Genomic DNA, 57,426 nt, shown 5'->3' on the forward strand with positions numbered 1-57,426 from the left:
GGCTGTGCTGAATTAATCAAGTACGGCATGATTCTTGATGGCGATTTACTCGGTCAATTAATGGACCGCGAAAGTCCCTTAAACGCCTTGAGTGGCGACCTAGGTGCAATCGTGAAACGTTGTGTGGAAATCAAACGTGATGTTGTCCTAGAAGATGAACATGATCTTGGACTTCGTCAAATGCTGAATTTTGGTCATACCATTGGCCATGCCGTGGAACAAGCATCTCACTACAAAGTGTCTCACGGACGTGGTGTGGCAACCGGGATGATCCTAACACAAATTATGGCGGAAAAAGAAGGTTTGACCGAACTCTTCTTAACAGAACGGTTCAACAAATTATTGAACCAATATCATTTGTTGAACCAATTGAATTTGGTTAAAGACTATGATTTTGAGGACCTAACAGCAGCCATGACCAACGACAAAAAACGTCGTGGTGGCGAAATTACGGAAATATTCCCTGATTCATTTGGTAAATGCCGTTTGGAAACTATGCCTTTTGACCAATACGCTGGCTACTTAGCAGCAATCATTGCCGACCTAAAAGCGGACAAGTTACCGATTGTACTTGATGGGGACGAGGTGGCGTAAATGGACAGTATCACGGATATTAATGGTACAACCCAGTTCGCGGCCGTGATTGGGCAACCCTTAAGTCATTCCCTATCACCAATAATTTACAACACCGCCTTCAAAACCCAAGACGTCAACATGGTCTATCTTGCCTTTGAAACCAGTGAGGCTGAAACCATCGACCGTATTAACCATCTGAAAGCATTGGGCGTTCAAGGTATTAATGTGACCATGCCTGGGAAAATGGCAGCCATGGAAACAGTCGACAGCCTAGATAAGGCTGCAGCTTATGTCCAAGCTGTAAACATGATTACCACCAATGACGACGGCCAATGGATAGGCTACAACACTGATGGTGCTGGTTTGTGGCTGGCTGTTAAAAATAGAGGCGTGTCCCTTGCTGGCAAACGTCTAGTCATTTTTGGTTCGGGTGCAACATCGCGGATTATCTTGGCCCAAGCCGTATTAGAAGGTATGCTAGATATCACGGTAATTGCCCGCAAGATTCAAGAAAAAGACCATTTGCTAACTGTAGCCCATGCCTTGACCAGTGATTATCCTGAACTTGTGTTAAACCTTGTGGATTTGGCTGATGCGCCAGGAGTCGAAGAGGCTGTAAGCAAGGCGGAGATTGTCATCCAATCAACGAGCGTGGGGATGTCAGGTTCTAAAGACCAGTCCATTTTAGCCAATGCCGAATGGCTACAGGCGGACACGGTTGTGATGGATGTGATTTATGAACAGATGGAAACGACTTTTATGAAGCAGGCGAAAGCGCGTGGCTGCAAGGTGATAGGGGGACTTGATATGTTGGTCTTCCAGGCTAAATTAAACTATCAACTGTTTGCCCACCGTGAGCTACCTGTGGACGAGGTTTTTCGGACGATTGAAAGTCGAATTCACGGACATTAGGGGCTTGAAAAGGCTATGAAAACTGCTGATAATAGGTTTGCAATTGGCCTTATATAATGCTAGAATGATAACGATAATTGATCTTTTCAGAGGTAGTAACAAGCACTGTTCAATTTAGCGAGTATACGGTTGGTGGAAGTATATTTGAACGACTTGCGAATTAGGCTGAATCAAAGATGGTTGAGTATGCTTCGGCAGAAAACACCACGTCCCGCCAACGTTATCGGTATGAAGAGTACAAACATAGGTGGTACCACGAAAAGAAATTTCGTCCTATATGCGTTTTTTGACGTGTATAGGATTTTTTTATTGCAAAAGGAGAGAAAAAAATGGCTTTTAATCATAAAGTGATTGAGAAAAAATGGCAAAAATATTGGGATGAAAATAAAGAGTTTAAAACTTCTAATGATTTTTCAAAACCTAAATATTATGCAATGGATATGTTCCCTTACCCATCAGGTGCTGGTTTACACGTAGGTCACCCTGAAGGTTATACAGCGACTGATATTATGTCTCGTTATAAACGTGCACAAGGTTATAACGTGTTACATCCAATGGGTTGGGATGCTTTTGGTTTACCTGCAGAACAATATGCTTTGGATACAGGGAATGACCCTGCTGAATTTACAGCAAAAAACATTGCAACATTTAAACGTCAAATTAAATCATTAGGTTTCTCATATGATTGGGACCGTGAAATTAATACAACTGATCCTAAGTTCTACAAATGGACACAATGGATTTTCACCAAATTATATGAAAAAGGCTTAGCTTACGAAGATGAAATCTTAGTAAACTGGTCTGAAGATTTAGGTACTGTATTAGCCAACGAAGAAATCATCGATGGTAAAACAGAACGTGGTGGTTACCCAGTTGTCCGCAAACCAATGAAACAATGGGTATTGCGTATCACTGCTTACGCTGACCGTTTATTAGATGGTTTAGATAATGTTGACTGGCCAAACTCTGTTGTAGAAATGCAACGTAACTGGATTGGTCGTTCTCAAGGTGCTGAAATCACTTTTGACGTACAAGGTCATGATGATTTGTCATTTGCTGCCTTTACGACACGTCCTGACACAATCTATGGTTTAACTTTTGCTGTATTGGCGCCGGAACATGATTTAGTAAAACAAATCGTGACTGACGAACAACGTGCAGAAGTGGAAGCTTACATCGAAGCTGCTTCTCGTAAATCTGACTTAGACCGTACAGATTTAGCCAAAGAAAAAACAGGTGTCTTCACTGGTGCTTACGGTATCCACCCATTAACAGGGGAAGCTTTCCCAATTTGGGTTGCTGACTATGTTTTAGCATCATACGGTACAGGTGCTGTTATGGCCGTTCCTGCTCATGACACACGTGACTACGAATTCGCTCAACAATTTGGTTTAGACATTAAACCTGTTATTGAAGGTGGCGATGTGACGGTTGAAGCCTTTACTGGTGACGGTCCACACATCAACTCAGGCGAATTAGATGGCTTAGATAAAGAAACAGCTATCGAAAAAGCTATTGGCATTTTAGAAGAAACTGGTAAAGGTGAACGTACAACTTCTTACCGTTTACGTGATTGGGTATTCTCTCGTCAACGTTACTGGGGTGAACCAATTCCAATTATTCATTGGGAAGATGGTACAACTACTACAGTTCCTGAAGAAGAATTACCATTACGCTTGCCAAAATCAAACAACATTAAACCTTCAGGTACTGGTGAGTCTCCATTAGCCAACATTGAAGATTGGTTATACGTGACTGATCCTGAAACTGGTATGAAAGGTCGTCGTGAAACCAACACAATGCCACAATGGGCAGGTTCATCTTGGTACTTCTTACGTTATATCGATCCTAAGAACACCAAAGAAATCGCGTCTAAAGAATTAGTGGACTACTGGTACAACGTTGACTTATACATTGGTGGGGCAGAACATGCTGTACTTCACTTATTGTATGCACGTTTCTGGAACATGTTCCTATATGACTTAGGTATCGTACCAACTGAAGAACCATTCCAAAAATTATACAACCAAGGTATGATTTTAGGTGAAGGTAACGAAAAAATGTCTAAATCTAAAGGTAACGTTGTGAACCCGGATGACGTTGTGAACCAATATGGTGCGGATACTTTACGTCTATATGAAATGTTCATGGGTCCATTAGATGCATCTATCGCTTGGTCTGAAAATGGCCTTGAAGGTTCTCGTCGCTTCTTAGAACGTGTATGGCGTTTATTCGTAGACGAAAATGGTAAAATGCGTGACCGTGTAACAACAATGAACTCAGGTGAATTAGACAAGGTTTACCACCAAACAGTGAAAAAAGTTACCGAAGATTTCGATAACTTACACTTTAATACAGCAATCTCTCAAATGATGGTATTCGTTAACGAAGCTAACAAAGCAGACAGCTTATACTATGAATACGTGAAAGGTTTCATCCAATTACTAGCACCTATTGCGCCACATATCGCTGAAGAAATGTGGGTAATCGTTGGTAATGAACCAGGTATTTCTTACGTACCATGGCCAACATTTGATCCAGAAAAAACTGTAGATGACGAAATCGAAATCGTTATCCAAGTGAATGGTAAGATTAAAGCCAAAGCCAACATCGCACGCGGTGCTTCTAAAGAAGATTTAATCGCGCTTGCGCATGCAAATGAGAAAGTACAAGAAGCAATTGCCGGTAAAACCGTACGAAAAGAAATCGCAGTGCCAGATAAGTTAGTGAATATCGTCGCAAATTAGTAGACATAGTTTAATAATGTTTGTATAATGATTCTTAGAGTTTAATTAAGAGGAGATGGCAATAAATGAAAAATATTTTAATCATCCACGACGCTTCTGGTTTTGGGAAATGCTCAACAACTGTAGCATTACCAATTTTATCAGGTATGGCGCTTCAAGGAACAATCCTTCCAACAGCCTTATTATCAACACATACTGGCCCTGGTTTTGAAGGATTTACATTCTTAGACTTAACTGATGAAATGGAAAAAATTGTGGATCATTGGCATTCATTTGGCCTACAATTTGACGCGGCTTACGTAGGTTACCTTGGAAGCGTTCGTCAAATCAAATTCCTAGAACGTGAATTACCAAAATTATTAAAAGACGATGCAAAATTATACTTAGATCCAGTTATGGCTGATAACGGCGAATTCTACTACGGTTTCGATGAAGAGTACGCGAAAGAAATGTTAAACTTATGTGCAATTGCTGATGTGATTATGCCTAACCAAACTGAAGCGAGCTTCTTATACGGCGTTGAGTACACTGAAGGTGTATGGCCACAAGAAAAAATCGATGAGTTCTTACGCATTGTACGTCAACAAACAAATGCATCAGTTGTCTTAACAGGTGCTGGTTTTGATGGTCAAAGCCAAACAGGTGCTTACTACTTTGATGCTGAAAATGGCGACCAAGGTTTAGCTACTGCACCATTCATCGGTGGTAAATTCCACGGTACTGGTGATATCTTCGGATCAATCTTTGTTGGTGCGCAAGCCAATGGTGCTAGCGTACAAGAAGCAACACAATTGGCTGTAGATTACATCCCTCGTATCATCGAAAAATCATTAGATGATCCAAACGTAATGCACAACGGTTTACAATTTGAGCTATTCATTGGCGACCTTGCAAACTACGTACGTATGTTAAAACAAAACCAAAACTAATCAAGATTAGTAATATTCAAACGAGATATATGATAAATCCGCTTACCTTAACAGGTAGGCGGATTTTTTATTTGTATCGGATATGTTTATATATTTTAAGCCTTTGGCTTTGTATTGATGTGCTTTTGACAATGTTTTAGAGATGTGCTTTTCTGTTAGCCTTCGGCTTAATTTTGGTGTGTTTTTGACCATGTTTTAAAGATTTGCGATTTATGAGCCTTCGGCTTGTCGTGTATAGTCCTTTAAAAGCCGTGGGACCGCCGGGAGCCAAGGTCTCCCAGCTTGAAAGCGAGCCAAGGTCTCGCTTTCATCCTTTTTCACGGCTAAAGGACATACACTATCGCCTGCGGCTTGGATGGTGTTTCTAATATATTGTATTTTATAATTATTAATATATGATAAGATTACTTAAAGGTTTGATTGTGAATTTTTATATTGGATTATCAAGTTGTTTAGACCTTGATATTAAAGTAACTACACCAGAATGGAATATCGTTCGTTGGGATTGTTTATTGGAAAGGGGTATAAATATTGGAAGAATTCGTTAACAATAGTTTATCGGGAGAAAATTTAGTAAATCAACTAAGAAAAGTTATGACAAGTAAACAACTTAATTTTTTAATTGGATCAGGGGTATCATCTCAAGCAATAGCGCTAATGAAAGATTATGCTGGTGATATAGATTCTGTTAATACAAAATTATTAGAATCGGTTATATCCGTAAGTCAAAAGTTACTCTCCAAGGATCTAGAAGGAGAAAGTAACATAGAGAAAAACTATTTTGAATATATTTCATTTATACAATCATTAATTGATGTCCTTAATTTATCAAATTCTAGAATAATACCAAAATCTGTTAATTTATTTACTACTAATTATGATTTATTTATAGAATCAGCAATTGATACCTTAATTAAGAATAACCGATTTGTTTTTAATGATGGCGCAAAGGGATATTTTAATAGAATTTTAGATAGTTCAAATTATAACCAAATAGTGTCCTATAAAGGTTTGAACGATAATTATATAAGTGAGATTCCTTCAATTTCATTGTTTAAACCTCATGGGTCGGTAAATTGGGAGTTAATTGATGAAGAAATACTTATTAAAAATGAAATTTCTTCTAATCCAGTTGTTGTTAAACCAGATGGTAATGAGCCTAAAAATACATTTTTATCAAATCATTTTTACGAGATGTTAAGAATTTTCCAGTTAGAACTTGATAAACCACAATCCATATTAATTGTGATTGGTTTTTCATTTCATGATGAACACATTGCCAAAATGGTTAAGAGAGCCTTGAAAAATCCGGAATTAATAGTAGTCGTTTTTGGATATCAAGATAGGGAAAGAGTAAATATTTTAAGGAATTTGAATTATGAAGTTGCTCCTAATAATTTAAAAATAATTACACCTAAAAATTTAAACAAAGAATTTCAAACAAGTCATGAAGGAAAAGCAAGCACGTTTGAATTGCCAAATTTAACAAAAATTCTTTCTATAAATGAATTGGAGGGTACTGATTAATGAAAGATTTTGGAAAAAAATTAGGAGTAATCATAGGTGTAGATGGTGATATGTCGCAAGTGGGAATGTACTCGATGTCAAATGATTCCCAATTTTTATGGAAGGGTGAAATATTAAATGGCCCAAAAGTAGGCGCTTTTATGACTATACATCAAAATAGTATAAAAATTATTGCCACGGTAATTAGCGAAAAAATTATTGACCAACAAAATACTATAAAAAGTTCGGAGTTTGATAATAGATATAAAAAAAATTCAATTAATAGAGTTATATTTCTAAAAGCTAAAGGAGTCATTGAAGAAAATAAATTTAAAATAACAAGTCAACATGTTCCTATGATTGGAAATGAAATAACTTTAACAACAAAAGAAGAACTAAATTTAATTTTTGGTTTTGGATTTTTAGAAGACTCAATTTTGATAGGGAACTCTCTTTTAGAAAATAATGAAATTAATTTACCAATAAATAAATTTTTTGCTTCTCATATAGGAATATTTGGTAATACAGGGAGTGGAAAATCCAATACTTTACATAAATTGTATTTGGAATTATTCAACTCAAAACATCATACGAATATATTTGAGAAATCACAATTTTTCGTTATTGATTTCAATGGAGAATATGTTGGAAAAAATATTTTTGGGATAGATGATGCATATAAGCAAATTTATAACATTGATACTCGAAATTTCAATTATGGGGAAAAATTACCAATTGAAAAAAAATATTTGTTTAATCCAGATATTTTAGCAATACTATTTGATGCGAGGGCTGCGACACAAGTTCCCTTTTTAAGAAATGCATTAAGAGTATTTAATAACAAAATTTCAACTGCTGTAGATTTTGCTAAAATGGAAGTAGGGTTATTAAAAGCAATTCTCATAGGAGTAAAAAGCGTAAGTTCCGATGCTTTAAACAATTGGATTGTTGCTGCTCAAAATATGGGAATTAATGATGGATTATTATCAGGACTAACAGGTAATTTGCATCAATATAATTATGGAAGCTATATATCTAAAAATATTAATAATATAGAAATTATAAAGGATGGGCAAATAACCTCCGCCGGGGAAGCAATTCTTAAACTACAAAAATTAGAAAGTGAAATGAAAGAAAAATACGAAAAGTCCAACGAACTACAAAAACTATCATATTTTTTAGAATTTCAAAAAGTATACGTTTCAGCTTGGAAATCAACCAATATTGAATTTATTAATCCTCTGTTTCATAGAATAAAGTCAGCTTTTGAGAGTATGGACAAAGTTATTGAAATTAAAGAAAATGTTACAAATGAATTTAAATCATTAAACATTGTTTCATTGGTAAATGCTAATCCTGAAGTAACAAGATTATTGCCCATGCTTTTATCAAAAATGATATATGACAATCAGAAATCTGTAGTATCTAATATGAAAGTATTTCAGACAAAACATCTAATTATCGATGAAGCTCATAACATTCTAAATTCAGAATACCGCAATAATGGGGATGGATGGCAAGACTATAGGCTTTCGATTTTTGAAGAAATTATTAAAGAAGGTAGGAAATTTGGATTCTATTTAACATTGTCCAGCCAGAGACCTGCGGATATTTCTCCAACTATTATGTCACAACTCCATAATTATTTTATACATCGATTAGTAAATGAAAAAGATTTAAAAATGTTAGAAAACACTATGCCAACTCTGGATAAATATTCTTATCAGAATATCCCAAATCTAGGAAAGGGTGAGGCGATCATTACGGGGACTGCAATTAATGTACCTGTATTAGTGAAAATCAATAAGGAAGAAGTTATCCATCCTAATAGTGATGATATTAATTTGATAGAGTTATGGGAATCAAAAAAACAGTTGGATTTTTTTGATTTAATTTAGGTGTATAATTTTTTAACGACCAGATATTTTTCTGGTCGTTTTTGCTTTATAGGGGTATGCTTGTAGAGATGGAAATGTTAAGAATCATGATAATGAAATCTTTAAGTCTTTTTTAAATGTGATTCAATTGAAATGCTTGGTTTTATTGTTTAGAATGAAAGCTAAGTGTTTTTCGAAATGGAACAAATCAAAGAATTTATATAATGAGGAGTAATTCAGTATGGGTGTAGATGATCCGAACATGAGTCGGAACCATGAAATAGAAGATACTGTCGTTGTGGCGGCAGATGAAGTGCCTGCTGAACCGTTGCCTGAGAAGCAGTCGGCGTCAGCGCAGGAGAAAATGAATACGGGAGCTGCCTGGATGTCGGCGGCTTCGATGATTTCTCGTATTCTAGGGGTTTTATATGTCATCCCGTGGTATCGCTGGATGGGGGACCCACAAATTGCGAACGAGGCCAATTCATTGTTTAATATTGGCTATAACTACTATGCGATTTTCTTGTCGATTACCATCGCAGGGGTGCCAGATTCCATTGCAAAGCAAATGGCTTACTATAATGCCCGCGGTCAATATAAAACGGGTCGTCGTTTATTCCGTTCAGGGTTGATTTTAATGTCTATTACCGGGATTCTTGGTGGGGTCTTATTGTGGACCTTTGCACCACAATTAGCTCAATCGACGCCAGCTCGTAACTTTGAGTCAGTGGTATTGACCATTCGCTCACTTGTACCAGCGCTTGTCATTCTACCGACGATTTCGGTTATCCGTGGTTACTTCCAGGGGCACCAAGATATGAAACCGTCTGCCATGTCGCAAATTGCTGAGCAAATTTTGCGTGTGATTTACATGCTAGCAGCGGTATACATTATCCGTATTATTCGTGGCGGTGATATGGTCCTAGCCGTGACCCATTCGACTTTTGCAGCATTTATCGGTGCCTTGGCTGCCCTAGCAACCCTAGCGTATTTCTTTTTCAAATATAGAAAAGTGTACGCGAAGGAAGAGGCTTTGTATGCGGTTGAGGAAGAGTCGGATGTGTCGACGGTTCGTTTGTTGATCGAGATTGTTTCGATTGCAATTCCGTTTATCATTTCCGGTTCGGCAATTGAGTTGTCGCGCCTGATTGATTTAAATACCTACATGCCGATTATGGAGCGGGTTTCAGAATTGAGTCGTGATCAATTAATCAATGAATACGCGATTTTTGGGGCCAATGCCAACAAGTTGGTAACCGTAATTGTGTCACTTGCTGTGGCGATCGGTTCAACGTCAATTTCCGTTATTTCCGCAACTTTCTCTGAAGAGAAGCGTAAAATTGAGGAAAAAATTGCAGACAGACGCCATCCGCGACGGTCCGACCGCCGTGCCAACCACGACTTCCCTGATACCAAGGCGCTTGTCATGCATAACATGAAACTATTTACTTTGGTTATGTTGCCATCAGCCATCGGTATGGCCGTACTCGCTGAGCCTGTATATGCCTTTATCTATTCATACGATCCAATGGGGACATCATTATTACAGTTATCGTCATTCGTAGCGATTACCATGGGCTTGTTTGCGGTATTGGTTGCTATGATGCAATCGATGTCCTTCTTTAAGGAAGCTATCTTTGGGTTAGCCATTGGTATGGTGATCAAAATGCTATTACAATTACCGATGCTTGCTTTCTTTGGAACACCAGGTGCGCAAATTGCGACCGCGATTGCCTTTATCGCCATTGCGGCATATTATCTATGGCGCTTGCATGTCCGCATTAACTTCTCTATTGGAGAGTTGTTTGTCCAAATCCGTGGCATCGTTCTCTTAGCTGGTGCAATGGGGATTGCGACTTGGGTAGTGAACCAAATTTTACGTCGCTTTATCTTGTCGCCAGAACATTCACTTTTCCAACAAATCCTACAAATGGTCATTGTTGCAGCTGTGGGTGTCTTGGTTTACGGTGTCGGCGGCTTGCGTTTCAAAATATTAGATATTTTACTAGGCGACAAAGCCAAGCGCTTACGTGCCAAATTAGGAATGAGTAAATATGACAAATAAAAATATAAAAGCGAATCAAAGACTGGATCGTTTCGTCGCGAGTATGACACCATATTCGCGTACGGACGTGAAGAATTTGATTAAGCAATCAGTAGTATTTGTGAACGGTGCACCGGCGAAAAAAGCCAATCAAACCGTGAACGTGGAAAATGATGTTGTGGAAGTGGACGGGCAAGTGATTGCCTACGAACCATTTGTTTATATCATTCTACATAAACCAGATGGGGTTATTTCCGCAACTGAGGATAACCGCTGGGAAACGGTGATTGATTTATTAGATGAAGAAACGGTTTTAACCTATGAACCATTCCCTGTTGGTCGTTTGGATAAAGATACAACAGGACTCCTGTTGATTACCAATGATGGTCAGTTCAATCATGATTTGATGTCACCAAGAAAGCATGTAGATAAAGAGTATGCAGTCTTAGTTGACGGCGTCTTGAATGACAGCCATATTCAAAAATTCGCTAAAGGCTTGAATATCGGCCAAGGCGATATCACGAAACCAGCTGAATTATTTATCGATGAAGTGGATGCGGAAAAAGGTGAATCCTTTGCTCGTGTCGTGATCTCAGAAGGTAAATACCACCAAGTGAAGCGCATGTTTGAAGCCATTGACTGTGAAGTTTTACAACTTCATCGTCAACGAATTGGCCAACTCGTTTTACCAGAAGAACTAGAAGCAGGCGAATACGTCCAAGTAGACGGCGATGCCTTGCGCAAAGCCATCTTCGACGGTGAGCCACTAGAACTATTTGAATATTAAGTTAAAAAGAGTAGCGATTTAATGTCGCTACTCTTTTTTCATTCGATGTTTTTTTCGATAGGAAGGCTTGGTGGTGACACCAAGCTTTTTATTTATTTTTTACGAGAGAGTCATTTGTACAGAATGAAACTTCATTCTGTACGATTTTATAGATTAGTCCCGAATAGTCGCTGATTCTGTATTAGAGACATAGTGGTTTACAGAACAAGGCTCCCCATGTGTAGGATTGCTGATTTTTAGCCAGAATATTTGGTCATTCTGGAATCAACACAATATACCGTCCCGAATGACGTATCCATTCGGGACTAATTTCCATATTTTTACAGAATATGGCTTCGTTCTGGAATGTTCCAATAAAACTGGGTAACCAAAAACGCACTGGTGATATACACCAATGCGTTAAAAGGAGATGCGATATGATTAACCGTTGTTACGGCGATTTTCTAGGATTGCTGCATTTTCGTTTACCTTGTTTTTACCTAATGGGAAGATAAATACTAATGATAGGGCAGCTAATAGAAAGGCAATGGCAGGTATGATTGTACCAAGGTTAAAGATACCATTTAAAACTTCTTCAGATTGTGCAACGGCACCTGATTGGTAACCGACTGCTGAAAGGGCGATACCAGATACACCACCAGCAATGGCTTGACCCATTTTACGTGAGAATGAATATAGAGAGTAAACTTGGCCATCTTGACGGTGATGTGTTTCAATTTCGATATGATCAATAACATCAGTAATCATAGCCCAGATAACAACGTTAAAGCTGAAGAATCCAAACATACCAACGGCAGCAAATGCCATGTATACGATTACATTTTCAGGACGGATAAAGTATAGTGAACCGAATGCTAAGGCACTTAGACCTAATGCTAAGATACCAAATTCTTTCTTACCAATTCTGTTGGCGATAATCGGTGCGATTGGAGTAGCGATGACTAAGGCGATAATTGGGTTGATCATGTTAAATTGTGATAAGGCATCTGATGTATTGTAGACGTTAGGGAACAAGTAGTTGTTGATTGATGAGATCATCAATTGGGCTAGAATCATGAATAGAGCAGTGAAAATGATACCGATTAAAGCGCGGTTTTTCAAAGCCCCAAATGTGCCTTTGATGGTTGTCCATAATTCTTTGCCGAAAGCTTGTTTTTCAACAGTCACTGTTTCTTCAACAGACGCGGCATCAACATTCACGCGTTCAGTAGTTAGCTTGTAGCAGAAGAAGTAGAATAATACGGCTAGGATTGAGAAAACACCTGCAAGTATGGTAAAGGTGCTATCCGTTTTCACAACTTCTTGACCATTAATTGTTGAATAAATAATTAACGGGGTCACTGATCCGATAATCAATTGGGCTAATGTCGCACCCATTGAACGGAATTGAGATAGTTGCGTACGTTCAGTAGGGTTACTTGTAATGGCTGCTTGCATTGAGCCATACGGGATATTGATTGCTGTATAGAAAATTGATCCATATAGCAAGTAAGTGATGTACATATATACAATTTTAAAGCCCATACCCATGTCTTGAAGACCAGTTTGGTAGATAAGGAAACTTGAAATGGCAACAGGTCCAGCAATACGACGAATCCAAGGTCTAAACTTACCTTCGTTAGTTCGAGCGGACTTGTCCACGATAATCCCCATACCGACATCAGTGAAAGCATCCACAAAGCGGGCGATCATTAATAGCAAACCGACTTGTGCTGCAGACACACCCCAAACTTCTGTATAGAAGACCATCAAGAACATGGATTGAAGCATGAAGGTCATGTCATTACCCAAATCCCCGAACATATAACCAATTTTGTCACGCATGCCAAAAGGGCGAGCGTCATTTTCAGAATTGGTGATTACCTTTTTTGTTGTAGTACCTTGTGCCATAATTTCCTCCTTCTGGTCTATTCTTCGCAGACCATCTTGTAGTGGTAAAAAAACGCTTACAAATATTTGCAAAAATTAACTTGTGATATCGTTCACTAATACATCTGGGAATGATGCGTCGTTGTGAAAGCGTTTAACATAAAGAAATTATAGAACAAAAGTGTTAAAAGTGTAACCTTTTTATTGTAAAAATTGCTAAATGACCCAAATTTTACCCAAAAACCGTTTATAATCCGCCTAAATATGTGAAAAAAGTACAACGAATGTATTCGCTTACATATCTGCAAAGTTTTGTTGCATTTCGGTGAACATTGCAAATTTATCCTTTTCGTCTAACCTCTGCGGTTCTACTTACAATTTAATAGTCGAATCAAGTGAGTTTATCGCGAATCTGTGGTAAAATAGGTAACGTAGATAATTAACTAGGAGGATTCTTATGACAATTAATTGGCAAGAAGAAATCAACAATCGTAAAGATGACTTAATGAAAGACTTATTCACTTTATTAAGTGTAAATAGTGTCCGTGACGACAGTAAGGCAACTGCTGATGCGCCAGTGGGACCAGGTCCAAAAGAAGCATTAGAAGTATTCTTAAAAATTGCTGACCGTGATGGATTTACAACGAAAAATGTTGATAATCTTGCAGGTCATGCAGAATATGGTGAAGGTGACGAAACGCTAGGTGTGTTAGCACACGTAGACGTTGTACCTGTTGATGATAAATGGGACACTGATCCATTTAAACCTGAAGTACGCGATGAACGTATTTATGCGCGTGGTGCTTCTGATGACAAGGGTCCTTTAATGGCTGCTTACTACGGCTTGAAAGTAATTAAAGAATTAGGTTTACCAGTGGCGAAACGTGTTCGTTTTATCATTGGTACGGATGAAGAAAGTGAATGGAAGGGTGTTACACGCTACTTTGAAGTAGAAGACAAACCTGACTTCGGTTTCTCTCCGGATGCTGATTTCCCAATTATTAATGGTGAAAAAGGTATGTACTCTGCAAAATTAATTTTCGACAACCGTAGCGAAAAATTAGTTTCGTTTGAAGGTGGCCTTCGTGAAAACATGGTACCAGGTGAAGCACATGCAGTTGTAACTGGCATTAAAGCAGATGCTGATCAAATCATTGCAGATTTCCAAGCAGCAAATCCTGATATCACAATTATCACAAGCCAAGACAATGATGAATATACCATTACTGTTGAAGGGAAAGCTGTCCATGCAATGAACCCAAGTGTTGGTTTCAATGCTGCAACTTTCTTAGCTAAATTGTTATTACAATTAGATGATGACTTAGCGAAAGATGATATTTTACGATTCTTAGGTGAATTGGTACATGAAGACTTCTACGGTGAACGTTTAGGTATCGCACATGAAGATGAAATCATGGGTACAGTAACTGTTAACCCTGGTTTAGTTGGTGAAGAAGATGGCAAATTATACACTGTCTTAAATATCCGCGTACCTCGTGGTAAAGAATACAGTGAAATTGATGCGACATTCGCAGAACATGGTGAAACTTACCACTATACATTTGTAGATGGTACGAAAACAAACAAAAAACCTCACTATGTACCAGCGGATGATCCATTGGTGCAAACTTTATTAGCCGTTTACGAACGTCAAACTGGTGAAAAAGGTCATGAACGTTCAATCGGTGGTGGTACTTATGGTCGTCTATTAGAACGTGGGGTTGCCTATGGTGCATTATTCCCAGATTCAATCGACACGATGCACCAAGCAAATGAATTCTTAGCCGTACGTGATTTATTACGTTCAGCTGCAATTTATGCTGAAGCAATCTATGAATTGATTAAACCAGAAGAAGCAAAATAATCTTATGGTAGAAAAAATCATTACTTCGGTCCAAAATGCCCGAATCAAAGAGCTAAAAAAATTATTTACCCGCAAAGGACGTAAAAAAGCTGGTCAATATATTTTAGAAGGACCACACTTGGTTGATATGGCGATACAAGCCAAGGCAGATATCGATATGATCTACTATGTACCAGAAAGTAGTCATGCCCATATTGAAAAATTTAAAAGTATGGACGATAACCTACCTTTCACCCAAGTGACCCCTGAAGTGGCTAAAAGCCTTAGTCAAACGGAGCAACATCAAGATATTTTTGCGGTTGCAACCTTGCCTGAAGCCAAAACGATTGATTTCGACCACTTAAATGATGCCGTTTTGATTTTGGACCAAGTCCAAGATCCCGGTAACCTTGGGACAATCATCCGTACTGCGGATGCCTTTGGATACCGCGATGTCATCTTAGGTAAGGGAACGGTTGATTTGTTTAATGATAAAGTTTTACGGTCTATGCAAGGTTCACACTTTGCAGTCAATACCTATGAACTGGATTTAGACGAAGCCATACCAGCTTTAAAAGCACATGATTATTTTATTGCTACAACCGAACTAAATGACCAAGCACACGCATCCAATGCCTTTGACTTACAAAGCAAAGGTAAATGGGCGATTGTGTTAGGTAATGAAGGAAATGGCGTAAGCCAATTGGTCCAAGATATGACCGATGTATCTTTATATATTCCAATGGTCGGCTCTGCCGAATCATTAAATGTTGCCATTGCAGGCGCAATTGTCATGTATCAATTTCCACCCAAATCTTGATAAATTCTTATCGATATACTTCTAAATTTTGAAGCAATTCGTGATATGCTTAGCAATAACGAATCTCGAAAGGCTGTTAGTTGGAAAACGAGCTGAAAGTATGTATTTGTCGAAAAAAGGTGATTATGTGAACGAACAAGAAGAACATTATTTTTGGGAAGATGATAAGGAATATATGGCAATCATTGCGGATACCAAGGATCATCCCTTTGTGACGGACCTAGCGTATTATAAGCAACATGTGCATGGTAATCGCTTGACCCACTCCTACCTTGTGTCTTATATGTCTTACCGATTAGCTAAAAATCTACATTGGGACTATAAGGCTTGCGCAAGGGCAGGATTGTTACATGATTTATTCTATTATGTACCTGGTGAAGTGACTTTTTCCAAAGGGTCACATTTACGAAACCATCCCAAAATTGCATTGATTAATGCACGGATAGTAACGGATTTATCAGAGGTCGAAGAGGATATCATCTTGAAACATATGTGGCTAGCCACACCAGAATTCCCTAAATATAAAGAATCTTATTTACTAACCTTTGTGGACAAATATATTGCCACAGAAGACTTTGTCAAACCAAGTTTGGCTAATTTCTCTTTAAGCAAGCTGACCAAAGCATTCAAAACCTTTGTCGGCAAGCTTGTTATTCCAGCATTGAGCGGACGGAAACATAAAGAAGTCCCAGTAGAAGAAAAAATCGAATTAATAGAAACCCAAAAGGAGATAGATGAAAATGGAAATTACAATTAAACAAGAATCGCTGCCAGTAATGTGCGCGAAAATGGAACATGCATGTAAGGTAATTGGTAAAAAATGGAATAGCTTAATCATTGAAGTATTACTTGCTACACCTTTACGTTTTGGTCAATTACGCGACTCAATCAACGGTATTTCTGACCGTGTATTGATTGAACGTCTTCGTGAATTGAGCGAAGAAGGTATCGTATGCAAAGAGGAAACAGAAGTAAATGGCCACATGGTGACAATTTACAATTTGACTGAAAAAGGCCAAGATTTACAAAAAATCTTCAATAGCTTACACGTTTGGGCGGATGAATGGATGGAACCAGCCGAATAAGGTTGACAAAATACTAGAAACCGCTAAAATATAATAGAAATTACCTTAACAGAAGACAACAATTCAAAAATACTTATTGCCCAGAGAGTAAGTGCTTGCTGCAAAACTTACCAATAAGTTTGAATTGTTTTCACTTCTAGAGTAGGCATTCGGGAGAATAGCAATATTCAAAAGAGTGTCCGGTCGACCCGTTAAAACGATTAATGAGTGCTAGTGTAGGAAACTATACTGGAATCAGGGTGGTACCACGGTCTTTCGTCCCTAGTTTTAGGGATGGAAGGCTTTTTTTGTGCGTATAGGAGTGCTTATTTTTTGAAAAGGATAGGACTCAACAATACAAGATGACACAAAATTCACTAGCACCATCCATTTTAACCCGTCACTCACCACATACAACAATATGAAGGAGATGCAAAATGAGTATTGTAGAAGATTTACAAGCAATCGAAAACCAAATTGCACAAGAAATTGAAGCAACAGCAAACTTGGCAGATGTCAAAGCCGTTCGCGTGAAATATTTAGGGAAAAAAGGACCAATTACAGAAGCCTTACGTGGTATGCGTGATTTATCAGCTGAAGAACGTCCAAAAGTTGGTGCATACGCCAATGAATTAAAAAATAAAGCGGAAGCTAAACTACGAGAAAAAGAAATAGCTTTCCAAGCAGCAGCTTTAAATGAAAAATTACAAGCTGAAGCAATCGACGTGACTTTACCAGGTGAAAAACTGACTACAGGTACAAAACACGTCTTAACACAAGTAATGGAAGAAATCGAAGACTTATTCGTTTCAATGGGTTACGAAGTCGTAGAAGGGCCAGAAATTGAATCAGATTTCTACAACTTTGAACGTATGAACTTAGCCAAAGATCACCCAGCACGTGACATGCAAGATACTTTCTACATCAATGATGAAGTATTGCTACGTACGCATACATCACCAGTACAAGCTCGTGCAATGGATGCCCATGATTTCTCAGCAGGTCCATTAAAAATGATCTCACCAGGTAAAGTTTACCGTCGTGACGATGATGATGCGACCCACTCTCACCAATTCCATCAAATTGAAGGTTTAGTAGTAGATCATAATGTATCATTGGCTGACTTAAAAGGTACCTTAGAATTATTTGCCCGTCACATGTTTGGTGAAGATACTGAAGTACGTTTACGTCCAAGTTACTTCCCATTCACTGAACCATCTGTAGAAATCGATGTAACATGTTTCAAATGTGGTGGCGATGGCTGCAACATCTGTAAACAATCTGGTTGGATTGAAATCTTAGGTGGTGGTATGGTTCACCCGAACGTACTTGAAATGGCTGGTATCGATTCAAAAGAATACGCTGGTTTCGCCTTTGGTTTAGGACCAGACCGTGTTGCAATGTTGAAATATGGTATTGACGACATTCGTCATTTTTACCAAAATGATTTACGATTCTTAAAACAATTTACGGAAGAGGGGTAAGCAATCAATGAAAGTATCATATAAATGGTTGAATGAATTTATCGATCTTGCTGACTTGAATCCGCAAGATGTTGGGGAACGCATGTCGCGTACAGGGATCGAAGTTGACGGCGTTGAAGCATTAGGTGACGGTTTGAAGAAAATCGTTGTTGGTCACGTATTAACTTGTGAACCACATCCAGATTCAGACCACCTTTCAGTAACCACTGTAAATGTTGGCGAAGATGAACCATACCAAATCGTGTGTGGTGCACCAAACGTAGCTGCTGGTCAAAATGTTGTCGTTGCCTTACCTAACTCACGTATTGCTGGCAATGTAAAAATTAAGAAAAGTAAAATGCGCGGCGTTGTATCGCAAGGGATGATTTGTTCCTTAGAAGAAATCGGCTACGCTAACTCTGTAGTACCTAAAGAATATGCTGATGGCATCATGGTGTTACCTGAAGATGCAGTTCCAGGTACAGACATTGTAGAATACCTACAAATGGATGACCCAATCATTGAATTAGATATCACACCTAACCGTGCTGATGCCTTTTCAATGCGTGGTGTTGCTTGGGAATTAGCGGCTGTATACAACCGTCAAGCAAACATCGAAACAACTGACACAAGCAAATATGAAGGTAAAGATTTAGCAGACGCGCTTGAATTGAAAGTGGCTGATACTGAATTAGTGCCAGAATACAATGCTTACTTAGTGAAAAATGTAAAAGTAGGACCATCTCCACTTTGGTTACAATTACGTTTAATGGCATCTGGTATCCGTCCAATTAACAATGTTGTTGACGCAACGAATTATGTTTTAATGGCAAATGGTCAACCATTACATGCCTTTGACTATGATAAATTGGCGAATAAAGTGATTGAAACACGTTTAGCTAAAGAAGGCGAAACATTAGTCACTTTAGATGAAGTAGAACGTAAATTGTTAGATACAGATATCGTCATTACTGATGGTGAAAAACCAATCGCTTTAGCAGGTGTGATGGGTGGTTTAGATACTGAAATCGACGAAAATACAACAAACGTATTAATCGAAGCTGCAGTTTTCGAACCAATCCACATCCGTAAAACAGCACGTCGTAACGGTTTGCATTCAGAATCATCAATGCGTAACGAACGTGGTATCAACCATGCAACTGTTGCAGAATCAGGTGCTTATGCAGCTGAATTGATGCATGAATTAGCTGGCGGTGAAATCGTTGAAGGTCGCGAACGTGTATCTGTAATCGACTTAACACCAGTTCAAGTATCATCAACTTTAACTTACGTGAACAAACGTTTAGGTATGGACTTAAGCTATGCTGATATCGAACAAATCTTTGCACAATTACAATTCGACATCGAAGGTGACGGCGAAAACTTCACAGTCTTCGTACCATCTCGTCGTTGGGACATTACCATTGAAGCTGATTTAGTAGAAGAAATTGCGCGTATCTATGGCTACGACAAATTACCTTCTCGCTTACCTTCAGTAAATGCTGTAAACATGGGTTACACAGATTGGCAATTATTCAAACGTCGTACCAACGATCAAATGTTGGCAAATGGTTTCAACCAAGTAATTGGTTACTCATTAACAGGTGACAACCAAACTGTACTTGAAATGGAAAATGCTAAACCAGTAGCGTTAGACTTCCCAATGTCTGACGACCGCCGTGTGATGCGTACCAACTTATTGAGCACTTTATTAGAAATCGTTCAATACAATGTAGCGCGTAAAACAGCTGACGTAGCCATCTTCGAATCTGGCCGTGTCTTTAAATGGGCTGACGCAGCATTACCAGTTGATGAAACACATCTAGCTGCTGCTTGGACAGGTCATGCGGCAAGCAAAACTTGGAGTCATCCAGCAAAAGTTGTTGATTTCTACGACATGAAAGGTGCACTAGAAGCAGTCTTAGACAGCTTCAACCTAGACGTAGCTATCAGCTTTGAACCAGCTAGCGACTTACCAGACATGCACCCAGGCCGTACAGCCCTAGTTTACGCTGAAGCAAAAGGCCAAGAACCTGTACAATTAGGATTCATCGGACAATTACACCCATCAATTGCCGACAAATACGACCTAAAAGATACATTAGTATTCGAAATCTCATTAGAAAAAGTATATGCCTTACCTAAAGTTGATGTGAAACAATCACCAATCGCTAAATTCCCTGGATCAGAACGTGATATCGCCATCTTAGTTGCGGACACCGTAACAAATGCTGAAATCACAGCTGCCATCGAAAAAGCATCTAAAGGTGGTATCCTTGTTGCAACTGAAATCTTCGACGTTTACCAAGGTGAACATATCGAAGATGGTAAGAAATCAATGGCTTACACATTAAAATACTTAAACCCACAAGCAACATTAACTGATGAAGAAGTAACCGCTGATGTAGCACGAATTACAGAAGCGCTAATCAACGACTTCCAAGCTGAAATCCGTTAATAAACAGGTCGAATGACCATTTTAGAAGCAACAACTCATTGATATATCCAGTGATTTGTTGCTTCTTTTCTTTGATGAAATGTAAACGTTCCCACATGTAATTGGGAAATACTGAAAAAGAGAGGTTACTATGCAATATTACGTAGCAGATTTAGGGACCACCAATTTAAAATTAGCCGTTGTCCAAACACCTTATACCATTATCGAAACCATTGAAGCCCGTAACATTATCGACCAAGACGAAACAGGTAAGCATGAAAGCAATCCTGAACGTGTCGTCCAACAATTAAAAGACTTGTTAGGCCAAATGGCGGTCAAATACCCAGATATCGATCGTTTAATTTTTTCAACGCAAATGCACGCGCTCTTAGCCACGAATCCCGATGGTGAGGTATTGATGCAAACCATGACCTGGGCCGACTTACGCGCTAAGCAAGTCGCTAAGGCCATGCGTGAAAATGGACGTGGTGATAAATACTTCCAAATTTCAGGAACACCTATCCATTCCATGAATCCCTTTGTAAAATTGGCTTATTTAAACGATGCAAAACCAGCATTATTTGCCGATACAAAAGTACAATTTATGGACATAAAAGCCTATATAATTCGCAGCTTAACTGGTGAATTTATCATCGACTATCCAACAGCATCCTCCATGGGTCTTTTAGATATTGATGGGAAAAAATGGTCTCGCGACTTATTGGACTTAGTCAAATTAACCGAAAATCAATTGCCAAGTTTACAAGCACCGACAGCCAGCTATCCTGTAAAAGCTGATATTCTGGCCGAATTAGGCTTGCCAACATCATTCCAACTCCTACTAGGGTCAACGGATGGGGCACTTGCAAATCTAGCGAATCTGGCATACGCTGTTGAAAATCAAGCTAATGATCAATTGGTCAGTCCCTTTGTTTTTTCATTTGGGACTTCTGGGGCCATTCGTTATTTAACAGAAGATTTAGTGGTTAGCGAGCGTGGGGCTTTGTTTACTTATATGGTAGATGAAGGGCAATATTATATTGTGGGCGGTCCTTTGAACAATGCGGGTAATGTCCTAGATTGGTTGTATCAAAACTTTGCTTTCAACGAATTAGGTATGTCTTTTTCCCAAATGCTAGATGCACTGCACGGGGAAGCTGTAACAGACCATGGGCCATATTTCCTACCTTATTTGAATGGTGAACGTGCGCCTTATTGGAACGCGTTTCTACGTGCTGAATTCAAGGAAATTGCGGGCAATACTAGTCGCATGGCTATGGCAAAAGCGGTGTTTGAAGGGGTATTTCTGGAAGCACGACAAGTGATTGAATTGGTGCTCTCTACGACAGATGTTGCATTGCCATCTATTCAAGTGAATGGAAAAATCTTTACGGATTCGGCTATTTGCCAATGGATAGCCAATATTTTAGGGGTGCCATTGCAATATGTTTCTAGTGAAGATGCCAGTGTTGTTGGGGCAGGGATTATGATTGAAGGTCCAGGACTGAAGCCCTTGCCAGAGGTGAAAATTGTGATGCCTGAAACTGACCAAGCTGCTTTATATGATACAAAATTCCAGGCATTTAAAGCCTATGCAGATCAAGCAGATATACAATCATATGCAAAATTGTTTTTATAATCCAGAAAAATTGTTTTGAAATCAGTATAAGTAGACCTATAAGCAAAGATTATTATGTTTGCAATAATTGTTATAACAAAAGATTAGAGAACATGTTAAAATAAGGTATGTAAACGTTTTATAATTCTAGGAGGTTATTGTTAAATGGATATGTTTGATAGTTTAAAAGCAAAAATTAATGGTAAAAAAATTCGCGTCGTTTTCCCAGAAGGATACGATGAACGTATTTTGGGTGCTGTAGTACGTTTGAAAGCAGAAGGTTTAATGGAACCAGTTTTACTTGGTAACCCAGAAAACTTAAAAGAGATTGCACAAGAACGTGGCTTTAACATCAACAATATCGAAATTATTGATCCAAACAACTATGATGCATTCGATGAAATGGTTGCTGCTTTTGTGGAACGCCGTAAAGGGAAAGCAACTGAAGAACAAGCTCGTACAATTTTACGTGATGAAAACTACTTCGGTACAATGTTAGTATATCAAGATATTTGTGACGCTTTAGTATCAGGTGCACGCCACTCAACTGGTGACACTGTTCGTCCAGCATTACAAATCATCAAAACAAAACCAGGTGTGCGTTCAACATCAGGTGCCTTCATCATGTTACGTGGCCGTGACCAAGAAAAGTATGTCTTCGCTGACTGTGCTATCAACATCAACCCAGATGCAGAAGGTTTAGCTGAAATCGCTGTTGAATCAGCTAAAACAGCTGCTATGTTCGACATCGACCCTAAAGTTGCTTTATTAAGCTTCTCAACAAAAGGTTCAGCGAAATCACCTGAACAAGAAAAAGTAGCTGAAGCAACTCGCTTAGCACAAGAAAAAGCACCACAATTTGAAATCGATGGTGAAATGCAATTTGATACAGCATTCGTTGAAGCTGTTGCGAAACAAAAAGCACCAGATTCTAAAGTAGCTGGTAATGCAACTGTATTCGTCTTCCCTGAAATCCAATCAGGTAACATTGGTTACAAGATTGCACAACGTTTCGGTGGTTTCGAAGCAATTGGACCTATCTTACAAGGTATGGCGAAACCAATTTCTGACTTATCACGTGGTTGTGTTGAAGAAGATGTTTATAAATTAGCAATTATCACAGCTAATCAAACATTGATGGAAGACTAATCCTAGAATAGTAAAGCATATTTGTCTTAACATTTTCACAATTATACAACTAAAAGACTACACGAGTGAGTTTTCATTCTTGTAGTCTTTTTCTTTTTTTAGTAACATTAGCATAATGACAAGTTTGAGAAAGAGGTGTATGATGGCAATCACAATCAATTGGGCAAGTGAAGAAGATACGTCTAGATTTGCTACTGCGCTCGCTACAATGGTTTCTGCTGGAGATATTATCTGTCTTGAAGGCGATTTAGGTGCGGGGAAAACGACTTTTACCAAATATTTTGCAAAAGCCCTTGGCATCGAGCAAGCAATTAAAAGTCCAACTTATACCATTATTCGTGAGTATGAAGAAGGGCCAGTACCTTTATATCACATGGATGCCTACCGTTTAGAAGAAACGGGTGGGGAAAGTGTTGGTTTAGAGGACTATCTAAACGGAGATGGCATTACAATCATTGAGTGGCCACAATACGTGTTAGAAAATTTACCCGAGGATTACCTATGGATTAAAATCGAAAGTACAGGGTTAACAAGTCGTCAAGTGACCGTTACAGGTGAAGGCATCACAGGGCAAGATTTGTTGATGCAATTAAGCAAAGATTTTGCCTAGTCAAGGAATAGAAGGATTGAAATAATATGAAAAAAGAACAATTAGAAATTACCTTAGCAGATGCCTTACCGAAAGATGCTAAAGCCTTGCTCGATTTTTATAAAGAAGTTGGGGCTGAAACGGATTACTTATCTTTTGGTGCAGAAGGTCTAGGTATCAATCAAGAACAAGAAACGCGCTATATTAAATCGCTAGAAGATGCGCCAAACAACCGCTTACTAATTGCCCGTTTAGGCGATGATATTATTGGAGTCGCTAGTGTTGGTGCAGAACAACATGCAAAAATCGCCCACGTCGGGGAACTTGGCATTAGTATTTTACGTCGTTTCTGGGGTCTAGGTTTATCTAAAGTCATGATGGAAGATATGATTGATTGGGCCATTGAAAATGAAATTTTACGTTACTTGCGCTTAGAAGTAAGCAATGATAATATGCGTGCTATAACTTTATATGAAAAATATCGTTTTGAAAAAATCGGGAAAACACCTAATGGTATGTACCATGATGGTCAATTCCATGATTTAGTCTTAATGGGCTTAAATGTGGAGAATACTGATCAAGCTGAATAAAATGACATAAGAAATACCCTGTAAAAACAGCGAAATATCGTCGTTTTTACAGGGTATTTATCTTTTATAGTTAAGTAAAACCTTATTTTAAAATAGCCATGGCAATCATGACGATTAGTAAAATCACTTCAAGCGTGATGAATGTCCATCGCCAACGGTTGTCTTTTTCATTAAAGGCAAAAATAATCGCTACGATAGGAATTAAAATACTTAGGGTTACATTGGTCCAAGCAATTTCTGCAGCCGGACGACCAACTTGTAAACCAGCATAGATAAAAGTTAGGGCAAGCATCATTAAGGCATTACGTCGAATAGTGTTCATGAGAGATCCTTTCATACAATTTACATGTGTTTTAATCTTTCTTAAAAATTTATCATAACATGCATGACGATAATTATTCAAGCATGCAATATTGAACGTGATAGCAATGTAAATATACGGTAAAATGTGTTATTATTAATTAGATTATACTAGCACTTTATGAGAAGAAAGCAATAAGCGCTTATTCTCGATTCTATATGCTAAATATATTACCAGGAAGGGTAATTCAACATGTTTTTAAACGATTTGCGTAGAGCATTTCCTAATGCCAATATGAAATTTAATGAACCATTGAAACACTATACATATACGGAAACTGGTGGACCGGCAGATGTCCTCATTTTCCCAGAAACAGCAGAAGAAATTAAAGCACTTGTCCGTTTTGCCAATAAAGCACATGAGCCCGTACTTGTATTAGGTAATTCAAGTAACGTCATCATTTCAGATGAAGGTGTCTACGGCGTGGTCCTAATGCTTACTGAAATGGACTACATTTCTTTTGAAGGTGATGAAATTAAGGCTGGTGCCGGTAGTAAAATTATCGATGTCAGTCGCCAAGCAGGTGACAGAAGCTTAACAGGCTTAGAGTTTGCTTGTGGTATTCCAGGATCTACTGGTGGTGCCGTGTACATGAATGCCGGTGCTTATGGCGGCGAAATTTCGGAAGTACTGGTAGAAATTGATGTTGTATCTAAGGCTGGTCGTTTTTACACAATCAGTAACGAAGATTTGAAATTGGCATACCGTTATTCAGATTTACAAGAATCTGGTGATATCGTGGTTGAAGCACGTTTCAAATTACAAGCAGGCGATTACGACACAATTCAAGCGACAATGGCTGAGCTGACTGAAGCTCGTGAGTCAAAACAACCGCTTGAGTACCCATCATGTGGTTCAGTGTTCAAACGACCTGAAGGCCACTATACTGGTAAGCTGATCCAAGAAGCCGGCTTGCAAGGCTATACAATCGGTGGTGCTCAAATCTCTAAGAAACATGCCGGGTTTATTATCAACATCGGTGGTGCGAGTGCAACAGATTATATAAATATGATTCACTTTATTCAAGAAACGATTTATAAAAAAGACAATGTACTGCTAGAACCTGAAGTTAGGATTTTAGGAAAACGTACAAAATATGATGTCGTAGATGATGGTTTTGAACATCAATAAGGCCGCATATCAGGATATACAATTTTTTAGAAGATAAACAAATAAATTTAATTGAAAGGGGCATTCATTATATGTCCAATCCTTGGATGCAATTTAAAGGTGTATCGTTTACCTATGATGGTGCTGGTAGACGTGCCCTAAAAAATATTAATTTAACCTTTTATCGTGGGGAAAAAGTCCTGATTATCGGTGCCAATGCCTCAGGTAAATCCACTTTAGTGCGCGCACTACGTGGCAAACTTGGGACAGATGAATTCCCTGGTGAATATGAAGGCGAAATCGTTAAATTCGATTTAGATATGGAAACTATGGATGCCACCATCATGGCAGACGCGGTGGATCATCATCTAGAAGAAGCAACGACGATTACCAATGGTCGCAAACGTTCAAGTGACTATGTGCCTAATTTTTCAGAGGAATTAAAACGTCGTATTTTAGAGCATCCCTCAGACGCCAATTTAAAATTTGAAGATTTATCAGAAGGCCAACGCGACATTCAAAATTTTGTCAACAATGTCAACTATGACCAATCTGTCTTTATTTTTGATGAGCCCTTAGCCAATCTAGCGCCACGTGCCGGACAAGTCTTTATCGATTTGGTGGATGATATTCATCATAATACGGATGCCACAATTGTGATGGTAGAATACCGCATTGAAGAAGTCTTATCCCGTCCAGTTGATCGTGTCATTGTCTTATCAGAAGGCCGAGTTATTTTTGACGGCGATCCAGAGAAATTATTGAAACGTAATATCCTAAACTCGCTTGGCGTGGGTGAGCCATCTTATGTGTCTGCCATCCGTTATACCGGCTATCCATTAGAAAAGCTACGCAACATTTCAAACGTCAATTATGTACATGGTCCTGACCTAAAACGTACAGTTGAGTCATGGCTGCTGACGGTACCAAATTTTGTCCAACGTCGAAGTGACAAGGCTATTTTAACGCTTGAAAACGTATCGTATACCTATCCGGGCCGCGAACGTTCAACCCTGACCAATGTATCCACGGAAGTTTACGAAGGGGATATGATTTCTATTGTTGGGAAAAATGGTTCTGGCAAGTCAACCTTAGGGCAAATTATGGATGGTAACATTGTTCCGGATGAAGGCAAAGTATTCTGGCACGGCGAAGAAGTCACAACAGACAACTTGTGCCACATGAAAAATGAAACCGTCTATATCCAACAAAATATCGATCAAAGAATTATTGGTTTCACCGTCAACGAATATCTACGTGATATTGCGCAACGATGTAACTACAGTGAAGAAGAGGCTGCACAAGTGATTCGCGAATCCTTGAAGACAACAGGTCTCATGTACGCTGCGGAAATGCGTATTGGTCAATTGTCATTTGGCCAACAAAAACGTGTCATGTTATCTTCAGCCTTAGTGAATAAGCCATCATTACTAATTATTGATGAGCCATCTGAAGGCCAAGACTTCCATCATTACAATGAATTTATGCAATATTTATATCAAATTAATCAAGAACGTAAGATTGCGATTATTATCAATACCCATAATATGGACTTGATTTTGGAATTTACCCGTCAAACATGGGTATTGTCAGAAGGTGAATTAATTGCGGATACGAAACCAATTCGTGTCGCAACGGACCATCGTCTCATTCAAAAAGCCTTCCTAAGTGAATCGAATTTATATGTATTTGCACGTCAAATTGGTTTGATGGATCCTTATAATTTCATTCGCAAGTTTATGGATTATCATCGTGAAATTAATCGTTAGCTCGTAATTTTTTCAAAACATAGGGTGGAGGTAGAATGAATGCAAGATGTATCGGTCAGTCGGTGGAAATTCTCTATGCCGATTGTCATTGGTTATTTGCCGGTTGGACTAGCATGTGGCTTATTATTAAGTGATGTAGGATTAGCATGGTGGCAAGTTGTTTTAATGAGTACCCTAGTGTTTGGTGGTTCCTCGCAATTCCTTGCGGCGGCCTTACTCGCTCAAGATGCGAACTTATTTGAGGTATTTATTTCAGTCCTATTATTGAGTTCAAGACAAGGACTTTACAGTGTTTCCTTAGCACCTTATTTGAAAACAGTGCCACGTTTCAAAGCAGCATGGCTAAATTATATGACTGCAGATGAATCTTACGCTGTGAATATTGTGAATTTAAGAGATTCGGATGAAGCCCATCCGTGGATGATTAATGATGCCTTATTTGTTGCGACATCTACATGGTTGTCATGGGCTATTTTTACTGCAATGGGTGCATTATTTGGGACATTTATTGAAATACCTGGTGTAATTTCTAACTTTGTGATGGTCGCTATGTTCATTGGTATTTTGGTACCGAATATTGGCAACCGCATGATGTTGTCGTCCATGCTTGGTACAGGCTTGATATCAATTGTCTTGATGATGATTTTCCAATCATCATATGTCATTATCATGGTGACAGCAATTGCTTTAGCTATCGTATTTTATTTCTTAAAACGCCAAGAAAATCACCGTGTTGTATAGGAGGCCTAGTAGATGACATTATTTATTATTATATTAGGGTTGACCTGTACAGCTTTACGCGTGGTTCCAGGCTTGGTCATGCGTAATGCCAATATATCGCCAATTGTTTATAAAACCATGTCATTTCTGCCAGTGATCATCTTCACGGCAATGATTTGTACAGACGTATTCTTCTGGGATGGCCAATTCAACTTGAACGTTTTAGAGAATATCAAATTAATTCCAACAGTAATTTCTATTATTGTTGCCTATTATCTCAGAGACATCATCAAAACAATTGTTGCGGGTGTCGGCGCTATGGCTATTATGTACATGATTTTTATTTAATTTGAATTGTAAGCTGGTGCGATTGCATCAGCTTTTTTGTTTGGTTGAGATCGGTATTTTCTATTCAGAAACGTTAAATGATGTCATGAAGTTCCCACATAAATACAATAAGTACCGATTCTGTATTGAATTGGTACTTTTTTTGTAGCATAAGTGATATTTCACAAGTTATTTTATAAATTTCCAGTTATAATACAATTAGAGAAGTACACGATTCAAAGATACAATTGTATTACACGAAAGTAGAGGTGACGTATGGGCGAATTACAAGCTACCCCCATTATGTTGACAGTGAGTTCCTTGGTCTATCCCCTTAATAAATTTGGCCGCATGGGTCACATCCATAGTAAATTTGATGGTTCCTTCATCGTTCAGGTCAAGAACCAGCTCATGCACTTTGGCTGTTATCAACGTTACATCGCAGGGTTTGGCGCCTACATGTCTCCAGAAGACTTTGAAACCATCAGCCCCTGCATCGAAATAGGCAACCGTGTCCGTATCACAGATGCTGATATAACCTTTTATGGGAAAAAGAGCAGCCAAACCTTTGCTTACAAAGCCTCAAAAGTCGATCAACGACTACATGCTCTGCCATACTCACAACACCTCTTAAACAGCTTCATGAACGCTTACCAAGATGCCGCTGAGGGCATAAGCGTGGGCTTGAATACAGACGAAGCACAATTCCAAGCAATCCAACACATGCTAGAACAAGTAGATAACCAAGCCATTGATTGGGACAAAGTAATCCATTATCTTATCGGTCGTGGCCGTGGTTTAACGCCATCAGGTGACGACATGTTAGTCGGTTACCTAGCTATCATGAAATTGTTTGCCGTATTTCGCGCAGAAGACTTATCTGATCAATTACAAGAAAGTCCCTTATCAACAACCGATATTAGTCGCGCCTATCTCTTAACAGGTGCTGAGGACTATTTTTCAAATCCAATATGTCGCATCTATGCAATCTGCAAAGACGCCAATCAAATGACAGAGGACGACTTAACAGAAGCCTTGTCAAAAGGGATTAGTGACATCATGCAAGGATGGCACACTTCTGGCCAAGACATTACCTTTGGTTTGGGTATGGGCTTACGTTTTGTACAACACGCCCACGCAAAAGTATCTAAATAATAGTAATTCATACTGAAAGAACCTGAAAGCTTTGAGGCTTTCAGGTTCTTTTTATGATTTGGGAGGGGGCTTTGGCGCGCCAAAGCTTTCCATTCGATTACTTCAATTTAGGATATTCAAGAATGACATGGCCATTCTCGAAAATTTTGGGATTTTCTCAAGAATGGTATTTCATATTTGATAATTTGCTGTATTTTTTCAAATATGAAACTTCATATTTTAGAGCGATTTTACATGTATCAAATATGAAAATCCATATTAGAATTTTTCAGCGATTTTTATAGTATGGAAATCGATACTAGAATTTTCCGCCAATTTTTAGAGAATGAAATGCCATATTTGATTTTTATGCCAATTTTTTCAAATATGCGTTTCCATATTTGAATTTCCACAAAAAAGCAGCCCCATAGCATAGCTACCGAGCTGCCTTAGCGATTTTTGTCGCACTCTGTTAAAACCTGCTCCAAAAATCAGCTTTGACTGCGTTTCAGAAAAATCCGTAAATCCCAAAGTACGGGCTTTACGTTCATTTTCTTCCAACGGTTCAAAGCTTAGCGATTTTTGTCGCACTCTATTATTTATTTGCTTTGGCTACGTGATGCGAAGTATTCGATGTTGATACGGCGAAGACGTGACCATTCGGCTGGTTTGCCGGAAATAATGAGGTCTGTGTTCAAAAGGTCATCAATGTTTTGACAATCTAACACCATCATCAATAAACGTAATTGTTCATCGTATTCCTCAACCATTTTAATCGTTGCGGGCACGCCTTTAGTCAAGACACCATGCAAGAATTGCACGGACATACCGACTGCAGAAGCACCTAAGGCTAATGATTTTAGTATATGCATCGGATTTTTCACACCACCGGATGCTAGAATTGTTGTTTGATTCATCAAAGGTTGGGCTTCAAGTAGGGAAATAGCTGTTGATTGACCCCAGTCAGTCATATAGGCAAATTCTTTGTTCTCTCGGCGTGCATTTTCGATGTCGGCGAAATTGGTACCACCCGTACCTGAAACGTCAATCGTACGTACTCCAAGCGATTGCAAGTGGTGCATGGTTTGGTAAGACATACCGAAACCAGTTTCCTTCACCATCACTGGAATATCTAGACCTTCAACAATGGACACGATGTTATCTTCCAACTTGCGAAAATCACGGTCACCTTCAGGCATGACAATCTCTTGGGGTGTATTTAAGTGAATTTGAAAAGCATCAGCTTCAAGCAAATCAACCGCACGTTTGGCATCTTCTAAGGTTTTGTCCGCACCAAGGTTGGCCATAATAAAACCATTAGGATTGACGTCACGAATTACGGTATATGAATCCGCTACGCTTGGATCCTTTAAAGCTGCAGAAACTGAGCCGGGTGCCATTGGTAAATGCGTTTCACGCGCCACTTCAGCAAGCATGGCATTAATTTTTTTGGTCCAAGCTGACCCACCAGACATGGCATTAATATAGAAGGGGCGATCAAACTTCCGGTCAAAAATAGTGGTTGAAAGGTCAATGCTATTGAATTCTTGATGAGATAACGACGGGTGCACGAAGCGAATGGATTCGAAATCGGTCTCCTTTTCGCTATACTGCATAATCGCGTTATGCACATGGGCATCTTTACGGTTCATATGATTACTCCTTATGTGTTCGTTCCCAGAAAGCAAATGGTAGGACGACAAGGGCGTTGTTGCGCCAGATGGCTTGCACTTGGTCGGCACTTGCTGGGCTGTTCGAAATGGCGTAGGCACAGTCACCTGCGCCTGCACCAGAAATTTTGGCTACTGAATGATCTTGCGTCACCAAGCTAATGGCTTTTTTGAAACTCTTCGTTAAATAAGGTTTATCTAAAGCGCGGGTATAATGCAAAATCGTGTCATAGTTATCGCTAATGGCTGATTTAAATAATTTCCAGTCATTCATTTGAATGGCAGCTTTGGCCATCAAGACTTGAAGTTTTGCATATTGTTTAAAGGTTTTCAAGATTTCAGCTAGTTCCGTTTCAGGGACATGTTCAGGAATTAATTTCAGCAATTCCTCCGTTGATGCTTTTTCCTTAGTCCAAACCACAGATAGGGTCCAGTCAGGGTCAATTGGTAATGGTTCAATCATTAAATCAGGCCAAATATTTTCCAACAAGGCTACAATGTCAGCACCTGTTTCTTTGGCCTGTGCATCAAACCAATCGCGGTCGAAGTTTTGATAATAAATAACCCCAGTATGTGCTGAAGCTGCAACGTCTCCTAAAGAACCCATCATACCTAAACGATATTGGGTGATAGCGACTAATTTATAGACTTGATAAACCCGTTGCGATTCCGTTAAATCCTTATACAAATCATATTGCGTCATTAAAGCTGAAACGAGGGCAACTGAAACCGCACCAGATGAGCCTAAGCCATACTTGGTACCATCAGCCGCATCTAGTTCAGATTTAATTTCAATATCAAATAGTGGGGGATTAGACGCAGAAAAAATGCCGCGCTCAATCGCCAACAAATTCACCGTTTGAATTGCTTGCCACAATAATGGAAATTCTTCCGCAGCCGCATCTTCACTTACCACACGTCCATCATGGTCATAATGCCAATTAATCGCGTGATCCGCTTGATTTGTCGTTAAATGTCCGACATTACCTTCAACAGGGCGTAATGATAGGTGTAAAAAGGCATCCACTGTTGTAATAATGGCCGCTTGACCCGAATGCACAACAGCATATTCACCCGCTAAAAACAATTTACCAGGGACAGATACGGTTACCGTATTGTCGCTATGATTATTTACTTCACTTTGCGCTTGTGCCATACGATCACTCCCATCTGTCTAACTGCTGAATACCTGGTCCCGGTGTCGTTTTGATAAATTGCATGTCTTCAAATTGATTTGCCAAGAATGCTTCCACTTGGTTCATTTGGCTTGCACGACAAAGGACTTTGACATTCGGTCCTGCATCAATTGTATAGTAAGCCGGGATACCGGATGCACGTAAATCTTGCACCGCTTGAATGGCTTTGATTGTTGCCGGTTCAAAATAGGTAAATGATGGATCAGCTGCCATAGTTGTTGCATGCATACGCATGGCATTGGCTTCCGCTATTTCACCTAGTAAAATAAAGTCTTGTGCTTCAATCGCATCCTTAATACGTGCCAAATCAATTTTATTTTGACGTACCCATTCTGGATAAAAAGGCGATGTCTTCAAAGTATGTGCCATTCCTTTACGAGATGACACACGTTTTTCCTTGGTATTGATGGTCATGATCACCATCCCAATATCCCAGGTTGCATCATCAATTTTGACAGCCATAGAGTTCTCACTCTTCGTTCCTTTTTGCCATTCGACAAAACCACCAAAAATCGAGCGCGTTGCTGAACCTGAACCTCGACGGGCATAGGTTGACAATTCTTGGTCAGAAATATGGTTTAGTTGCAAAGCTTGGCGACTAGCCGCTGCTAAAGCCGAAAAAGCTGAAGATGATGAGGCTAACCCAGCAGCTGTTGGTACATGGTTAATACTTTCAACGCGTGCTTTAAAATCTACATCAGCTTCAGTTCGGAACAAGTCCAAAAATTTTGAAATTTTTGCTACTTCTTCGGCGCTTTTTTCTTCGCCATTTAAGGCAAAAGAATCAGCCTCGTAATCACTAGAAAATGTTACCCGCGTATCGGTATAAAGGGCATTTAAAGTCAGTGATAAACTTGATGTTGTCGGAATAAATAAATCTGCATCCGCTTTTCCCCAATATTTGATTAAGGCTATATTTGTGTGCGCACGATAGGCGCCTTGATATTCTGTCATCGTGACTCTCCTTAAAAATATTCTTACAAGTATTATAACTGATTTCGCACAATTTCGCTTACAGACAAGCCAAATTAGACACTTTCACTGCGAAATGGTACAACCCAAGTCGCAACCGCTAAATTTTCTTGCTGTAATTCATGCGCTAATCGGTCTGCATCCGCTTGGTTTTGGCAAATGGCAAAATAACAACCACCGCGTCCACCACCAGTTAATTTGGCCGCGCCCGCTCCATGGGCTTCCGCGTAAGCGACCCCAGCTTCCAGCTCCGGACTCGATACTTGCAAGGCACGTAATTCTTTATGCGCTACCTTAAAAGTCTCAGAAATCCCTTGATAGCCTGCTTCTGATGCTAAAAAGGCATCGTCACGTCCAAGCATGGCAATCAATTGTTCAGCAGCTTGGCCTAGTCGACCTAGGGCATCTGATACCGCTTGACGGCGAGTGATAAATGGTGAATTTAGGGCATTGCCGATATAGGTTACGGCGTCTTTTGTGTTGCCGTGTATGCCAGTGTCAGCTACAACAAGACAGTAAGGTGTGGCGAAGCGGCTTGGTTGGATAGGCTTGTTCTTTTGATAGATTAAAGGCAAACCTAAGCCAGCAACGCGTGCATCCAAACCTGAAGGATTGCCGTGGCTGATTTTTTCGGATAAATCGACGTATTTTAATAGTAATTCGTCGTCTAAGGGTAAGTCATAATAATTGTAGAAAGCCCGCACCAAGGCTGTTGCCATGGCCGCTGAGGACCCCATACCACGTTCTGCAGGGATAGAAGAGTGGATATGGATATGCCAGTGACTTTGGTCTTGTTGCATTAAGTCTGCGCGCAATTGATCGTATACAGCAAGTAAATTTTGCAAGTCATTTGGTGCTTGGTGGAGTGGTCCTTCATATAAATCACTCTCTAAATAAGCATTACCTTTCGTTTGTTGAACGGTAACGGTCATTTCTACCGCACGAAAGGGTAGCGCTACTGAAGGGTAGCCATGCACAACCGCATGTTCCCCGATAATAATTATTTTCCCGTTGGCTGTGCCAGTCGCTTTCTTCATTCAAACGTCACTCCTATTCCATACTATTATAAACAATAAAGTGCCTAGAATCAGCCTAGATTGCGATTTATGGACAAATTTAGCAAATTATTAAGAGTAATCTAGTAAAATCCGAACAATATTTTGATTTTTACAAAAAAATCCTAGTAATCACAAATATTCTTTGTTAGAATAGATTAGAAATTCGAAAAAGGAAGTGAAAACATGAGTGTCCAACAATCAATGCAAGATATCGAAAAGATCATTGTACTTGATTACGGTAGTCAATATAACCAATTGATTACAAGACGTATTCGTGAACTAGGCGTGTATTCAGAACTGTTGTCTCATAGATTAACTGCAGAAGAAATCATGGCTAAAGGTAACGTGAAAGGTATCATCTTATCTGGTGGACCTATGTCTGTATATGCAGACGGCGCATTCTCTATTGATGACGCAGTATTTGAATTAGGCATTCCTGTTTTAGGTATTTGCTACGGTATGCAACTAATGACCTTCAAAAATGGTGGGGTCGTTGCGCGTTCAGATAAACGTGAATATGGTCAACAACCATTAATTATCGATAAAACAGGATCACCAATTTTTGCTGGTTTAGAAAAAGAAGAAATGGTCTTAATGAGCCATTCTGACCGTATCGAAGAAATTCCTGAAGGTTTCCAAGTAACTGCTCACGGCGAAAACAGTCCAGTTGCAGCCTTTGAAAACCCAGAAAAACGCTTCTATGGTTTCCAATTCCATCCAGAAGTTCGTGCTTCAGTGCATGGTACTGATATGTTACGTAACTTTGTATTTGATATCTGTGGTGCCAGCGGTTCATGGACTATGGCTGACTTCATTGATATTAAAATCAAAGAAATCCGTCAATTAGTTGGCGACGGTAAAGTATTATTAGGCCTTTCTGGTGGGGTAGACTCATCAGTTGTTGGTGTTTTATTACAAAAAGCCATCGGTGACCAATTAACATGTATCTTCGTTGATCATGGTTTATTACGTAAAAATGAAGCAGAACAAGTAATGGACACATTAGGCGGTAAATTTGGTTTAAACATCATCAAAGTAGATGCACAAGATCGCTTCCTAGACAAATTAGCTGGTGTTTCTGACCCAGAGAAAAAACGTAAAATCATCGGTAACGAATTCGTTTACGTATTCGATGACGAAGCACAAAAAATCAAAGACGTTGATTATTTAGCACAAGGTACTTTATATACAGATGTGATTGAATCTGGTACTGAAACAGCGCAAACAATCAAATCTCACCATAACGTTGGTGGACTTCCTGAAGACATGACTTTCTCACTAATTGAACCTTTAAATACCTTATTTAAAGATGAAGTTCGTGCAGTAGGTACAGAATTAGGTATGCCTCATGATATTGTTTGGCGCCAACCATTCCCAGGTCCTGGTTTAGCTATCCGTATCATCGGCGAAGTAACACCTGAAAAACTTGAAATCGTCCGCGAATCTGATGCCATCTTACGCGAAGAAATCGCTAAGAACGGCCTTGAAGGCGACATTTGGCAATACTTCACTGTATTACCTGGTTTCAAATCAGTAGGTGTTATGGGTGACGAACGTACTTATGATTACACAATCGGTATCCGTGCCGTAACATCAATCGATGGTATGACATCTGAATGGGCACGTATCCCTTACGACGTATTAGACGTAATCTCTAAACGTATCGTAAACGAATGTAGCCACATCAACCGCGTCGTCTTAGATATTACCTCTAAGCCACCTGCGACTATTGAATGGGAATAAAATTGAAAGACCTAGAACCCTTTGTTTAAAAGGATTCTAGGTCTTTTTGAGGTATATTGAAGAATAGTGAATGCAAATTTGTCGTAAGTGTAAGATGCTATTCGGAATGTGAAAAATTCAAGTTACAATAAAATTGATCAAACGCCAAGTTTTGATTTTAATGCTTCGGTTAATGTTTGTGGAAATTGATATTTTCTTCTTGAGCTATATTACTAAGCCATTCAGGTATAATAACTTTTTTTGATTTGTTATAGAATGTTATTTCCGGCGATTTGCCGTAAGATCAATACTAATTAGCGCGACGGTGGTGTCAGGAAAAGAAGTTTGTACTGATTCCACTGAGCTAGGTTTAGGTAATTCTGTTTTATCTTCTAAAGCCAATTCTAAAACCTCTAAAGCCATATCGTACGCTTCTTCCATAGTTTCACCTTGAGTCATAGCTTCTGGGATATCAGGAAATGAAACTAAGAAATACTTTCCATCTTTTTCAAAAGTTGCTGGATAAATTAACATCATTACCAAATCCTTTCAAATTACTGTGATAGAAGAATTTTGATATAAAAGAGTCTATTTTAGACCTGCTTGCTACAAAATTTTTGTTCAAGACCAACACCTAAGTCATTTTTGTGTAAGGAAACAAATGTAGTTACATTCGTTTTTAGCTTATACATTTTTGGTAATTTCAATTCTATATCCATATTATAGGTATAGCAGCACTGAATTCAATAATATCCCAAGCAATTTGTTTTAAATTTATTTGATTTTATCAAATAAGACCATATATGATAGGTTGTAGAGAATAATAAATCGTGGATAATTTTAATAGACTAATCAGTTATAGGAGAAGCAGATGGGTACTGACATAAAATTAAGTAGATTAGAAGAAGTCAATATTAGAGAATTATGGGTACATGAACAGTATGATTTTTCCAGTTGGTTATCACAAGAAGAAAATATTGATTTACTGAATGAAACGATCGGGTTAACACTTACTGATATTGATAAAGAGGTGTATGTCGGGTCTTATCGTTGTGATTTGGTGGCGGTTGATGAAACTACGGGTGTTAAAGTGATTATTGAAAACCAGCTAGAAACTACCAATCATGATCGTTTAGGTAAAATCATTACATATGCTTCAGGATTAGATGCTGATGTAATTGTTTGGATTGTTAAAGAAGCAAGAGAAGAACATAAAAGTGCAATTGAATGGCTCAATAATAACATGGTAAAAGAAATATCCTTTTTCCTACTAGAAATTAAGGCATTTAAAATTGATGACTCTTTGCCCGCACCGATGTTTAAAGTTGTTGAAAAACCAAATGATTTCATAAAGAGTACTAAAAGTAATAAGGAAAGTGAGTTATCTAAAACAGAGTCAGAAAGATTAAATTTCTGGACAGAGTTTAATCGCGTTTTAGTAGAAAATGGTAAACCTTTCAATCCTCGAAAAGCTACAACGGATCATTGGTATGATGTCGCTGTAGGAACTAGTGAAGCTCATCTTAGTATTACGTTAGTAAATAAAAATGGTTCAATTGGCGTTGAACTGTATATCAGTGACAATAAGGAATTATTTGATGAATTACTATCTCATAAAGATGAAATTGAATCAAAATTAGGATTAAAACTAATCTGGCAACGTTTGGATGGCAAAAAAGTTTCTCGAATTAAATCTTATATTTCAGGATTAAATTTTAATAAACAGGGAAATTATCCTGAGCTAATGGATGAAACAATTAAAAGAGTTGTAAAAATGAGATCCGTTTTTAAAGGATATATCTAATCGAAAAGACCTAGAAGCCTTTATTTAAAAGGCTTCTAGGTCTTTTTTGTATAATCTTAGAAAATCTGTATAGATTAAAAATATAGGTTGTACATTAAAAATGTCATCAATATAAATTACTTAAACTTATTCATGAACTCATCGTATTCTTTAGGATTTTTCTTTTGGGCATATATAAGAATCAGGTAGAAGAAGACGAAACTAATTGCTGCCGCGATTAAAGAACCAACAAATCCATTATTTCTAATGAATACAAATGCGAAAACAATAACTGCAGCTAGGGCACAGAACTTAATTTTAGGTGTCATCATTAATTCCTTTCTATTATGTACATGCTTTATCAACTAATCTAAATAACTTATAAATTAATTTCCTAAATTCATTATAGCAAACAATATATTTTAAGTTAAGTATATATATAGAAAAAACCCGGAATTTTCATATGAAATTTCCAGGCTTTCTTAATTTGTATGATCAAATTTGTAGCGTTAGAGACATGAATTAGTTATTGTCGTCACTGTCGTCGTCTGAGCCGTCGTCAGCATCGTCATCGCCGGATGCATCATCTGCGTCATCGTCACTAGTGTCATCGCTATCGTCATCAGTGCTTGAGGCTGATGAACTTACTTCGGAGCTTGTTGATTCTTCAGAAACCTGTTCTGATACTGGGGCACTTGATTGTTCTTCTTCAGTAGTGCTGGTGTTGCCACAGGCTGCTAAAGCAAAAATAGAAGCTATTAATAAAAGTGTCTTTTTCATAGAATCCTCCTTTGTATACACTTTATGTTATATGAAGGTCTCGAAAAATTCAAACTATATGGTAATGAAAGGGCTTAATATTTTTTTGAATCAATCATAAAATGTATAAAAAATAGTGCGAATGCTATACTAGAAACAATTATTGATGATGCGAGGAGTTAAACAAATGCAACTAATCGCCAAATATTTTGATCAATTAACCACCAGTGAATTATAAGAAATCCTACGCGTACGGTCTGAGATTTTTGTCGTGGAGCAAAACTGTGTCTATCAAGACATCGACGGCAAAGACCAGGAAAGTATCCATATCTTTATTGAGGAAAAAGGGCAAATATTAGCTTATCTAAGAGCCTTCAAAAAAACAGATGGAATGGTCCAAATGGGACGTGTCTTAACTCGTCAACACGGGCAAGGATTAGGTGGACGATTACTACAAGATGGCATACATATCATTAAAGAACAAATGCATCCCAGCAAAATCTATATTGAAGCCCAAACCTCTGCCATTGGTTTTTACGAGCGTGAGGGTTTCCTTGTTTCATCAGAAGAATTTATGGAGGATGGTATTCCTCATGTTGAAATGATGTTGCATTTTTAACAAATATTAAGAAAATTTTCATTTAGTCCTTGTCAAAAATATAAAAATAGTTTATCCTTATATTTGAAAAGGCTTACATGTTCATTGGATTGTTACTGTTAAATCAGGCAAAACCTAGACTATATACTTCAGGACTTAGTGTCACTGTCGGTATGGTCTGGGTTTTTTTGTTTATAAAGAGAGGGTGCATATCAATAGAATAAGCATAGATCCTAAATATTTTAAGGAGGTCAGTGTTGAAAATTCTTAAAGTTTTAAATAATAGTGCCGTACAAGCATTAGATGATAATAGTGATGAAGTGATCATTATTGGTAAGGGCGTAGGTTTCCAAAAACAGGTAGGAGATAAGGTAGATTTAGCAAAGGCAGAAAAGACATTTATTCTTCCTGAACAGAATTACCCCATCTCAAATCTATTTGAGAAATTATCTTCTGCTGAAATACAAGTCGTCAATAAAATTATTGCCTATGCGGAAGATGAACTAGGCGAAACCTACTCAGCAAATTTATTTGTGACATTAGCGGATCATATTCAATTTGCAATTGAAAGATATGAACGCAATGAAATTATCGGTAATTCGCTAGCATGGAATTTGAAAAGACTCTACAAACGAGAGTATCGCGTCGGTCAAAGAGCTGTGCAAATGATTGAAGATGATTTAGATATGCAAATGGATGATTCAGAAGCGGCTTCAATCGCATTGCATTTGATTAATGCAAGTAAACAAGCTAGCGATATTGGGGAAACCTTCCGCATCACGCAGATTATTGAAGATATTTTACATATCGTAGAGTTACATTTCGGCCAAAAATTTGATGAAGATTCTATCTTTTTCTCACGTTTCGTTACGCATTTACAATTTTTCGGTGAGAGGGTGGTCAGCAATGCTGCATATAAGGGCAAGAATGATGATTTCTTATTTGAGCAAGTGCAACGTTCTTACCCTGAGGCATTTAAGGCAAGTGCAAAAGTAAGTGATTTTATCCAAGATAATATCATTATGCGATTGGTAAAGAAGAGCAAGTTTATCTAACCATTCATATTGAACGTTTAACGCAAGGTGAATAATGATTCATTAATAGGGTTTTAAATGAAGGAGGAGCATTATGGCAAAAATTTCGTATGAACAATTGAGTAAAGACATTATCAAAAATGTTGGGGGCGAAGAGAACGTTGCTGGATTACGTCACTGTGTCACTCGTTTACGTTTTAATTTAAAAGACGAATCGAAAGCAAATGATGATGTGATTAAGAATCTAGATGGTGTTGTAACTGTGGTGAAGGCTTCAGGTCAATATCAAGTCGTGATTGGTGAGCAAGTAGCCGATGTGTATCAAGAAATTATGAATCAAACGAATTTAGATGGATCTCAACCGGATGATTCGCAACAAGAAGATCACAGAAGTCTACTAGATAAATTCATTGATTTCATTTCAGGTGTTTTCCAACCCTTCCTAATGGCACTCGCTGCTACAGGTATGATTAAAGGTTTGGTTGCCTTACTTGGTGCATTTGGCTTAAAAGCTGATAATTCAGGTTTAGTATTTATTTTAAATGCAGCTGGTGATGGTTTCTTCCAATTCTTACCAATTATGGTTGGATTAACTGCAGCCAGTAAATTTAAAATGAACGAATTTACCGCTTTAGCAATTGTTGTTGGTTTCCTACACCCATCAATTCGTGAAATCACGACAGGTGAAGTTCAACAAGTACTGTTTGAAGGAACAGCATTCCAATTGGATTCTTTCTTTAATGTGTTAGGTATTCCTGCCTTACTACCTGGTGGTGGCTACTACTCATCCATTATTCCAATCATCGCTTCCGTATGGTTTGGTTCTAAGGTTGAAAAATGAGTGAAATCTTGGATGCCAAAATTGGTATCCTCATTCTTAACACCATTCTTGACTGTGTTAATTTCTTTCCCAATTTCAATTATGGTTATTGGACCAATCGCCAATGTACTTGCTGATTTAGTAGGATTAGGATTTACATCAATCAACAACTTCTCTCCAGTCTTATCTGCAATCGTATTAGCAGTTGCATGGCAAATTTTAGTAATCTTTGGATTACACTGGGGTATTATCCCAATCTCATACTTATTATTAGCCGAAACAGGTGTGAATACACTTGGCCCAGCAATGCAAATTTCAACATTCGGTGTATTAGGTGTGCTATTAGCATTAATCGTTAAAGCCAAAGAAACGAAAGTAAAACAAATTGCCATCCCATCTGCATTATCAGTAACATTCGGGGTTTCAGAACCTGCAATCTATGGTTTAATGTTACCGTTACGTCGTCCATTCATCTATGCCTTAATCGGTAATGCGGTTGGTGGTGCATGGTTAGGTTTAAATAATGTAGTCTCTTATCGTACAGGTGGTTTGGGTATCTTCTCAGTATTCAATACCATTACGCCTGAAGGTGAATTTGGTAGTGCCTTCTGGAATAGTATTATTGCCTACTTAATCGCAGTGGTTGTTGCTTTCACAGTACAAATGTTTATGCCAGTACCACTATTAAATAAAGAAGGTAACGAAGAAAAAGCCACTGAAGAAAAAACAACAGAAACAGTTGTTGCAGACTCAGGCTTAGTTGATGAGGGTGCAAACGAAGAAATCGTTGCAAGCCCAGTTACAGGGTCAGTAATGCCATTATCAGAGGCAGCTGATGAAGTATTTGCATCAGGTGTAATGGGTAAAGGAATTGTTATTGACCCAAAAATTGGTGTGGTAAAAGCACCAGCTAATGGTACAGTTGCTTCAATTTTTGAAACTGGTCATGCAATTGGCATCAAAACGGACATGGGTGCAGAAATTTTGATCCATATCGGAATTGATACTGTTGAATTAGATGGTAAAGGATTTACCAAGTTAGTCGCAAAAGGTGATAAAGTATTAGCCGGCCAAGAATTAATTCAATTTGATATTGAAGCAATTAAAGCTGCTGGATATGAAACATTAGTACTTGTCGTTGTCTTAAACTCAAAAGAATATACAGATGTATTGTTGACTGACGCAAAAACAGTAAATACCGGAGATTATTTATTTACAACTTTAAAATAGAAATTTCATGAACAAAGCGAGTAGCCTTAAACAGGTTGCTCGTTTTTTTCTGTGACTATAAAAAAAGAACAAGCTCCTGAATAGGAAACTTGTTCTTTTTAACACTAACACGATTTCTCAAATGATGATTAAACGATTGTTGCACCACCGTCAACGACATATTCAGAGCCGGACACATAACTTGCGTCATCTGATGCCAAGAATAATACAACTTGAGCAATTTCAGCTGGTTCAGAAATACGACGTAAAGGAATCATTTGCGTAATATCTTTAAATCCTTCGTCATTTTCAAATGAAGCAGCAGTCATTTTTGTATTGATTGCACCAGGGTGAACAGAGTTGGCACGAATACCAAATTGGCCATAAGCTGCAGCGACGCTCTTAGTCATAGAACGGATACCACCTTTAGTAGAAGTATAAGCAAATGGTCCACCAGTACCGATAATTGCAGCAATTGAAGAAATATTTACGATAGAACCTGTGTTATGTTCACGCATGATTGGTAAAACTTGTTTCATACCAAGGTAGACACTCTTCAAGTTTACATTCATCACACGTTCCCATTCATCTTCTTCAACTGTTTCTGCAGTACTTAACGCACTCTTGTCTGCAATACCTGCATTGTTGACTAGAATATCAACAGTACCGAATTTAGCAACGGCTTGATCAACTACATTTTTCCAGTCATCCGCTGAAGCAACATTATGTTTCACGGCGATTGCTTCGCCTCCAGCTTCATTTATTTCTTTGACAACTGCTTCCAAATGGTCAGTTACAAGGTCTGTTGCAACAACTTTTGCGCCTTCTTTAGCAAAAAGTTTAATTGTTTCTGACCCTAAACCGCCACCAGCACCAGTAATAATTGCAACTTTATTTTCTAATCTCATTTTAAAATCTCCTTTAGTAAATTCCTTTAATGTTAAGACAACTTACTAACTAAACTAACTAACAAATATATTATATAATGATATTGAATATAAAGATATTTGGTTTTTTTTGACCATACTTAAATAAAATTAAAGTATAGGAGTTGTCTCATTGAATATAGAACAATTAGCAAATATTGTAGAAGTAGCAAAAACAAAATCATTTACCAAGGCAGCTAATCATCGGAATGTTACGCTACCTACATTAAGTTTATCGGTATCTAATTTGGAAAAAGAATTTGAAATCAAAATTTTTCACCGGTCTCACTCAGAGACAGTACCAACAAAAGAGGGTTTGGTTATAATTGAAATTGCCAAAGAAATTATAGAAAAAATTGAAAATCTCAACGAGAGTGTCCAAATACTAAAAGATGATTTGAATGGCACTATTCGCTTGGCATCATTACCAGGTTTTATGTCACTCATCATGGATAGTGTAGCCAATTTAAATGGCGATTATCCGAGTATTCAACTAAATTTATTTGAAGGTAATTCCAACCAAATATATGACCAAATACGTAATCAAGAATCTGACTTTGCCATCATCGCTTTTAACGATCAGGAAATTCGTGCTAACAAGGAGCTCATTTTTGAAAAAATTGTGGCAGGAAAAATGGTTATCGTTGTGAACAAACAGTCACCGTTAGCAAATAGAGAAGCTGTTACATTGGCAGATATCCAAAATGAACCAATAGCTATGCATGATGATGTGAAACTAAAAGAAATTTTTTCAGAGTATGAACAAATGAACATCACTTTATTAACGAATAATGTTGATTCCATCCGCAAAACCTTAGTGAATAATACGGCTATTACCATTGGTCTCGATTACAGCTTTAAAACGGATCCTTTTTTCTATGAAAGCAAGGATTTGGTGTTGGTAGACTTAATTAAGCCTCATCAAGTGCAAAATTACATCGGTATTGCACGTTTAAAAAATGCGCGTTTTAGTGAAATGGATCGCATTGCTGTTAATTATATGAAAGAAGCATTTCAAAAATGCTTGGCAGCGAATTCGTAATTTTTCATGAAAATAAAACACAATCTGTTTCAGGAAACCTCCTTTTTTGGTATAGTTGAAATTGCGGTAATTTTTACCAAAAGGAACAACAATTATAAGGAGGAGTATTGTGGCAAAAATAATATACTCAGATTTAAGTAAAGACATCATCGAAAATATCGGTGGTGAAGAAAACGTTCAAGACTTGCGTCATTGTACGACGAGACTTCGTTTTCACCTTAAAGATGAGAACAAAGCCAATGATGAAGCCATCAAAAATTTGGATGGCGTCGTAACAGTCGTAAAAGCATCAGGTCAGTATCAAGTGGTTATCGGTGAACAAGTAGGGGAAGTGTACCAAGAAATCATCAAGCAAACCGATATTGATGAAGATGGCGTTAGTGTTGCTGATCAAACAGAGGTTGATGGCAATAATGACGGTAAAAAACAAAACTTGGTGGATCGTTTCATCGATTTCATTTCAAGTATTTTCCAACCATTCTTATTTGCTTTAACCGCAACAGGGATGATTAAAGGTGTCGTAGCCTTATTTGGTGCCTTTGGTTTAACGACTGACAACTCAGGTCTAGTCTTCGTCTTAAACGCAGCAGGGGATGCCTTTTTCCAATTCTTACCAGTTATGGTTGGGATTACAGCAGCACGTAAATTCAAAATCAACGAGTTTGCAGCACTTGCTATCGTAGTTGGCTTCTTGCATCCATCAATTCGCGATATCGCAACAGGAGACGTGCAACAAGTCCTATTCCAAGGTACAGCGTTTCAATTAGATTCGTACTTTAACGTATTGGGGATTCCAGTATTGTTACCAGGTGGTGGCTATTATTCATCAATTATTCCAATCATCGCATCCGTATGGTTCGGTTCTAAAGTTGAAAAATGGGTGAAATCTTGGATGCCGAAACTTGTATCGTCATTCCTAACACCATTCTTGACCATTATGATTGCTTTTCCAATTGCCTTACTAGTCATCGGACCAGTAACCAACTTCCTATCTGACTTAGTGGGTCTAGGATTTACAACGATTAATACTGTTTCACCAGTCCTAGCAGCAATCGTCTTAGCCGTAACATGGCAAATCTTGGTAATCTTCGGTTTACACTGGGGTATTTTACCAATCATGTTCGTCCTTTTAGCAGAAACAGGCGTGAACTCAATTAGTCCATCAACGCAATTATCAACTTTCGGTCTTTTAGGTGTGTTACTAGCCCTAAGCATCAAAGCGAAAGAATTGAAAGTCAAACAATTGGCTATCCCATCAGCCTTATCAGCCTTCTTCGGGGTATCCGAACCAGGTGTATACGGTTTGATGTTGCCATTACGTCGTCCATTCATCTATGCCTTAATCGGTAACGCAATCGGTGGTATCTGGATTGGATTGCATCAAGTGGTCTTCTACCGACTAGGTGGACTAGGTGTATTCTCAGTCTTCAACGCTATTTCACCGGAAGGCGAGCTAGGTAGCGACTTCTGGAATACCATTATCGCTTACACAATCGCAGTTGTTGTAGCATTCTCAATTCAAATGTTTATGCCAATTCCAGCGCTTGAAAAAAATACGGCTGCAACTAAAGTAGATGGTTCTGACACAAAAGTTAACGGCACACAAAACACAGCCAAAGTATCTGCAACACAAGAAATCGTGGCTAGCCCACTTGCAGGTTCAATCCTGCCATTATCTGAAACACCGGATGCCGTCTTTGCTTCAGGCGCAATGGGCCAAGGTGTCGCAATCAATCCAAGCGAAGGTATCGTCAAAGCACCAGCAAACGGAGAAGTGGTATCCATTTTCCCAACAGGTCATGCAGTCGGTATTAAAACCGATTTAGGCGCTGAAATCTTGATCCATATCGGATTAGATACCGTCAACATGAACGGTAAAGGTTTTACCAAATTAGTCCAAGCAGGCGACCAAATCGTTGCTGGCCAAGCCTTAATCGAATTTGACATCGAAGCAATCAAAGCAGCAGGTCTAAACCCAATCGTACCCGTAGTTGTCACAAACAGTAACGAATACAGTAAGATTGACATCACAGACCAAACAGACATCAAAACAGGCGATTACTTATTCACTGCAGTGAAGTAATCCTATAATGCAAAACGAGCAACCAATTTCGAAAGAAAAAGGTTGCTCGTTTTTTTTAATATAGTTGGAAAAAATGATAAAATAGCATTATCATTATCATGTAAGCGTTTAACGTAGTTATGATTTTTTATTAGAAGGGGTGTTTTTTTTGAAACGACAAAAGATTGAAGGTGTTTTATTTGATCTAGACGGAACTCTTGTAAATTCTGAGTATGGGTATTATTTAAGTTGGTTAGAAGCTTTTAAAAAGGAAAACATTAAAATTGATTCGAAGGAAGTCCAAAGTTGGTCCGGATTGAGCGCAGATGAGACGGCAAAATATATTGCTAAAAAAACTGGAAACTCGGAAATTGTTCCACTATTAAGAAGACATAGAGCCGAGTATTTTGATGAGATGTTGAATCAAGGTAAAATTAAAACTAAGGAAGGTGCTTTTAAATTACTTAGCTTTCTACAAAAAAATAAAAAGAAAGCAGTATTGGCGACGTCAACATACTCTGACAGGGCTCAACCTATCCTAGATTATTTGTCATTAAATCCTTATTTGAATGATAAAGTTTTCGGGAATGAGGTTAAGTATTTAAAGCCTCATCCGGATATATATCTAAAAGCAAGTGAAAAAATAAATTCTGATCCTAAATCTCTAATAGCCATAGAAGACAGTGTGTCAGGAATAAAAGCGGCAAATGCAGCTGGTATCCCAGTGATTTATATTCCTGATAGTAGCTTTCCTAATAGGCCAAAGATAAACAATCTGAATATTTTATATGAAATGTCTTCATTAAATGAGGTACATGATTGGCTTGAAAATAAGATATAGTCCCTTGTAAGAAAACTAGTAAAGTAAAACAGACCCCTCAAATAATGATGAGGGGTCTGTTTTTGGTGTTTTACTATTGACGTGTAATTTTTAATGCCGACCGTATTTCTTCCAGTGATTTAATACTTTCATCTTCATTTTTAAACATAATGATAGTGTATAAAATGTCTAATACGGTTAAATAAAGAATTCTGGATGTTAAACTCTCAGTTCTAAATTTAGATTCATCAGAATAAATAATAAAGGATTGATTAGACAAATCTACTAATTCACTGGAGGGGTTACCAGTAAGTGAAATAATAGGGCACTTGTTTTCTTTGAGTACTTTAGCAATGTTAATGGTTTCATGAGTATCTCCGGTGTGTGAGAAAAGAATGACGCAATCATCTGGGCCTAATTTAGTAGCATAACTAAGCTGAATGTGGTAATCACTAATATAATTACATCTAAATTTTGATCGAATAAATTTATGATAACCATCGAAAGCGACTACAGAAGAACCTCCTTGGCCAAAAAAATGTAGAGATTTACATCCTTCGATTAATTGAACACTTTTTTCAATAGTTTCAGAATTTAACGATTTTAGTAGTTCTTCTAAAGAATTTTGATTTAAGCTAATTATTTTTTGGGCTACCTCTGTTACAGTATCATTCTTGTTTATATCACCAAAAGAAGTTAGTCCTGAGGAGTTCTCTTCAGAATCAATTTTTGAGGCAAGTGTAATTTTAAAATTTTGAAAACCTGAAAATCCTAATTTTAGAACAAAATTAAAAATAGTTGTTTGTGAGACCCCAGATTCAATAGAGAGCTCAGAAATCGTTTTATTAATTATCTCTGTTTGATCAAGAGTTAATAAATATTCAGCAAGTACATTTTCAGAATTGGAAAATAGAGACTTTTTACTTTGTATAGTTTGTTTCAAAAAATTACTCTGCATGATAACTACCTCCATTACATTTAATATAAAAATAATTATACACATTACTAAAGAATAAAAAAAGAAAAATATTTTTTATTGAAAGCGTTTACTAAAAAATAATTTAGTGTTAAGATATAGAAAAAGACAAGGGAGGGTCAACGTTGAAAAGCATAAGTTTAAAAAGGTCTGGTATAAAGGGTGAATATTATGGCAGAACATAAAATTGCAATTGTAAATTCTAGTAGTTTTGGACGGATTTTTGAAGAACATATAAGTGAACTTCAAAAAATTGGTCAGGTTGAGCGATTTGAATTTGATCAAAAAATTCCAGGTAGGGAGTTAGCTGAAGCTTTAAATGGTTACAATATGATTATTGCAAGTGTTACCCCTTTTTTTGATGAAGAGTTTTTCAAATATAAGGATGAACTAAAATTAATATCACGCCATGGGATTGGTTATAACAATGTTGATTTGGAAGCTGCAAAAGCACATAACACATTGGTAACAATTATTCCAGCGCTTGTAGAACGAGAAGCAGTTGCGGAACAAAATATTACAAATTTACTGAATATAATGAGAAGGGTAAATGAATCTTCTGCCGCTGTTCGAAATGACAAATGGAAAAATAGAGCTCAATATATTGGTAATAGTTTGTTTAATAAAACCATTGGGTTAATAGGCATAGGTAATACTGGTTCTTGTATGGCTGAAATTTTGAGACTTGGATTTAGATGTAAGGTTATTGCATATGATCCATATAAGTCTAATTTAGACATTGAAAGATTCGGGGCTGAAAAGGTTTCGCTCGATTACCTGTTAATGAATGCAGATGTAATTTGTTTGGCTGCTAATCTAACAGATGAATCTTTTAATATAATAAATGAAAGCGCTATCTCAAAGATGAAAGACCGAGTATATATTTCAAATTCTGCAAGAGGAGCTCTTGTGAATGAAATGGCACTTGTTAAAGGCTTAAAATCTGGGAAAATTGCAGGTTATGCAACTGATGTTTTAGAGGTTGAACCTGGGGGTAAAAACCACCCTTATTTGCAATTCAATAATGTTATTATTACGCCTCATACAGGTGCTTATACACAAGAATGTTTAAAGGCAATGGGAGACAAATGTGTAGATGATGTAAAAAGAGTCTCAATAAACCAAATGCCGGTGAGAGCAATTCAATCTAAGAGTATGTATGTAACAAATTAAATAATTGAATTAATTATAAAATATTAAGGAGGAAATTTTATGCAAACACTATCAATGACCCAAAGTTTGTTAATTGCTCTTTGGACAGCGGGTATTATGTCACGTTGGATGGGTGGGGGAGCTAGTTTAATGCTTCGTTTCTCACCATTAATGACAGGTCTAGTAGTTGGTGTGGTAATGGGAGACGTTGCAGGTGCAATGACAATTACTGCAGCTTTACAATTGATTTATATGGGTGTGTTCTCACCAGGTGGTTCTATGCCACAAGAACCGTCTATTGCGGCTGCAATTGCTGTTCCGGTTGCTTTATTAGGAAATATGGAGCCTGAAGCTGCTATAGCAGTAGCTGTTCCAGTTGGATTGATGGGTTCATACTTATATCAATTTAGATTCTTCTTGAATACATTCTCTGGTCGTTTAGTAGATAAAGCAGTTGAGGCGTTAGATCATAAAGGTATTACACGATCAGTAATTTGGATTCCTACATTAACTTCATTTTTACTTTTTGTTCCTTTAGTATTTATCTCCCTATACTGGGGCGCTCCCGTAATCGCAGATGTGATCAACCAACTTGAAGGCACCGTATTTGTTCACATTTTAACTGTATTAGGTGGAGGTTTAGCAGCAATTGGTATTGCTACAACAATTTATGTAATTGGCCGAAAAGACCTACTTTTATTCTTTTTCTTAGCATACTTTATGAGTGTAATATTTGCATCATTAGAAATCACAATGGTTACATATGCAATTTTAGGTGCTATCACTGCAGGAATTTATGTTCTATTGAAGAAAAATAGTGCGGCTACCGCCCAATCAAATTCTTCAAATAATAATTTTGATGACGATGACGATGATTTCTAGCGATTGGAGGAAAATGAAATGACAGAACTTTTAAATAATACAAATAAAGTTGAAGAGATTACACAAAAAGATGTAACAAAGGCATATTTACGCTGGCATTTTGCAAATGAAATTCCACATTCATTTGATAGATATTTAGCACCATCATTACTATATGCAATGTCACCAATTTTAAGAAAACTTTATAAAGACGATGATGAGTTAAGAGCTGCGTACAAACGGCAATTATTATTCTTTAACACTCAATTAACATGGGGTGGTGGTGTTATCACAGGGTTAATGTCTTCAATGGAACAGGTACGTGCACACCAAGTAGAAGATAATGAACCTATTACAATGACAGATGATTTAATGTATAACACAAAAGCCGGATTAATGGGTGCACTTGCTGGTATTGGTGATGCAATTGATTCGGGGACAGTACAGTATATCTTTATTGCAATTGCTGTACCTTGGGCTCAACAAGGTAGTGCACTCGGAGCGTTATTCCCGTTCATTTCATTTGCAATCTACCAACTCGTTGTTGGATTATTCTTCTCTAGACAAGCATTTAAAATGGGTCGAAATGCAACAAGTTTAATGGCAGACTCTTCAATTCAAAATGTTATTGAGTTTCTATCAGTATTAGGGTTGTTTATGATGGGGATTTTAGCAGGTAACTATATAAAACTAAGTTCAAGTCTAACATTTGCACTTTCAGGTAAGGAATTCGTTATCCAAGAAATTTTAGATAAGATTGTTCCCGGAATTATTCCGTTGGTGACAGTTATGGGTGTTTATATGTTCTATCAAAAAAATGGCTTGAACGTAATGAAAGCTATGCTATGGCTAACAGGGATTTTAGTAGTGTTAGCAGCAACAGGTATTTTATAGGAAAGAGGTAAATTAATTATGGGAAAAATAAATCTAGCAAGGGTAGATGAAAGATTAATTCATGGTCAAGTAATGATTACTCTGTCACAGAGATCCGGTGTAAACTCAATTTTTGTAGTAGATGATGTTGTTGCAAATGATAAATTCATGAAGGATTTATACAAGAGTGCAGGTAGCCGAACTGGCCAAAAAACAATCGTTATGTCTACAGAAAAAGCAAAATATTACTGGGATGAATTTCATTTCAAAGAATATAGTGCAATTGTTATTTGTAAAACTGTTAATGTAATTTATGAACTAGTTAAATATGGAATTCCTTTAACAGAATTAAATCTTGGTGGTATTGCAAAGAAAAACCCAGATGATAAACAAGTAACTAAATCAGTTTATATGAATATAGAGGACGCTAAAAAATTGAAAGAGTTACGGGATGACTTTGGTGTGGAGAATATTTATTTCCAGGCAACGCCATCTTCAGAAAAAACGTCTTTAACTTCCGTACTTTCAATGTTTAATTTATAAAAGGAGATCTTATGGACTTAACTGAGTATAGGAAAGATTTAATCTTTAGGTATCATAGAATTGCTGGAAAACGACATTCGGATAAAGAAAAAGAAAGATTTATTCGTTCTTTGTTAATTGATTTAGGAAAAAATAATAATGAGGTCCATGTTATTGAAACCAAAAATCAAAACAGCAAAAACGTTATCAGCAGAAATATCTATGTTGGAGATGTTAAAAAAGCAGATCAAATATTCGCAACATATTATGATACTCCTACTGCTCATTTGGGTCCATATTATATTTTTAATAAGGAACTGCAAGAAAAAAATAGTTTATATTTCAATCTATTTGTGGGCTTATTTATAATCGGAGTAGGTTTGTTATTTACAATACTTTATACAGTACCTCAATTAAGTAGTAACTTGATGACTATGTTTGAAATAATTTTGCTAGTCGTATTTTATTTTATTTTCTTTATTTTTTTAAGGAAATTTGCGATGGGGTGGCCGATAAAATCAAACTTAATTAGAAATACTTCTTCAATAATATGGATGCTGGAGAAAATTTCTGAAAACAAGGATAAAACTATAGCCTTTGCATTCTTAGATAACGGAACAACTAATGAACATGGTTTAGCTAGTTTATTGAAATCAGTTAAAGCTAATTCAAAAATTTTTTATTTTGACAGTATTGGTGCTGAAAAAAATTTATATGTAAACAAAAACAATCAAGTTGAAAGTTTTACAAGTCAAAAATTTGATGACTATGGATTATATAAAATTGCACCAGGAATAATATCAAACCATGAATTGATATTAATGAAAAGTGATCTGAAAGAGAATCAATTATCAGAAAATAATTTTAAACAGATTTCAGATTTTTTTAAATAAAGGAGGAGAATTATGTTAGGTATTGTTATTGCTACTCATGGAACTATGAGTGATGGTATAAAGGATGCTGTAAATACGATTATCGGATTTGCTGACTATATTAAGACCGTAAATTTATTGACTGGAAACCCTGTCGATGAATTGGGGGACTTAGTAAAAGAAAATATAGAAGCCGCTGACGAAGGCGATGGTGTTATCGTATTTACCGATTTAATCAGTGCTAGTCCTTATAATCAGTCTATTATTGCAATTAGTCGTTTAAAAGAATTGCAACAGTCCAATATTTATATTATTGGTGGTGTTAATTTACCTATGGTAATTGAAGCAGTGAACCACAGATTCCTTGCTACTGATATTCATGAAACTATTGAAAGCATTACTAACCAAGGGAAAGATAGTATCGGAATTTGGCATAAGTCGAGTGTAGAAAATTCTTTTGAAGATGATGAAGATGAGGATGATTTTTAGGGGGAAATTAATGTGATTAATCTAACTATCAAACCTGGCCCACAATATTATAATTATAGTGAAGGTGCTATTCAGACTATTCCAAAATTATTGAATGAATATCAAGCAAAAAAAGTTTTAATTATACATGGATCAATTTCTTGGGAAAAAGCAAAACCATTTTTTGAAAGCGTTTTAAATGATGGTAATTTTAGATTTCTACTGGAACAATATAATGGAGAATGTTCTTATAATGAAGCTAAAAGAATTTCGAACATTATTATTGATAATGATATTGATTTTGTAATTGGTGTTGGTGGTGGTAAAATCTCCGACTTAACTCTACTTTCTACTTCATATACAATGACGCCTTTCGGTCTCACACCAACATTAGCAAGCAATTGTGCACCCTGGGCTGCACTCTCCGTAATGTATAAGGACAATGGTTTAGCTGAAGGTAATTCTGAACATCAAAATCATAATGCAGCGTTTTTAATTACTGATCCCTATTTGGTAATAGATTCGCCGGAACGTTATTTTATCGCAGGGATTGCCGATACCCTAGTGAAATGGTATGAATCTGATTTAGTAACATCACAAGATGAGATTAAAAATTATCCACTTGTTAAAATGGCTAGATTTGCTGCTAAAATTTGTCAAGATACCATTTTAGAAGAGTCAGAAACGGCAATTAAAGATTTGCGGTCTGGTAACATGAGTGAAGCTTTTTATAGAGTGTCCGAAGTTGTAATTGTGATTTCAGGTTTAGTTGGAGGTTTAGGAGGTAAGTTTGCTCGAAATACTGCAGCTCATACAGTTCATGATGCTCTTTCAGCTGTTTTACCGGGTATTCATCATTATTTACATGGTGAAAAAGTAGCTTACGGTATATTTTATCAATTAGCATTAGAAAATAAATGGGATGAAATTGATCGATTAGTTCCTTTTTATAATAAATTAGGATTACCTCTATCCTTAACAAATATGGGCTTATATCCATTTGAAGAAGCTGATTTAAAAAAAATTGTTACATTAATGAATAAAAAAGAAAAAATCCATATATTGCCCTTGAATATAAATGAAGAAATTTTAGCAAGTGTATATGTAGATTTAGAAAATTATATGAAGAAGTTTAATACAAATAATTGAGGTGAATGATAACATGATGAAATGGACTTTTAGGTGGTATGGTCAAGATGACCCAGTTACTTTAGACAATATAAGACAAATACCTAATATGTATGGGGTTGTTGGTACATTGGTAGGTAAGTTACCTGGGGATGTGTGGCAATTATCTGAAATTGAAGCTTTAAAAAAGGATGTTGAAGCAAAAGGATTAAAACTTGCAGGTATTGAAAGTGTGTCAGTTCATGATGCAATTAAAGCTGGTACTGCTGATCGAGATAAATATATTGATAATTATAAAGAAACTATTCGAAATTTAGGTAAATCAGGTGTTGATGTAATTTGTTATAGTTTTAAACCAATTTTTGGATGGGCAAAAACTAATTTAAATTACGAACTACCTGATGGTTCTATTACACTAGAATATGATGATAAAATTGTTCAACAAATTGAACCTAAACAAATGTACGGTTTAATTTCTGGACAAACGTCAGGATTCCAATTATCTGGGTGGGAGCCTGGCAGGCTTGAAAGATTTAATGAATTAGAAGCTATGTATGAAGGAATCACAGAAGAAAAACTTTTTGACAATTTAAAATATTTCTTGGAAGCAGTTATCCCAGTTTGTGAAGAATATGGGGTAAAAATGGCAATTCACCCCGATGACCCACCATTTGATATGTTTGAATATCCAAGAATCACAAAAAATAAAGCTGACATTTTAAAAATTGTTAATGCAGTAGATTCACCTTGTAATGGTGTAACATTCTGTACAGGGTCATATGGAGCTAATCCGGAAAATGATTTGGTTGATATGATTCATTCATTAAAAGGAAAAATCCATTTTGCACACTTGCGAAATGTGAAGATTTTAGGAGAACGACATTTCTTAGAATCAGCTCATTTGAGTAAAGAAGGATCTTTAGATATGTATGCTATTGTCAAGGCTTTAGATGACATTGGGTTTGATGGAATAGCAAGACCAGACCATGGTAGAACTATTTGGAATGAAATTGCTAGACCTGGATATGGTTTATATGATAGAGCACTGGGATTAAGTTATTTGCAAGGCTTAGAAGAAGCTGTTCATAAATCTAAAAGCTAAAAATTTATTTCTTATAATTTAGAAGGAAATTATTTCCTTTAAAAAACACCTATTGGATTCTTTCCAGTAGGTGTTTTTAGTGATGTATAGATCCAACAGTTATATATTTCGTTAGGTATATATTGTATATAAAAATTTTGACGAGGTTGAAAATGTAATAATTGCTTGTTGTATAGAAAGATTAGCAGGTTAAATGAGAAATTCTTGTAAACTTGTGCTATTGATGAGTATAATTAGAGATGGATGAGAAGCGTAAAGTTTAGTTCTTTACTCTTTCTAAATTCAAATACTATACGAGGTGAATAATATGCCATTTGTACGCATTCAATTAAAAGCAGGAAGAACACCAGAACAAAAAGAAGTCATCGCTAAAGAAATCATCGATGCAATGGATAAACATAACTTCGCAACTAGAGACAGTATCAAAGTGATTTTTGAAGATATGTTACCAGAAAACTTTATTACTGACGCTGATTTAAATAAGGAAAAATAAACTTTCAGCAGATAGCGGAAAATAAGAAGGTGGTTGAAAAATGACAGGTGTATTTGCCCACAGAGGTTACGCTAAATTATTTCCAGAAAATACCATGTTAGCGTTCAAAGAAGCAGCTAAATTCGACATAGATGGAATTGAACTAGATGTTCAATTGACCAAAGACGGCGAAGTTGTCATCTGTCATGATGAAACCATCGACCGAACGTCCAATGGCCAAGGGTTTATCAAGGACATGACCTTAGCTGAACTGAAGCAATATTCTTTTTATGGTAAATTTGAAGGTCAGTATCCAGATAATGAAGATATTCAAATACCAACTTTAGATACATTTTTGCTATGGTTTCTGGATTTTGATTTTGAAGTCAACATTGAACTGAAAACGAATATTTTTCGTTATGAAGGTTTAGTTGAAAAAGTGAATGATCTAGTTCAAGCTTATGGTGTCACTGAACGTGTGATTTTATCATCCTTTCAACACCATACCATGGAAAAAGCGAAAGCCATTAATCCTCAAATCAGAACTGGTTTGTTAACGGATTCTGGTATTTTGCAACCAGGAACTTATACGGCAAAATATGGACATGAATATTACCATCCATTTTTCGCTACATTAGAAGCTGAAGATTTAGCCAATTTAAATGCACATGGCATTGGTGTGAATACATATACAGTAAACCGTCGCCAAGATATGGAAGCCTTATTTGATCAACACATCTTGAATATCATAACAGATGATGTTGCTTTAGGAATTGAAGTGAAAAACGCATATTTATCATAAGAAAAAGAGGTAGGGACAAAAGGCCCTAAAAAAGACGCGAACAATTCGTAGAAGAATTATTCGCGTCTTTCGTTTTTGGAAAGAATGTTTTTGTAATGCATGAAGAGAACCAGTAAAGGACTGGAAGTGTAGTTCCTATGCCGTGAAGAAGGATGAAATCGAGACCTTGGCTCGATTTCAAGTCTGGAGACCTTGGCTCCTAGTTGAGTTCGAAAAAGCAACCCTCTGCCCACTTTAGAATAGTGGGTCTCAGACTTTTGGTGTGGATGAGAAATCATTCACACCT

At 37.4% G+C, this 57,426-nt stretch carries 51 protein-coding genes, 1 pseudogene and 1 other annotated feature (1 of these 53 cut by a window edge); of the genes and pseudogenes, 41 read left to right on the top strand and 11 right to left on the bottom strand.

Annotated elements, in window-relative coordinates:
• The 8 genes from aroB to EF384_RS01685 form a co-directional block, all read left to right on the top strand.
• A protein-coding gene (gene aroB / locus EF384_RS01650) for a 3-dehydroquinate synthase (RefSeq protein ID WP_123779250.1) crosses the window boundary here: on the top strand, window positions 1-594 show its 3' portion. 543 nt of this gene lie to the left of the window's left edge; 594 of the gene's 1,137 nt are visible here — the last part of the coding sequence; the start codon falls outside the window, past its left edge; its stop codon occupies window positions 592-594.
• Entirely contained in the window at window positions 595-1,488 is an 894-nt protein-coding gene (locus tag EF384_RS01655) for a shikimate dehydrogenase family protein (RefSeq protein ID WP_123779251.1), read from the top strand.
• A 329-nt stretch (window positions 1,489-1,817) separates the two neighbouring features.
• Complete coding sequence (gene leuS, locus EF384_RS01660) at window positions 1,818-4,235, top strand: leucine--tRNA ligase (RefSeq protein WP_123779252.1); 2,418 nt, start codon at window positions 1,818-1,820, stop codon at window positions 4,233-4,235.
• Window positions 4,236-4,300: 65 nt separating this feature from the next.
• A complete protein-coding gene (locus EF384_RS01665; protein WP_123779253.1) occupies window positions 4,301-5,164 on the top strand; it encodes a pyridoxamine kinase in 864 nt (287 codons plus the stop codon).
• 594 nt (window positions 5,165-5,758) lie between these two features.
• Entirely contained in the window at window positions 5,759-6,691 is a 933-nt protein-coding gene (locus EF384_RS01670; RefSeq protein WP_123779301.1) for an SIR2 family protein, read from the top strand.
• Window positions 6,691-8,568 carry an ATP-binding protein gene (locus tag EF384_RS01675; RefSeq protein WP_123779254.1) on the top strand — a complete coding sequence of 626 codons (1,878 nt, stop codon included), beginning with the start codon at window positions 6,691-6,693 and terminating at the stop codon, window positions 8,566-8,568. The genes EF384_RS01670 and EF384_RS01675 overlap by 1 nt, the downstream gene beginning before the upstream one ends.
• 220 nt (window positions 8,569-8,788) lie before the next feature.
• On the top strand, window positions 8,789-10,612 hold the full coding sequence (locus EF384_RS01680) for a putative polysaccharide biosynthesis protein (RefSeq protein ID WP_123779255.1): 1,824 nt from the start codon (window positions 8,789-8,791) through the stop codon (window positions 10,610-10,612).
• Window positions 10,602-11,378, top strand: coding sequence for a pseudouridine synthase (locus tag EF384_RS01685; RefSeq protein ID WP_123779256.1), 777 nt, complete (start codon window positions 10,602-10,604; stop codon window positions 11,376-11,378). The genes EF384_RS01680 and EF384_RS01685 overlap by 11 nt, the downstream gene beginning before the upstream one ends.
• A 420-nt stretch (window positions 11,379-11,798) precedes the next feature.
• Here the strand turns inward: EF384_RS01685 and EF384_RS01690 are convergent, their stop codons facing one another.
• A complete protein-coding gene (locus tag EF384_RS01690; RefSeq protein ID WP_199729694.1) occupies window positions 11,799-13,268 on the bottom strand; it encodes an MFS transporter in 1,470 nt (489 codons plus the stop codon).
• 436 nt (window positions 13,269-13,704) lie between these two features.
• Between EF384_RS01690 and pepV the strand changes: the two genes are divergently transcribed.
• From pepV to EF384_RS01740, 10 genes are all read left to right on the top strand, one after another.
• The gene (pepV, locus tag EF384_RS01695) at window positions 13,705-15,111 is read left to right on the top strand and encodes a dipeptidase PepV (protein ID WP_123779257.1); all 1,407 of its coding nucleotides are present in this window, start codon (window positions 13,705-13,707) and stop codon (window positions 15,109-15,111) included.
• 4 nt (window positions 15,112-15,115) lie between these two features.
• A complete protein-coding gene (locus tag EF384_RS01700; RefSeq protein WP_123779258.1) occupies window positions 15,116-15,910 on the top strand; it encodes a TrmH family RNA methyltransferase in 795 nt (264 codons plus the stop codon).
• Window positions 15,911-16,010: 100 nt separating this feature from the next.
• Window positions 16,011-16,667, top strand: a complete 657-nt coding sequence (locus EF384_RS01705; RefSeq protein ID WP_123779259.1) for an HD domain-containing protein — start codon at window positions 16,011-16,013, stop codon at window positions 16,665-16,667.
• Window positions 16,651-16,995 carry a winged helix-turn-helix transcriptional regulator gene (locus tag EF384_RS01710; RefSeq protein ID WP_123779260.1) on the top strand — a complete coding sequence of 115 codons (345 nt, stop codon included), beginning with the start codon at window positions 16,651-16,653 and terminating at the stop codon, window positions 16,993-16,995. Before EF384_RS01705 ends, EF384_RS01710 begins: the two co-directional genes overlap by 17 nt.
• Window positions 16,996-17,031: 36 nt before the next feature.
• Window positions 17,032-17,261: a binding site (T-box leader), on the top strand.
• Between the two features lie 150 nt (window positions 17,262-17,411).
• A complete protein-coding gene (gene pheS / locus EF384_RS01715; protein WP_123779261.1) occupies window positions 17,412-18,458 on the top strand; it encodes a phenylalanine--tRNA ligase subunit alpha in 1,047 nt (348 codons plus the stop codon).
• A 7-nt stretch (window positions 18,459-18,465) separates the two neighbouring features.
• Window positions 18,466-20,895 (top strand): phenylalanine--tRNA ligase subunit beta, encoded by a 2,430-nt coding sequence (gene pheT, locus EF384_RS01720; RefSeq protein ID WP_123779262.1) that lies wholly within the window; start codon window positions 18,466-18,468, stop codon window positions 20,893-20,895.
• Between the two features lie 130 nt (window positions 20,896-21,025).
• Window positions 21,026-22,513 (top strand): gluconokinase, encoded by a 1,488-nt coding sequence (locus EF384_RS01725; protein ID WP_123779263.1) that lies wholly within the window; start codon window positions 21,026-21,028, stop codon window positions 22,511-22,513.
• Window positions 22,514-22,657: 144 nt separating this feature from the next.
• Window positions 22,658-23,641, top strand: coding sequence for a phosphate acetyltransferase (pta, locus tag EF384_RS01730; protein WP_123779264.1), 984 nt, complete (start codon window positions 22,658-22,660; stop codon window positions 23,639-23,641).
• Between the two features lie 142 nt (window positions 23,642-23,783).
• Window positions 23,784-24,251 carry a tRNA (adenosine(37)-N6)-threonylcarbamoyltransferase complex ATPase subunit type 1 TsaE gene (gene tsaE, locus EF384_RS01735; RefSeq protein ID WP_123779265.1) on the top strand — a complete coding sequence of 156 codons (468 nt, stop codon included), beginning with the start codon at window positions 23,784-23,786 and terminating at the stop codon, window positions 24,249-24,251.
• 26 nt (window positions 24,252-24,277) lie between these two features.
• On the top strand, window positions 24,278-24,820 hold the full coding sequence (locus tag EF384_RS01740) for a GNAT family N-acetyltransferase (RefSeq protein WP_123779266.1): 543 nt from the start codon (window positions 24,278-24,280) through the stop codon (window positions 24,818-24,820).
• A gap of 82 nt (window positions 24,821-24,902) precedes the next feature.
• Here EF384_RS01740 and EF384_RS01745 read toward each other — a convergent pair whose 3' ends face one another.
• Entirely contained in the window at window positions 24,903-25,142 is a 240-nt protein-coding gene (locus EF384_RS01745) for a TraX protein (RefSeq protein ID WP_123779267.1), read from the bottom strand.
• A 231-nt stretch (window positions 25,143-25,373) separates the two neighbouring features.
• Here EF384_RS01745 and murB point away from each other — a divergent pair, with 231 nt between their 5' ends.
• The 5 genes from murB to EF384_RS01770 all read left to right on the top strand — a co-directional run bounded on the left by murB (window position 25,374) and on the right by EF384_RS01770 (window position 30,262).
• Window positions 25,374-26,312: a UDP-N-acetylmuramate dehydrogenase gene (gene murB, locus EF384_RS01750; protein WP_123779268.1), complete on the top strand. Its 939-nt coding sequence runs from the start codon at window positions 25,374-25,376 to the stop codon at window positions 26,310-26,312.
• A gap of 71 nt (window positions 26,313-26,383) precedes the next feature.
• On the top strand, window positions 26,384-28,060 hold the full coding sequence (locus EF384_RS01755) for an ATP-binding cassette domain-containing protein (RefSeq protein WP_123779269.1): 1,677 nt from the start codon (window positions 26,384-26,386) through the stop codon (window positions 28,058-28,060).
• 39 nt (window positions 28,061-28,099) lie between these two features.
• Window positions 28,100-28,801 (top strand): AzlC family ABC transporter permease, encoded by a 702-nt coding sequence (locus tag EF384_RS01760; RefSeq protein WP_123779270.1) that lies wholly within the window; start codon window positions 28,100-28,102, stop codon window positions 28,799-28,801.
• 12 nt (window positions 28,802-28,813) lie between these two features.
• A complete protein-coding gene (locus EF384_RS01765) occupies window positions 28,814-29,128 on the top strand; it encodes an AzlD domain-containing protein (protein ID WP_123779271.1) in 315 nt (104 codons plus the stop codon).
• Between the two features lie 255 nt (window positions 29,129-29,383).
• Complete coding sequence (locus tag EF384_RS01770; RefSeq protein WP_123779272.1) at window positions 29,384-30,262, top strand: oxamate carbamoyltransferase subunit AllH family protein; 879 nt, start codon at window positions 29,384-29,386, stop codon at window positions 30,260-30,262.
• A gap of 578 nt (window positions 30,263-30,840) precedes the next feature.
• On the opposite strand, the gene fni is transcribed toward EF384_RS01770, so the two are convergent.
• The 4 genes from fni to mvk all read right to left on the bottom strand — a co-directional run bounded on the left by fni (window position 30,841) and on the right by mvk (window position 35,116).
• The gene (gene fni, locus EF384_RS01780) at window positions 30,841-31,893 is read right to left on the bottom strand and encodes a type 2 isopentenyl-diphosphate Delta-isomerase (RefSeq protein WP_123779274.1); all 1,053 of its coding nucleotides are present in this window, start codon (window positions 31,891-31,893) and stop codon (window positions 30,841-30,843) included.
• A 4-nt stretch (window positions 31,894-31,897) separates the two neighbouring features.
• On the bottom strand, window positions 31,898-33,067 hold the full coding sequence (locus EF384_RS01785) for a phosphomevalonate kinase (protein ID WP_123779275.1): 1,170 nt from the start codon (window positions 33,065-33,067) through the stop codon (window positions 31,898-31,900).
• Between the two features lie 4 nt (window positions 33,068-33,071).
• On the bottom strand, window positions 33,072-34,061 hold the full coding sequence (gene mvaD, locus EF384_RS01790; RefSeq protein WP_123779276.1) for a diphosphomevalonate decarboxylase: 990 nt from the start codon (window positions 34,059-34,061) through the stop codon (window positions 33,072-33,074).
• Window positions 34,062-34,135: 74 nt separating this feature from the next.
• The gene (gene mvk / locus EF384_RS01795) at window positions 34,136-35,116 is read right to left on the bottom strand and encodes a mevalonate kinase (RefSeq protein WP_123779277.1); all 981 of its coding nucleotides are present in this window, start codon (window positions 35,114-35,116) and stop codon (window positions 34,136-34,138) included.
• A 204-nt stretch (window positions 35,117-35,320) separates the two neighbouring features.
• On the opposite strand from mvk, the gene guaA reads away from it, so the two are divergent.
• Window positions 35,321-36,880, top strand: a complete 1,560-nt coding sequence (gene guaA / locus EF384_RS01800) for a glutamine-hydrolyzing GMP synthase (protein ID WP_123779278.1) — start codon at window positions 35,321-35,323, stop codon at window positions 36,878-36,880.
• Between the two features lie 258 nt (window positions 36,881-37,138).
• Here the strand turns inward: guaA and EF384_RS01805 are convergent, their stop codons facing one another.
• Window positions 37,139-37,396, bottom strand: a complete 258-nt coding sequence (locus EF384_RS01805) for a type II toxin-antitoxin system HicB family antitoxin (protein WP_439647003.1) — start codon at window positions 37,394-37,396, stop codon at window positions 37,139-37,141.
• A gap of 334 nt (window positions 37,397-37,730) precedes the next feature.
• On the opposite strand from EF384_RS01805, the gene EF384_RS01810 reads away from it, so the two are divergent.
• The gene (locus EF384_RS01810; RefSeq protein WP_123779279.1) at window positions 37,731-38,663 is read left to right on the top strand and encodes a DUF4268 domain-containing protein; all 933 of its coding nucleotides are present in this window, start codon (window positions 37,731-37,733) and stop codon (window positions 38,661-38,663) included.
• Window positions 38,664-38,779: 116 nt separating this feature from the next.
• On the opposite strand, the gene EF384_RS01815 is transcribed toward EF384_RS01810, so the two are convergent.
• Together EF384_RS01815 and EF384_RS09745 are read right to left on the bottom strand one after the other, a co-directional pair.
• Window positions 38,780-38,974, bottom strand: a complete 195-nt coding sequence (locus tag EF384_RS01815) for a hypothetical protein (RefSeq protein WP_123779280.1) — start codon at window positions 38,972-38,974, stop codon at window positions 38,780-38,782.
• Window positions 38,975-39,164: 190 nt separating this feature from the next.
• Complete coding sequence (locus EF384_RS09745) at window positions 39,165-39,422, bottom strand: hypothetical protein (RefSeq protein ID WP_199729695.1); 258 nt, start codon at window positions 39,420-39,422, stop codon at window positions 39,165-39,167.
• Window positions 39,423-39,672: 250 nt separating this feature from the next.
• On the opposite strand from EF384_RS09745, the gene EF384_RS01825 reads away from it, so the two are divergent.
• The 3 genes and pseudogenes from EF384_RS01825 to EF384_RS09930 all read left to right on the top strand — a co-directional run bounded on the left by EF384_RS01825 (window position 39,673) and on the right by EF384_RS09930 (window position 43,083).
• Window positions 39,673-40,020 carry a GNAT family N-acetyltransferase gene (locus EF384_RS01825; protein ID WP_199729696.1) on the top strand — a complete coding sequence of 116 codons (348 nt, stop codon included), beginning with the start codon at window positions 39,673-39,675 and terminating at the stop codon, window positions 40,018-40,020.
• Between the two features lie 236 nt (window positions 40,021-40,256).
• The gene (locus tag EF384_RS01830; RefSeq protein ID WP_123779281.1) at window positions 40,257-41,054 is read left to right on the top strand and encodes a PRD domain-containing protein; all 798 of its coding nucleotides are present in this window, start codon (window positions 40,257-40,259) and stop codon (window positions 41,052-41,054) included.
• A gap of 73 nt (window positions 41,055-41,127) precedes the next feature.
• A pseudogene (locus tag EF384_RS09930) lies at window positions 41,128-43,083 on the top strand (beta-glucoside-specific PTS transporter subunit IIABC).
• 128 nt (window positions 43,084-43,211) lie between these two features.
• Here EF384_RS09930 and EF384_RS01840 read toward each other — a convergent pair.
• Entirely contained in the window at window positions 43,212-43,970 is a 759-nt protein-coding gene (locus EF384_RS01840) for an SDR family NAD(P)-dependent oxidoreductase (protein ID WP_123779282.1), read from the bottom strand.
• A 151-nt stretch (window positions 43,971-44,121) separates the two neighbouring features.
• On the opposite strand from EF384_RS01840, the gene EF384_RS01845 reads away from it, so the two are divergent.
• From EF384_RS01845 to EF384_RS01855, 3 genes are all read left to right on the top strand, one after another.
• Window positions 44,122-45,030 carry a LysR family transcriptional regulator gene (locus EF384_RS01845; protein WP_123779283.1) on the top strand — a complete coding sequence of 303 codons (909 nt, stop codon included), beginning with the start codon at window positions 44,122-44,124 and terminating at the stop codon, window positions 45,028-45,030.
• A 109-nt stretch (window positions 45,031-45,139) separates the two neighbouring features.
• The gene (locus EF384_RS01850) at window positions 45,140-47,113 is read left to right on the top strand and encodes a beta-glucoside-specific PTS transporter subunit IIABC (RefSeq protein WP_123779284.1); all 1,974 of its coding nucleotides are present in this window, start codon (window positions 45,140-45,142) and stop codon (window positions 47,111-47,113) included.
• A 148-nt stretch (window positions 47,114-47,261) separates the two neighbouring features.
• On the top strand, window positions 47,262-47,933 hold the full coding sequence (locus EF384_RS01855; RefSeq protein WP_158607397.1) for an HAD family hydrolase: 672 nt from the start codon (window positions 47,262-47,264) through the stop codon (window positions 47,931-47,933).
• Between the two features lie 73 nt (window positions 47,934-48,006).
• On the opposite strand, the gene EF384_RS01860 is transcribed toward EF384_RS01855, so the two are convergent.
• Window positions 48,007-48,870, bottom strand: coding sequence for a MurR/RpiR family transcriptional regulator (locus EF384_RS01860; protein WP_158607398.1), 864 nt, complete (start codon window positions 48,868-48,870; stop codon window positions 48,007-48,009).
• 189 nt (window positions 48,871-49,059) lie between these two features.
• Between EF384_RS01860 and EF384_RS01865 the strand changes: the two genes are divergently transcribed.
• The 10 genes from EF384_RS01865 (at window position 49,060) to EF384_RS01910 (ending at window position 57,140) form a co-directional block, all read left to right on the top strand.
• Window positions 49,060-50,061: a D-isomer specific 2-hydroxyacid dehydrogenase family protein gene (locus EF384_RS01865; protein WP_123779287.1), complete on the top strand. Its 1,002-nt coding sequence runs from the start codon at window positions 49,060-49,062 to the stop codon at window positions 50,059-50,061.
• A 39-nt stretch (window positions 50,062-50,100) separates the two neighbouring features.
• Complete coding sequence (locus EF384_RS01870; protein ID WP_123779288.1) at window positions 50,101-50,922, top strand: PTS mannose/fructose/sorbose/N-acetylgalactosamine transporter subunit IIC; 822 nt, start codon at window positions 50,101-50,103, stop codon at window positions 50,920-50,922.
• Between the two features lie 18 nt (window positions 50,923-50,940).
• Window positions 50,941-51,795, top strand: a complete 855-nt coding sequence (locus tag EF384_RS01875; protein WP_123779289.1) for a PTS system mannose/fructose/sorbose family transporter subunit IID — start codon at window positions 50,941-50,943, stop codon at window positions 51,793-51,795.
• Window positions 51,796-51,813: 18 nt separating this feature from the next.
• Window positions 51,814-52,317, top strand: coding sequence for a PTS sugar transporter subunit IIB (locus EF384_RS01880; protein WP_123779290.1), 504 nt, complete (start codon window positions 51,814-51,816; stop codon window positions 52,315-52,317).
• Between the two features lie 11 nt (window positions 52,318-52,328).
• Window positions 52,329-53,189: a hypothetical protein gene (locus EF384_RS01885; protein WP_123779291.1), complete on the top strand. Its 861-nt coding sequence runs from the start codon at window positions 52,329-52,331 to the stop codon at window positions 53,187-53,189.
• A 12-nt stretch (window positions 53,190-53,201) separates the two neighbouring features.
• Window positions 53,202-53,657 carry a PTS sugar transporter subunit IIA gene (locus EF384_RS01890; protein ID WP_123779292.1) on the top strand — a complete coding sequence of 152 codons (456 nt, stop codon included), beginning with the start codon at window positions 53,202-53,204 and terminating at the stop codon, window positions 53,655-53,657.
• A 12-nt stretch (window positions 53,658-53,669) separates the two neighbouring features.
• A complete protein-coding gene (locus EF384_RS01895; RefSeq protein WP_123779293.1) occupies window positions 53,670-54,785 on the top strand; it encodes an iron-containing alcohol dehydrogenase family protein in 1,116 nt (371 codons plus the stop codon).
• A gap of 16 nt (window positions 54,786-54,801) precedes the next feature.
• Entirely contained in the window at window positions 54,802-55,866 is a 1,065-nt protein-coding gene (gene uxuA, locus EF384_RS01900; RefSeq protein ID WP_123779303.1) for a mannonate dehydratase, read from the top strand.
• 307 nt (window positions 55,867-56,173) lie between these two features.
• Complete coding sequence (locus tag EF384_RS01905) at window positions 56,174-56,359, top strand: tautomerase family protein (protein ID WP_123779294.1); 186 nt, start codon at window positions 56,174-56,176, stop codon at window positions 56,357-56,359.
• A 40-nt stretch (window positions 56,360-56,399) separates the two neighbouring features.
• Window positions 56,400-57,140: a glycerophosphodiester phosphodiesterase gene (locus EF384_RS01910; protein WP_123779295.1), complete on the top strand. Its 741-nt coding sequence runs from the start codon at window positions 56,400-56,402 to the stop codon at window positions 57,138-57,140.
• The last annotated feature ends 286 nt before the right edge of the window (window positions 57,141-57,426 follow it).

It is taken from the genome of Aerococcus agrisoli, assembly GCF_003797145.1.
Taxonomy (GTDB): Bacteria; Bacillota; Bacilli; order Lactobacillales; family Aerococcaceae; genus Aerococcus; species Aerococcus agrisoli.

What these genes read in the sequence shown, in the direction of transcription:
- EF384_RS01885 (WP_123779291.1), top strand. Translation starts at nt 52,329, where the DNA reads ATGGACTTAACTGAGTATAGGAAAGATTTAATCTTTAGGTATCATAGA.
- mvk (WP_123779277.1), bottom strand. Translation starts at nt 35,116, where the DNA reads ATGAAGAAAGCGACTGGCACAGCCAACGGGAAAATAATTATTATCGGG.
- EF384_RS01860 (WP_158607398.1), bottom strand. Translation starts at nt 48,870, where the DNA reads ATGCAGAGTAATTTTTTGAAACAAACTATACAAAGTAAAAAGTCTCTA.
- EF384_RS01700 (WP_123779258.1), top strand. Translation starts at nt 15,116, where the DNA reads ATGGTAGAAAAAATCATTACTTCGGTCCAAAATGCCCGAATCAAAGAG.
- EF384_RS01815 (WP_123779280.1), bottom strand. Translation starts at nt 38,974, where the DNA reads ATGATGACACCTAAAATTAAGTTCTGTGCCCTAGCTGCAGTTATTGTT.
- EF384_RS01890 (WP_123779292.1), top strand. Translation starts at nt 53,202, where the DNA reads ATGTTAGGTATTGTTATTGCTACTCATGGAACTATGAGTGATGGTATA.
- EF384_RS01665 (WP_123779253.1), top strand. Translation starts at nt 4,301, where the DNA reads ATGAAAAATATTTTAATCATCCACGACGCTTCTGGTTTTGGGAAATGC.
- EF384_RS01675 (WP_123779254.1), top strand. Translation starts at nt 6,691, where the DNA reads ATGAAAGATTTTGGAAAAAAATTAGGAGTAATCATAGGTGTAGATGGT.
- leuS (WP_123779252.1), top strand. Translation starts at nt 1,818, where the DNA reads ATGGCTTTTAATCATAAAGTGATTGAGAAAAAATGGCAAAAATATTGG.
- EF384_RS09745 (WP_199729695.1), bottom strand. Translation starts at nt 39,422, where the DNA reads ATGAAAAAGACACTTTTATTAATAGCTTCTATTTTTGCTTTAGCAGCC.
- pepV (WP_123779257.1), top strand. Translation starts at nt 13,705, where the DNA reads ATGACAATTAATTGGCAAGAAGAAATCAACAATCGTAAAGATGACTTA.
- EF384_RS01710 (WP_123779260.1), top strand. Translation starts at nt 16,651, where the DNA reads ATGGAAATTACAATTAAACAAGAATCGCTGCCAGTAATGTGCGCGAAA.
- EF384_RS01875 (WP_123779289.1), top strand. Translation starts at nt 50,941, where the DNA reads ATGACAGAACTTTTAAATAATACAAATAAAGTTGAAGAGATTACACAA.
- EF384_RS01655 (WP_123779251.1), top strand. Translation starts at nt 595, where the DNA reads ATGGACAGTATCACGGATATTAATGGTACAACCCAGTTCGCGGCCGTG.
- EF384_RS01910 (WP_123779295.1), top strand. Translation starts at nt 56,400, where the DNA reads ATGACAGGTGTATTTGCCCACAGAGGTTACGCTAAATTATTTCCAGAA.
- EF384_RS01880 (WP_123779290.1), top strand. Translation starts at nt 51,814, where the DNA reads ATGGGAAAAATAAATCTAGCAAGGGTAGATGAAAGATTAATTCATGGT.
- EF384_RS01905 (WP_123779294.1), top strand. Translation starts at nt 56,174, where the DNA reads ATGCCATTTGTACGCATTCAATTAAAAGCAGGAAGAACACCAGAACAA.
- pta (WP_123779264.1), top strand. Translation starts at nt 22,658, where the DNA reads ATGGATATGTTTGATAGTTTAAAAGCAAAAATTAATGGTAAAAAAATT.
- EF384_RS01725 (WP_123779263.1), top strand. Translation starts at nt 21,026, where the DNA reads ATGCAATATTACGTAGCAGATTTAGGGACCACCAATTTAAAATTAGCC.
- EF384_RS01670 (WP_123779301.1), top strand. Translation starts at nt 5,759, where the DNA reads ATGACAAGTAAACAACTTAATTTTTTAATTGGATCAGGGGTATCATCT.
- murB (WP_123779268.1), top strand. Translation starts at nt 25,374, where the DNA reads ATGTTTTTAAACGATTTGCGTAGAGCATTTCCTAATGCCAATATGAAA.
- guaA (WP_123779278.1), top strand. Translation starts at nt 35,321, where the DNA reads ATGAGTGTCCAACAATCAATGCAAGATATCGAAAAGATCATTGTACTT.
- EF384_RS01810 (WP_123779279.1), top strand. Translation starts at nt 37,731, where the DNA reads ATGGGTACTGACATAAAATTAAGTAGATTAGAAGAAGTCAATATTAGA.
- EF384_RS01690 (WP_199729694.1), bottom strand. Translation starts at nt 13,268, where the DNA reads ATGGCACAAGGTACTACAACAAAAAAGGTAATCACCAATTCTGAAAAT.
- mvaD (WP_123779276.1), bottom strand. Translation starts at nt 34,061, where the DNA reads ATGACAGAATATCAAGGCGCCTATCGTGCGCACACAAATATAGCCTTA.
- EF384_RS01685 (WP_123779256.1), top strand. Translation starts at nt 10,602, where the DNA reads ATGACAAATAAAAATATAAAAGCGAATCAAAGACTGGATCGTTTCGTC.
- EF384_RS01840 (WP_123779282.1), bottom strand. Translation starts at nt 43,970, where the DNA reads ATGAGATTAGAAAATAAAGTTGCAATTATTACTGGTGCTGGTGGCGGT.
- EF384_RS01865 (WP_123779287.1), top strand. Translation starts at nt 49,060, where the DNA reads ATGGCAGAACATAAAATTGCAATTGTAAATTCTAGTAGTTTTGGACGG.
- EF384_RS01765 (WP_123779271.1), top strand. Translation starts at nt 28,814, where the DNA reads ATGACATTATTTATTATTATATTAGGGTTGACCTGTACAGCTTTACGC.
- uxuA (WP_123779303.1), top strand. Translation starts at nt 54,802, where the DNA reads ATGAAATGGACTTTTAGGTGGTATGGTCAAGATGACCCAGTTACTTTA.
- EF384_RS01870 (WP_123779288.1), top strand. Translation starts at nt 50,101, where the DNA reads ATGCAAACACTATCAATGACCCAAAGTTTGTTAATTGCTCTTTGGACA.
- EF384_RS01755 (WP_123779269.1), top strand. Translation starts at nt 26,384, where the DNA reads ATGTCCAATCCTTGGATGCAATTTAAAGGTGTATCGTTTACCTATGAT.
- EF384_RS01785 (WP_123779275.1), bottom strand. Translation starts at nt 33,067, where the DNA reads ATGGCACAAGCGCAAAGTGAAGTAAATAATCATAGCGACAATACGGTA.
- EF384_RS01745 (WP_123779267.1), bottom strand. Translation starts at nt 25,142, where the DNA reads ATGAACACTATTCGACGTAATGCCTTAATGATGCTTGCCCTAACTTTT.
- EF384_RS01805 (WP_439647003.1), bottom strand. Translation starts at nt 37,396, where the DNA reads ATGATGTTAATTTATCCAGCAACTTTTGAAAAAGATGGAAAGTATTTC.
- fni (WP_123779274.1), bottom strand. Translation starts at nt 31,893, where the DNA reads ATGAACCGTAAAGATGCCCATGTGCATAACGCGATTATGCAGTATAGC.
- EF384_RS01680 (WP_123779255.1), top strand. Translation starts at nt 8,789, where the DNA reads ATGGGTGTAGATGATCCGAACATGAGTCGGAACCATGAAATAGAAGAT.
- EF384_RS01705 (WP_123779259.1), top strand. Translation starts at nt 16,011, where the DNA reads ATGTATTTGTCGAAAAAAGGTGATTATGTGAACGAACAAGAAGAACAT.
- EF384_RS01770 (WP_123779272.1), top strand. Translation starts at nt 29,384, where the DNA reads ATGGGCGAATTACAAGCTACCCCCATTATGTTGACAGTGAGTTCCTTG.
- EF384_RS01760 (WP_123779270.1), top strand. Translation starts at nt 28,100, where the DNA reads ATGCAAGATGTATCGGTCAGTCGGTGGAAATTCTCTATGCCGATTGTC.
- tsaE (WP_123779265.1), top strand. Translation starts at nt 23,784, where the DNA reads ATGGCAATCACAATCAATTGGGCAAGTGAAGAAGATACGTCTAGATTT.
- pheT (WP_123779262.1), top strand. Translation starts at nt 18,466, where the DNA reads ATGAAAGTATCATATAAATGGTTGAATGAATTTATCGATCTTGCTGAC.
- pheS (WP_123779261.1), top strand. Translation starts at nt 17,412, where the DNA reads ATGAGTATTGTAGAAGATTTACAAGCAATCGAAAACCAAATTGCACAA.
- EF384_RS01740 (WP_123779266.1), top strand. Translation starts at nt 24,278, where the DNA reads ATGAAAAAAGAACAATTAGAAATTACCTTAGCAGATGCCTTACCGAAA.